The 54618-nt window shown below is 59.2% G+C and carries 36 protein-coding genes; 25 read left to right on the forward strand and 11 right to left on the reverse strand.

The window, feature by feature from the left end:
- Positions 1–131 precede the first annotated feature (131 nt).
- Positions 132–4085 carry a trifunctional transcriptional regulator/proline dehydrogenase/L-glutamate gamma-semialdehyde dehydrogenase gene (gene putA / locus KGB23_RS23585; protein ID WP_223432803.1) on the reverse strand — a complete coding sequence of 1318 codons (3954 nt, stop codon included), beginning with the start codon at positions 4083–4085 and terminating at the stop codon, positions 132–134.
- A 464-nt stretch (positions 4086–4549) separates the two neighbouring features.
- Here putA and putP point away from each other — a divergent pair, with 464 nt between their 5' ends.
- From putP to KGB23_RS23620, 7 genes are all read left to right on the forward strand, one after another.
- Positions 4550–6034, forward strand: coding sequence for a sodium/proline symporter PutP (gene putP / locus KGB23_RS23590; RefSeq protein ID WP_150656692.1), 1485 nt, complete (start codon positions 4550–4552; stop codon positions 6032–6034).
- A gap of 240 nt (positions 6035–6274) precedes the next feature.
- Positions 6275–8293 carry a type VI secretion system tip protein VgrG gene (locus tag KGB23_RS23595; RefSeq protein ID WP_223432804.1) on the forward strand — a complete coding sequence of 673 codons (2019 nt, stop codon included), beginning with the start codon at positions 6275–6277 and terminating at the stop codon, positions 8291–8293.
- The gene (locus tag KGB23_RS23600) at positions 8283–9020 is read left to right on the forward strand and encodes a DUF4123 domain-containing protein (protein WP_223432805.1); all 738 of its coding nucleotides are present in this window, start codon (positions 8283–8285) and stop codon (positions 9018–9020) included. Before KGB23_RS23595 ends, KGB23_RS23600 begins: the two co-directional genes overlap by 11 nt.
- Positions 9020–13681 carry an RHS repeat-associated core domain-containing protein gene (locus tag KGB23_RS23605; RefSeq protein WP_223432806.1) on the forward strand — a complete coding sequence of 1554 codons (4662 nt, stop codon included), beginning with the start codon at positions 9020–9022 and terminating at the stop codon, positions 13679–13681. Before KGB23_RS23600 ends, KGB23_RS23605 begins: the two co-directional genes overlap by 1 nt.
- Positions 13681–13968 (forward strand): contact-dependent growth inhibition system immunity protein, encoded by a 288-nt coding sequence (locus KGB23_RS23610; RefSeq protein ID WP_223432807.1) that lies wholly within the window; start codon positions 13681–13683, stop codon positions 13966–13968. Before KGB23_RS23605 ends, KGB23_RS23610 begins: the two co-directional genes overlap by 1 nt.
- Before the next feature lie 384 nt (positions 13969–14352).
- Positions 14353–14676, forward strand: coding sequence for a hypothetical protein (locus tag KGB23_RS23615; RefSeq protein WP_223432808.1), 324 nt, complete (start codon positions 14353–14355; stop codon positions 14674–14676).
- A 353-nt stretch (positions 14677–15029) separates the two neighbouring features.
- Positions 15030–15866, forward strand: coding sequence for a 23S rRNA (adenine(2030)-N(6))-methyltransferase RlmJ (locus tag KGB23_RS23620; protein WP_008149676.1), 837 nt, complete (start codon positions 15030–15032; stop codon positions 15864–15866).
- 148 nt (positions 15867–16014) lie between these two features.
- Here KGB23_RS23620 and msrA read toward each other — a convergent pair whose 3' ends face one another.
- From msrA to aceE, 6 genes are all read right to left on the reverse strand, one after another.
- Positions 16015–16662: a peptide-methionine (S)-S-oxide reductase MsrA gene (msrA, locus tag KGB23_RS23625; RefSeq protein WP_150656684.1), complete on the reverse strand. Its 648-nt coding sequence runs from the start codon at positions 16660–16662 to the stop codon at positions 16015–16017.
- 69 nt (positions 16663–16731) lie between these two features.
- Positions 16732–19425 carry a putative bifunctional diguanylate cyclase/phosphodiesterase gene (locus KGB23_RS23630; protein WP_223432809.1) on the reverse strand — a complete coding sequence of 898 codons (2694 nt, stop codon included), beginning with the start codon at positions 19423–19425 and terminating at the stop codon, positions 16732–16734.
- A gap of 231 nt (positions 19426–19656) precedes the next feature.
- Positions 19657–21033, reverse strand: a complete 1377-nt coding sequence (locus tag KGB23_RS23635) for an alkaline phosphatase D family protein (RefSeq protein ID WP_223432810.1) — start codon at positions 21031–21033, stop codon at positions 19657–19659.
- 269 nt (positions 21034–21302) lie between these two features.
- Positions 21303–22697 carry an alkaline phosphatase D family protein gene (locus tag KGB23_RS23640; RefSeq protein WP_223432811.1) on the reverse strand — a complete coding sequence of 465 codons (1395 nt, stop codon included), beginning with the start codon at positions 22695–22697 and terminating at the stop codon, positions 21303–21305.
- Positions 22698–23208: 511 nt separating this feature from the next.
- Positions 23209–25170 (reverse strand): dihydrolipoyllysine-residue acetyltransferase, encoded by a 1962-nt coding sequence (gene aceF / locus KGB23_RS23645; RefSeq protein WP_223432812.1) that lies wholly within the window; start codon positions 25168–25170, stop codon positions 23209–23211.
- Positions 25171–25181: 11 nt separating this feature from the next.
- Positions 25182–27827 carry a pyruvate dehydrogenase (acetyl-transferring), homodimeric type gene (aceE, locus tag KGB23_RS23650; RefSeq protein ID WP_223432813.1) on the reverse strand — a complete coding sequence of 882 codons (2646 nt, stop codon included), beginning with the start codon at positions 27825–27827 and terminating at the stop codon, positions 25182–25184.
- A 383-nt stretch (positions 27828–28210) separates the two neighbouring features.
- On the opposite strand from aceE, the gene glnE reads away from it, so the two are divergent.
- From glnE to KGB23_RS23730, 16 genes are all read left to right on the forward strand, one after another.
- Complete coding sequence (gene glnE / locus KGB23_RS23655; RefSeq protein ID WP_223432814.1) at positions 28211–31150, forward strand: bifunctional [glutamate--ammonia ligase]-adenylyl-L-tyrosine phosphorylase/[glutamate--ammonia-ligase] adenylyltransferase; 2940 nt, start codon at positions 28211–28213, stop codon at positions 31148–31150.
- Positions 31151–31410: 260 nt separating this feature from the next.
- Complete coding sequence (gene waaF / locus KGB23_RS23660; RefSeq protein ID WP_129439087.1) at positions 31411–32445, forward strand: lipopolysaccharide heptosyltransferase II; 1035 nt, start codon at positions 31411–31413, stop codon at positions 32443–32445.
- Position 32446: 1 nt separating this feature from the next.
- Positions 32447–33508 carry a lipopolysaccharide heptosyltransferase RfaC gene (gene rfaC, locus KGB23_RS23665; RefSeq protein ID WP_150656678.1) on the forward strand — a complete coding sequence of 354 codons (1062 nt, stop codon included), beginning with the start codon at positions 32447–32449 and terminating at the stop codon, positions 33506–33508.
- Positions 33508–34629, forward strand: coding sequence for a glycosyltransferase family 4 protein (locus KGB23_RS23670; RefSeq protein WP_223432815.1), 1122 nt, complete (start codon positions 33508–33510; stop codon positions 34627–34629). Before rfaC ends, KGB23_RS23670 begins: the two co-directional genes overlap by 1 nt.
- Entirely contained in the window at positions 34629–35435 is an 807-nt protein-coding gene (rfaP, locus tag KGB23_RS23675) for a lipopolysaccharide core heptose(I) kinase RfaP (protein WP_223432816.1), read from the forward strand. The genes KGB23_RS23670 and rfaP overlap by 1 nt, the downstream gene beginning before the upstream one ends.
- A complete protein-coding gene (locus tag KGB23_RS23680) occupies positions 35435–36169 on the forward strand; it encodes a lipopolysaccharide kinase InaA family protein (RefSeq protein WP_223432817.1) in 735 nt (244 codons plus the stop codon). The genes rfaP and KGB23_RS23680 overlap by 1 nt, the downstream gene beginning before the upstream one ends.
- Positions 36166–36918: a lipopolysaccharide kinase InaA family protein gene (locus tag KGB23_RS23685; protein WP_150656674.1), complete on the forward strand. Its 753-nt coding sequence runs from the start codon at positions 36166–36168 to the stop codon at positions 36916–36918. The genes KGB23_RS23680 and KGB23_RS23685 overlap by 4 nt, the downstream gene beginning before the upstream one ends.
- The gene (locus KGB23_RS23690; protein WP_223432818.1) at positions 36918–38369 is read left to right on the forward strand and encodes a lipopolysaccharide kinase InaA family protein; all 1452 of its coding nucleotides are present in this window, start codon (positions 36918–36920) and stop codon (positions 38367–38369) included. Before KGB23_RS23685 ends, KGB23_RS23690 begins: the two co-directional genes overlap by 1 nt.
- A 208-nt stretch (positions 38370–38577) precedes the next feature.
- Positions 38578–38910, forward strand: coding sequence for a YceK/YidQ family lipoprotein (locus KGB23_RS23695; RefSeq protein ID WP_223432828.1), 333 nt, complete (start codon positions 38578–38580; stop codon positions 38908–38910).
- 176 nt (positions 38911–39086) lie between these two features.
- Complete coding sequence (locus KGB23_RS23700; protein WP_223432819.1) at positions 39087–40844, forward strand: carbamoyltransferase; 1758 nt, start codon at positions 39087–39089, stop codon at positions 40842–40844.
- Positions 40828–41958 (forward strand): glycosyltransferase, encoded by a 1131-nt coding sequence (locus KGB23_RS23705; protein WP_223432820.1) that lies wholly within the window; start codon positions 40828–40830, stop codon positions 41956–41958. The genes KGB23_RS23700 and KGB23_RS23705 overlap by 17 nt, the downstream gene beginning before the upstream one ends.
- Positions 41958–42854 (forward strand): antimicrobial resistance protein Mig-14, encoded by an 897-nt coding sequence (locus KGB23_RS23710; RefSeq protein WP_008146244.1) that lies wholly within the window; start codon positions 41958–41960, stop codon positions 42852–42854. Before KGB23_RS23705 ends, KGB23_RS23710 begins: the two co-directional genes overlap by 1 nt.
- 8 nt (positions 42855–42862) lie before the next feature.
- Positions 42863–44293, forward strand: a complete 1431-nt coding sequence (locus KGB23_RS23715; protein ID WP_223432821.1) for a PIG-L deacetylase family protein — start codon at positions 42863–42865, stop codon at positions 44291–44293.
- A complete protein-coding gene (locus tag KGB23_RS23720; RefSeq protein WP_150656668.1) occupies positions 44290–45246 on the forward strand; it encodes a glycosyltransferase in 957 nt (318 codons plus the stop codon). Before KGB23_RS23715 ends, KGB23_RS23720 begins: the two co-directional genes overlap by 4 nt.
- A gap of 39 nt (positions 45247–45285) precedes the next feature.
- A complete protein-coding gene (locus KGB23_RS23725; RefSeq protein WP_223432822.1) occupies positions 45286–46053 on the forward strand; it encodes a glycosyltransferase family A protein in 768 nt (255 codons plus the stop codon).
- A gap of 4 nt (positions 46054–46057) precedes the next feature.
- Complete coding sequence (locus KGB23_RS23730) at positions 46058–47206, forward strand: O-antigen ligase family protein (protein ID WP_223432823.1); 1149 nt, start codon at positions 46058–46060, stop codon at positions 47204–47206.
- 42 nt (positions 47207–47248) lie between these two features.
- Here the strand turns inward: KGB23_RS23730 and KGB23_RS23735 are convergent, their stop codons facing one another.
- Complete coding sequence (locus KGB23_RS23735) at positions 47249–47890, reverse strand: toluene tolerance protein (protein ID WP_223432824.1); 642 nt, start codon at positions 47888–47890, stop codon at positions 47249–47251.
- Between the two features lie 115 nt (positions 47891–48005).
- On the opposite strand from KGB23_RS23735, the gene msbA reads away from it, so the two are divergent.
- Together msbA and hldE are read left to right on the forward strand one after the other, a co-directional pair.
- Positions 48006–49805: a lipid A export permease/ATP-binding protein MsbA gene (gene msbA, locus KGB23_RS23740; RefSeq protein WP_223432825.1), complete on the forward strand. Its 1800-nt coding sequence runs from the start codon at positions 48006–48008 to the stop codon at positions 49803–49805.
- Positions 49806–49928: 123 nt separating this feature from the next.
- Positions 49929–51353, forward strand: coding sequence for a bifunctional D-glycero-beta-D-manno-heptose-7-phosphate kinase/D-glycero-beta-D-manno-heptose 1-phosphate adenylyltransferase HldE (gene hldE / locus KGB23_RS23745; protein ID WP_046045688.1), 1425 nt, complete (start codon positions 49929–49931; stop codon positions 51351–51353).
- A gap of 108 nt (positions 51354–51461) precedes the next feature.
- Here the strand turns inward: hldE and KGB23_RS23750 are convergent, their stop codons facing one another.
- The 3 genes from KGB23_RS23750 to KGB23_RS23760 are packed head-to-tail and all read right to left on the reverse strand — an operon-like array spanning position 51462 to position 54447.
- Positions 51462–52430 carry a hypothetical protein gene (locus KGB23_RS23750; RefSeq protein ID WP_008146227.1) on the reverse strand — a complete coding sequence of 323 codons (969 nt, stop codon included), beginning with the start codon at positions 52428–52430 and terminating at the stop codon, positions 51462–51464.
- 32 nt (positions 52431–52462) lie between these two features.
- A complete protein-coding gene (locus KGB23_RS23755; RefSeq protein WP_223432826.1) occupies positions 52463–53275 on the reverse strand; it encodes an aldo/keto reductase in 813 nt (270 codons plus the stop codon).
- Positions 53272–54447, reverse strand: a complete 1176-nt coding sequence (locus KGB23_RS23760) for an NAD(P)/FAD-dependent oxidoreductase (RefSeq protein ID WP_223432827.1) — start codon at positions 54445–54447, stop codon at positions 53272–53274. The genes KGB23_RS23755 and KGB23_RS23760 overlap by 4 nt, the downstream gene beginning before the upstream one ends.
- Between the last annotated feature and the right edge of the window lie 171 nt (positions 54448–54618).

Here is a 54618-nt window from a genome sequence, read left to right on the forward strand (position 1 = left end):
GGCTTGCTCGCGAAGGCGGAGTGTCAGTCGACATCAACATTGACTGTTACACCGCCTTCGCGAGCAAGCCCGCTCCCACAGGGGATATTGCATACCGGGCGTCCATTGCGGGCGCCCGGTCTTGTGCCGGTTTAGCCGATAGTCATCAGGCTGGCATTACCACCCGCCGCCGCAGTGTTAACGCTCAACGCACGCTCAATCACCAGGCGTTCCAGCGCAATGTTGGTTTCGCCTTGCGACAAACCATGAACCCCAACGATCGCACCGGCACGCTTGGCCACTTGCTGGCAGACCGCACGCAGCTGATCGGAATGTCCGTGATGCAGAACCGCATCAAACAGCACTTCGTCCTTGCTCCAGTCGGAAACCAGCTTGATCTTCGCCTGAATTTCCTTCGGCAGACGTGCGAACAACGCCTTGGTCAATTCAGCTTCCGGCCATACCGCCGAACCGCCGATGGCCAATACCGCCGCCAGTTGCGTCAGCAGATCACCTTCGACTTCTGCCAGGCACAGCACATGTTCGCGCGGCAGGATGGCGTAGCTGTTGCGCTCGCCGGTCGGGCCCGCCAGAACACGGGTGATCCCGCTTTGCGATTGCGCCGCGAACAGCACGCACAGGGTGTTCAAGTCGGCAAACTTGTTGCTGTCAGCCCAGGCTTGCAGGGCCTTCAGCGGTTTGCTCATGGCATCACGCAGACGAACGTCCGGTGCAGCGATGGCGTCGCCGCGAGCGAAGGATTGTTCGATCGCATCGGTAGGACGCGTCGACAACAGACGGTACAGGTACAACGGACCACCGGCTTTCGGACCAGTACCCGACAGGCCTTCGCCACCAAACGGCTGCACGCCGACCACTGCGCCCACGATGTTGCGGTTCACGTAGACGTTACCGGCGTTGACGTTGTCGATCACCTTGGCGATGGTCTCGTCGATGCGGGTGTGCACGCCCAACGTCAGGCCGTAGCCGGAAGCGTTGATCTGACCAATCAGTTGATCGATGTCTTTGCGCTTGTAGCGAACCACGTGCAGCACCGGGCCGAAGATCTCCCGTTGCAGCTCGTCGAAGCTTTCCAGCTCGATCAACGTCGGCATCACGAAGGTGCCGCGTTTGACTTCTTCGGTGTTGGCGATGGCCACCTGGTACACGCTGCGACCTTTGTCACGCATGGCCTGGATGTGCTTCTCGATACCGGCCTTGGCTTCGGCGTCGATCACCGGGCCGATGTCCACGGACAGGCGCTCTGGATTGCCGAGACGGCATTCCGCCATGGCACCTTTAAGCATTTCGATGACACGGTCAGCGGAATCTTCCTGCAGGCACAGCACTCGCAGTGCCGAGCAACGTTGACCGGCGCTGTCGAAGGCCGACGACACCACGTCGATCACAACCTGTTCGGTCAGTGCCGAAGAGTCGACGATCATCGCGTTCTGGCCACCAGTTTCAGCGATCAGTGGAATCGGACGACCTTGAGCATCCAGACGACCCGCGACGTTGCGTTGCAGCAAACGAGCGACTTCGGTGGAACCGGTGAACATCACGCCTTTGACCCGATCGTCACCGACCAGACGAGCGCCAACGGTTTCGCCACGGCCCGGCAGCAATTGCAGCACGCCTTCCGGAATCCCGGCTTCGAGCAGCAAGCGCACGGCTTGAGCCGCCACCAGCGGGGTTTGTTCCGCAGGCTTGGCCAGTACCGGGTTACCGGCGGCCAGTGCCGCAGCGACTTGGCCGCTGAAGATTGCCAGCGGGAAGTTCCACGGGCTGATGCAGACCACCGGACCCAATGGGCGGTGGGCGTCGTTGGTGAAATCGTTGCGCGCCTGCACTGCGTAATAACGCAGGAAATCCACGGCTTCACGCACTTCGGCGATGGCGTTGGCGAAGGTCTTGCCGGCTTCGCGAGCCAGCAGGCCCATCAGCGGCTGGATTTCGCCTTCCATCAAATCAGCGGCACGTTCCAGAATCGCGGCACGTTCGGCGGGCGGAGTGGCCTGCCAGATTGGTGCGGCGTTCAGGGCGCACTGGATCGCGTTGTCGACGTCTTCGACGGTCGCTTCCTGTACGTGGCCAACCACGTCACGCAGATCGGACGGGTTCAGGACCGGCGCAGGGGTTTCAGTGCTGGAGGCGCAACCGAGCATTGGCGCGGCTTTCCAGTTGTTATGAGCGGTTGCCAGCAAAGCACAGGACAGCGAAGCCAAACGATGTTCGTTGGCCATGTCGATGCCGCTGGAGTTGGCGCGCTCGGCACCATAAAGATCACGCGGCAGCGGAATACGCGGGTGCGGCAGGCCGAAGCCGCCTTCCAGCGTCGCCATCTGCTCGATGCTGGCCACTGGATCGGCCACCAGTTCCTGAATCGAAATAGATTGGTCGGCGATGCGATTGACGAACGAGGTGTTCGCACCGTTTTCCAGCAGACGACGTACCAGGTACGCCAACAGTGTTTCGTGAGTGCCGACCGGAGCGTACACGCGGCACGGACGGTTCAGCTTGCCTTCGGAAACTTTACCTACGACCTGTTCGTACAGCGGTTCGCCCATGCCGTGCAGGCACTGGAACTCGTACTGGCCGGGGTAATAGTTCTGACCGGCGATGTGGTAAATCGCCGACAGGGTGTGGGCGTTGTGCGTGGCGAACTGCGGGTAGATGACTTCCGGCACCGACAGCAGTTTGCGGGCGCAGGCGATGTAGGAAACGTCGGTGTACACCTTGCGGGTGTAGACCGGATAGCCTTCCAGGCCTTCGACCTGGGCGCGCTTGATTTCGCTGTCCCAGTACGCGCCTTTCACCAGACGGATCATCAGGCGATGACGGCTGCGGCGAGCCAGGTCAATCACGTAGTCGATCACATACGGGCAACGCTTTTGATAAGCCTGGATCACGAAACCGATGCCGTTCCAGCCGGTCAGTTGCGGCTCGAAGCACAGGCGCTCCAGCAGATCCAGCGACAGCTCGAGGCGGTCAGCTTCTTCGGCGTCGATGTTCAGGCCGATGTCGTATTGCTTGGCCAGCAGGGTCAGTGACAGCAGGCGCGGGTACAACTCGTCCATCACGCGCTCGTACTGCGCACGGCTATAACGCGGGTGCAGTGCCGAGAGCTTGATCGAAATGCCCGGGCCTTCATAAATCCCACGACCGTGGGACGCTTTGCCGATCGAGTGGATGGCTTGTTCGTACGAGGCCAGGTACTTCTGGGCGTCGTGCTCGGTAAGTGCGGCTTCACCCAGCATGTCGTAGGAATAGCGGAAGCCTTTGGCTTCGAACTTGCTGGCGTTGGCCAGGGCTTCGGCGATGGTTTCGCCGGTCACGAACTGCTCGCCCATCAGGCGCATGGCCATGTCGACGCCCTTGCGGATCATCGGCTCGCCGCTCTTGCCGATGATGCGGCTCAAGGACGACGTCAGGCCGGCTTCATTGTGGGTGGCGACCAGTTTGCCGGTCAGCAGCAAGCCCCACGTGGCAGCGTTGACGAACAGCGACGGGCTGTTGCCCAAGTGCGGGTGCCAGTTGCCGGTGCTGATTTTGTCGCGAATCAGCGCGTCACGCGTGCCTTTGTCCGGGATGCGCAGCAGCGCTTCGGCCAGGCACATCAGCGCCACGCCTTCCTGGGACGACAGGGAAAATTCCTGCAACAGGCCCTGAACAATCCCGGCACGGCCGCCGGCGCTCTTCTGATTGCGCAGTTTTTCGGCAATCGAGGCGGCAAGCTTGTTGGTGGCTTCGGCCATGGCGACCGGCAGGCGAGCCTGCTCGATCAGCATCGGTACCACTTCCGGCTCAGGGCGACGGTAAGCGGCGGTGATCGAAGCGCGCAGCACCGATTGCGGCAGGATGCTTTCGGCGAATTCCAGGAAGCACTGGTGCGCGTGGTCGGCGTGGACTTCGCCGGCGTCGTCAGCGTCTTTGCTGATCAGGCCGCTCAGCTCGGTCAGGGTTGCACCACCCTCGAGTTTTTCCAGGTAATTGAAAATTGCCTGCTTGATCAGCCAGTGCGGCGTGCGATCAATCGAGGTCGCGGCGGCCTTGAGGCGCTCGCGGGTCGGGTCGTCAAGTTTGACCCCAAGGGTGGTGGTAGCCATATTTTTATCCTCATGTTTGCCACGACCGCGTGGCATCAGCTGGCGGCAAGATTAGCCGTGCAACCGTCGAGGTGCAACCGGGTGCAACCCTTTTTTTGTCGGAATAATACGCAGCTCGTCAGGAAATAAATTCCGGTACGAACGTACCGCTCCTGCTTGGTGCTTTTGCTTCTAGTAAACCGACAGGACTGCGCTAAAAGGGAGCAAAAACAGGGCTTTTTCAAGTAAATCCGACTAGGTGCAACTTATTCTCGCGAAACTGGTTGCACCTTATTTGCTTTGTTGAATAGCATTCGCGCCCAAGGTGCAACCGGTCAAAAAAGACAGGTGCACCGGCTGATGGCTTTCCTGGGGAAACATCAGTCATAAATGCGCGGGCCCCGAAATCGTCTGAACAAACGTTGTCGTTTGTCGGCGGTTTCACACTCTGCCGCTACATAAAAACAAAGCCAGGGCATCACTTAATGAGCGTAAGCAATCCAACACTGATCACGTTCGTGATCTACATCGCAGCAATGGTGCTGATCGGCTTCATGGCCTATCGCTCCACCAACAACCTTTCTGACTACATTCTGGGCGGTCGCAGCCTGGGCAGCGTCGTGACTGCATTGTCCGCCGGCGCCTCCGACATGAGCGGCTGGTTGTTGATGGGCCTGCCGGGCGCTATCTACATGTCCGGTCTTTCCGAAAGCTGGATCGCCATCGGTCTGATCATCGGTGCTTACCTGAACTGGCTGTTCGTCGCCGGCCGTCTGCGCGTGCAAACCGAGCACAACGGTGATGCGCTGACCCTGCCGGATTACTTCTCCAGCCGTTTTGAAGACAAAAGCGGCCTGCTGCGGATCATCTCCGCAGTCGTGATCCTGGTGTTCTTCACCATCTACTGCGCATCCGGCATCGTGGCCGGCGCTCGTCTGTTTGAAAGCACCTTCGGCATGTCCTACGAGACGGCACTTTGGGCTGGCGCTGCGGCGACGATAGCCTACACCTTTGTCGGCGGTTTCCTGGCAGTGAGCTGGACTGACACCGTACAAGCCACCCTGATGATCTTCGCCCTGTTGCTGACGCCTATCATCGTGCTGCTGGCCACCGGTGGCATCGACACCACGTTCCTGGCCATCGAAGCGCAAGACCCAAGCAACTTCGACATGCTGAAAAACACCACCTTCATCGGCATCATCTCGTTGATGGGCTGGGGCCTGGGCTACTTCGGCCAGCCGCACATCCTGGCGCGCTTCATGGCAGCGGATTCGGTCAAGTCGATCGCTAACGCTCGCCGCATCTCCATGACCTGGATGATCCTGTGCCTGGGCGGCACCGTGGCTGTAGGCTTCTTCGGTATTGCCTACTTCTCGGCAAACCCTGCCGTGGCCATGCCGGTTTCTGAAAACCACGAACGTGTGTTCATCGAACTGGCCAAGATCCTGTTCAACCCATGGGTTGCTGGCGTACTGCTGTCGGCCATTCTGGCTGCTGTCATGAGCACCCTGAGCTGCCAATTGCTGGTGTGCTCGAGCGCCCTGACCGAAGACTTCTACAAAACCTTCCTGCGTAAAACCGCTTCCCAGGTTGAATTGGTCTGGGTTGGCCGTGCCATGGTGCTGCTGGTTGCCTTGATCGCTATCGGTCTGGCCGCTAACCCGGAAAACCGCGTTTTGGGTCTGGTCAGCTACGCTTGGGCCGGTTTCGGCGCTGCGTTCGGTCCGGTTGTCCTGATCTCCGTGATCTGGAAAGACATGACCCGCAACGGCGCACTGGCCGGCATCCTGGTCGGCGCGATCACCGTGATCGTCTGGAAACACTTCGAACTGCTGGGCCTGTACGAAATCATCCCTGGCTTCATCTTCGCCAGCCTGGCGATCTACATCGTCAGCAAACTGGGCGAGCCTACTAAAGGCATGCTTCAGCGCTTCGCCGCTGCCGAGGCAGATTTCCGTCTGAACAAGTGATGGGAATGAGCTGATGCTCTGACCTTTCGGTTACAACAAAACGGCCCGCCTCCTTTTGGATGCGGGCCGTTTTTTTCGTCTGTACGACCAATCTGACGGGTGTGTCTGTAGTTCTCTTTCCCAATTTTTGAAGGATAAATCTCTAAAAAAGCAGGGCGAATCTGATTTTCCTGTCCCTCCCTCAACACCCCATATCGCTCATGCAGAATCGCCCGCCTTCATTCTGCAGAGACACATCGGATGTTCGCTCCTGCCAATCAACCGCGTTTCACGTTGACGATCGACGGCGTCCAGAATGAACTCAAGGTACTTGAGTTCACGGGCACGGAAGCCATCAGCCAGCCCTACCGTTTTGACCTGGAACTGGTCAGCGAACGGCCCGACATAGAGCTTGAAAGCCTGCTGCATCGTCAGGCGTTTCTGAGTTTTGATGCGCAGGGTTCCGGCATTCATGGTCAGATATTACGCGTCGGCCAAAGCGATTCCGGACAACGCCTGACGGGCTACCAAATCAGTCTCGTGCCGCGTCTGTCCTACCTCGGTCAGCGCATCAATCAGCGGATCTTCCAGCACAAAAACGTGCCGGCGATCATCACGCAGGTCCTTAAGGATCACGGCATCCAGCGCGATGCCTTCGAGTTCCGGCTAGGCAGTGACTACCCAGAGCGCGAGTACTGCGTGCAATACGCTGAAAGCGATCTGGCGTTCATCCAGAGGCTGTGTGCCGAGATCGGCATTCACTACCACTTTCAGCACAGCATCGACGGGCACCTGTTGGTGTTTGGTGATGACCAGACGGTGTTCCCTCGTCTGCCCGAGCCGACGCTATACCTTCCGGGCAGCGGAATGGCGGCGGATGCGCCGGCGATCAAACGTTTCAACGTGCGACTGGAAACCCGGACGACAGCGGTAACCCGTTGCGACTACGACTTCAAAAAACCTCGCCTGCAACTTGAAAGCCGCCTCGACAGTGAGCTGCGACCGGTGCTCGAGGATTACCACTTTCCTGGCCAATTCACCGACCGCGAACACGGCAAGCATCTGGCCCAACGAGCACTCGAACGCCACAACGCCGACTTCCGTCAGGCCGAAGGTCGTGGCGACGAATCGGCGTTGGTCAGCGGGCATTTCCTGCACTTGGCCGAGCATCCGCGTCAGGCATGGAATGACCTGTGGTTGATCACCGGAATCGAACACCGTGGCCGCCAGCCGCAAGTGCTGGAAGAGTCAGTCACCAGCGACGGCCCGGATGATTTCCAGGGCTATCGCAATACCTTTCTGGCGACACCGTGGGACGTTTCGTTTCGCCCTCCACTCGGGCCGGAAAAACCACGCATGCTCGGCTATCAACCCGCCGTGGTCACCGGCCCGACCGGCAGCGAAATCCATTGCGACGAGTTCGGTCGGGTCAAGGTTCAGCTGGCTTGGGACCGCGACGGTCAGCTCGATGAACACTCCAGTTGCTGGCTGCGCGTCGCCACAGGCTGGGCGCACGACCGTTATGGCAGCGTGATGATCCCGCGAGTCGGCATGGAAGTGCTGGTGGGATTCGTCGACGCCGATGCCGATAAACCGCTGGTGATGGGTTGCCTGCCAAACGCCGCAACCCCGGTGCCGCTCGATCTGCCTGCCGACAAAACCCGCAGCATTTTCCGCAGCCAGAGCAGTCCCGGTGGCGGCGGTTACAACGAATTGCGCATCGAGGATCGCAAAGGTGCCGAGGAAATCTACCTGCGCGCCCAGCGAAATTGGACCCAGCACGTACTGAATGATCAACAGGTGCAGGTCGATAACGCCCGCAGCATTGTCGTCACCGGCACTGCTCGCCATGAGCTGAAGGCTGACGAGCAACGCATCACTCATGGCCAGCGCCAGACCGAGGTGAAGCTGGATGATCACCTGGTGGTCGTGGGTGACCGACACATTCGGGTGACCAGTCAGGCGCTGAATGCCAGTCAGCAATTCCATGTCAGCGCTGGTCAGCAAGTGGTGATTGACGGCGGGGCCAGCGCGACGATTCAGGGGGGCGGGCAGTGGATCAATATTGGTCCCGGCGGGATCTTCAGCAGCGTGCCGATTCAGGTCGGTGGTGCGTTGATGCCGGCCATGGCGGCCGCACCGTCCTTGCCGGATACGCCGTTGCAACTCGTCGCCGCCCCGGCAGCACTGCTAAGTGCCGCACAGATTCTGAGCCTGAAAAGCGACGCGCCGTTCTGTGAGGAATGTGAGCGCTGCAAGGAGGGTGTCTGTGCAGCCTGATCGCATGTCACCTCATGACTGGCTGGAGCACCAGCCACTTAAACCGTCGGAACAGTTGTTCGCCATTTTTAGCAATGCGAGTGCCGCTGAACCGTTCAAAGCCTGGCAGCAGTCGGTCACTGCTCAAGCACCCAGTCCGATCTGGGCCGACACCGCGTACGCCGAGTGGGATCCGGTGATGCCTTATGTGGGAATCATCGCTGCTGGCAGTGAGTTTCTGGACTGGGTCGCCACCACCGAGTCTCGCGACTGGGGGTGGTTGGCGGTTTCTTCTGCCCCTCAAGAGGTGTTGGTCGAGCATCTTCGCAGCCTCACTCAAGTCCTTTTGCCTAACGGCAACGCAGTGTTTTTTCGCTTTTGGGATGGGCGCTATTTGCTGTCGATCCTTCAGTCTGCCGAGGTTAACGCTACGCAGTTAATGCCTGTGATCGGGCGCTGTTTGATCAATGGTCAATCGCTCGACATCGGTGGCCAAGCACTGAATAGCTCCCGGGTTTTTCCGTGGTGGGAAGTTTCCGAATCGCTGCTCAAACACCTCGGTACCCAGTTCGCAACAACTCGAATAAGCAACTTGCTGAAGTGGTTGAGCGAGGAACGCCCTGACCTTTACGAGGCGTTTTCCGAAAGCGTTTTGCGCCACAAGGTCGCGATCTTTCTTGAGATGCCGGACCTGCCTCAAGCACCCAAAACAGCCTTGGTGGACTACCTGATGGCGGAGCTGAACTGATGGATCAGATTGTACGAATCGAGCAGGAGCTCGACGGTTTCCCAAACACCCTTTCCCTCTACCGTGAACAGCTTAAGCACTGGTTGAGCCGGGCGGCAGACAAGGCCAGTCACGCGACTGATTTGCCTTCGCTAATGGGGATGGAGCGGATCATTCGGTTCGGCAATACCAGCACCACTGTGAGCAGTGGCGATGACGATTTTCTCTCTACCGTCGTGCAGTGCCCGAAGGGTGGGATGCTGGAAATCGAGAGCAAGTTCGAATCGGTTTATGACGTTCCCGTTGGGAATATCCAGGTTGATGTGATTGCCATCGACGGCGGTAAAACAACGTCTGTCACGCTTGATGAAAATGGCAAAGGGACGTTCAAGGGAGACGAGGGCAAGTTCTACCGCATTCACGTCCAAAGCGAAGTCACACCGCAGCAAGTTGATGATCTTTTCTCTTCCTACGATGGCCTGACCCAAGAGTTGGAAGGGTGGCTGCGCAAAGAATGGGAAGGCTTTAAACCGCAATGGTCACAGTCGACTTTTGCGGCCGCTGGCAACGGAATGCTGACGGGAAGTTGGGCCGCAGTCATGGGTGTTTGGGATGGCCTGAACCTAGTCTTTGAAATCCTTAAAAATCCTGGTGCCCACCTTGAGCGGCTCGGCAGCAGTGCGCAGCAACTTATCGATCTGGCGGAGCAATCACCCGCCGCGATGGAAAAAGCCATGTTGCTGGCCAGCGATGAAGCGGCGCTTTGCCTGCTGTTTCGTGCCGCGACTCTTTGGTTTTCGGCGTTACCGTCTAGCGAAATTGCGGGTACCACAGCAGAGGCGGCCAGCCATGCCATTGTCGCGGTACTGATCGATATTCTGATTGCTTCGGCGCTGGCTCTCACGGGTGTCGGCATGCCCGCCGCCGTAGCCTATTTGAAGCTTCGTGGAATCAAGTACGGAAAGGTGCTCGCCGGTCTGGCTACGCGCTTCGTCGAGGCTGTTTTCAATATCCTCAACACCTTCATGAAGTACGTCGACCAATACAAATCGGTCGCCGCGCGCGGTGTGGCTGCGGGTCTGAAAAAAGGTCGGATGCAACTACGTTGGGACGCCAAGCGCAATACCACGCTCAAGCAAAACGAACACCACGACAACGTCCCGGATCAGGCGAAAAACCCCAACGGCGATAGCGCCGATTCCGTTGATAAAACCGCCACCAACAAATGCCCGGTATCGATGGTCACTGGCGAAGAACTGCTGACCCTCACCGACGGTTCGCTGGATGGCATCCTGCCGTTCGACTTCACCCGGCTCTATCGCACCAGCGCCGCCGAGATCGATATCGGCCTCGGTTTCGGCTGGAGTCACAGTCTCGCCCATCGACTGGAAATCGATGGCGACTCCGTCATCTGGATCGACCACGAAAACCGTCGTACGACTTTTCCGCTGCCAAACAGTGAACGCCCGGCGATCCACAACAGCCTCTCGCGGGCGGCGATTTATCTGGGCGATGAACCCGAAGAATTGATCCTCGCCCAGGCTGGCGAGGACGCACGGTTCTATCACTTTCATAACGGTCGGTTGGCAACCATCAGCGACGCTTACAACAACCGCCTGCGCATCACCCGCGACCGACAAAACCGCATCAAACGCCTCGACAATGGCGCCGGCCGTGCCTTGCGATTGCGCTATGACCGCATCCATTTGGTCGCCGTCGACTATCAGGTTTTTGTCCCGGCCCAGACCCTCGACGAGGCTTGGCACACCGAGCAGACACTGGTCAGTTACAGCTACGACGAACGCGATCAACTGATCGAAGCCACCAACGCTGCCGGCGAAAGCGAGCGTTACGACTACGACGATCAGCACGTCATCCTGCAGCGGCAATTGACCGGTGGGGCGAGTTTCTTCTGGGAGTGGGAAAGGTCCGGCAAGGCGGCCCGATGTGTCCGCCACTGGGCGTCGTTTTCGCAGATGGACGCGCGTTATGTCTGGGATGACGAGGGCAGTGTCACCGTCCAGAACATCGATAGCAGTGAAGAGGTTTATGTCCACGACGACCGGGCGCGGCTGGTGCGCAAGGTCGAACTGGACGGCGGCGAACACCTCAAGGCCTACGACGATCAAGGCCGACTGATTGCCGAGCAGGATCCGCTCGGCGCCGTCACCGAATACCGTTACGACGAGGTCGGACGGCTTATCGCGCTGATTCCGCCGGAAGACGAGCCGACGGCCTACGAGTATCGCAACGGTTTCCTTCACGCGCGGTACCGCGGTAAAGCGGTGTGGAAATATCAGCGCAATGCGCAAGGCGACGTCACCGAGGCGACCGATCCCGACGACCATGTCAGCCACTTTCACTACGATGAAAAAGGTCAGCTGCTGTCGATCCGCTACGCGGACACCAGTCGGCATGTGTTTGTCTGGAGCGCCTTGGGGCAGCTGCTTGAAGAGACCTTGCCGGACGGTGGTGTGCGGCGGTTTTCCTACGACGCACTGGGGCGGCAGATTACCCGTCAGGACGAACACGGTGCCGTTACCCAGTACCAATGGGATGCCGTTGGCCGACTGATCCAGACGACGCTTCCCACAGGCGCCAGCCGCGCCTTCAGCTACAACGCCTACGGCAAGATCACCGCCGAACGCGATGAACTGGGCCGCGTCACACGCTACGAATACATCGACGACCTGCACCTGGTCAGCCGCCGCATCAATGCCGACGGCACCCAGCTGAAGTACCGCTACGACAACGCCCAGCTGTTGCTCACGGAAATCGAAAACGAATCCGGTGAAAAATATCAGCTGGACTACACGCCGAACGGCTTGATCCGACAGGAAACCGGATTCGACGGCCAGCGCACAGCATACGCCTACGACCTCAACGGCCAACTGCTGGAGAAAACCGAGTTCGGCGAGGACGGCTCGCGGTTGGTAACGTCGTATGAGCGGGACTCTACGGGAAGGTTGCTGGTCAAAACCCTGCCCGACGGCATCAAGGTTGAATACCGCTACGACAGCCTCGGCCGACTGGTCAGCGTCGACGACGGTCACGACCACCCGCTGGAATTTGAGTACGACCAGCAGGACCGGCTGATCACCGAACACCAAGGCTGGGGCACCTTGCGCTATGGCTACGACACCTGCGGTCAGCTCAATCGCCTGCGCCTGCCGGACGGCAGCAAACTCGATTACCACCACGCCAAGGGCGGCGCGCTGACGGCCATCGACCTCAACGGCGCGCGACTCACCACTCACCAATTCGCCTTCGGCCGCGAACAGCAACGCCAGCAGGGGCAGTTGCTCAGCGAATATGCCTACGACGATCAGGGCCGATTGAAGGCCCACGCTGTCAGTCAACAGCACCAAACGCTGTATCGCCGCGACTATGCCTACAGCGGCAACGGCAATCTCGACAGCATCGCCGACACCCGCCACGGCCAACGCAATTACCAATACGACCCGCTCGACCGCCTGACCCGCGTCCGCCACACCCGCGACGACCCACCGGAAAGCTTCGCCCACGACCCCGCCGGCAACCTGCTGATGCAGGACCGCCCCGGCGCCGCGACCGTCAAAGGCAACCGCCTGCTCCTGCAAGGCGACCGCCACTACGATTACGACGCCTTCGGCAACCTCATCCGCGAACGCCGCGGCACAGCGCAAAAACTCGTCACCGAATACCGCTACGACTGCCAGCACCGCTTGGTCGGCGTCACAACCCCGGACGGCCGCAGCGCCAGCTACCGCTACGACGCCTTCGGCCGCCGCATCAGCAAAACCGTCGACGGCAACACCACCGAGTTCTTCTGGCAAGGCGACCACCTCATCGCCGAAAGCAGCCGCGAGCATTACCGCAGCTACCTCTACGAACCGGGCAGCTTCCGCCCACTGGCCATGCTCGACGGCAAAGGCCCGCGCAAGGCTTGCCCGTTTTACTACCAACTCGATCACCTGGGTACGCCGCAGGAACTAACCGATTTTGGTGGCGAGATTGTTTGGTCGGCGAAGTACAACGCCTACGGCAAGGTCACTCGCCTTGCATTCGGTGGGGGAGAGCAGCTCGAGCAACCGTTGCGGTTTCAGGGGCAGTACTTCGATGCCGAGAGCGGCCTGCATTACAACCGCCATCGGTACTATGATCCGGAGGTTGGCCGGTACCTGACGCCGGATCCGATCAAGTTGGCGGGCGGGCTGAACCAGTACCAGTACACGCCGAACCCGACGGGGTGGGTTGATCCGTTGGGGTTGGCATGCAACCCGTGTCCTGGCGATAGAGATGTCGCTGGGCCGTATAGTGAAATTGTTCCGGGAGGTGGCTTACGTGCACACGAGGCTCGGGGAGGTCACCTAATTGAAAAACACATTGGCCGATCTGATGCTCAGTTAGCTCAACGGCTTGAAGATGAGCCATGGCTTGGCAGGGCTTCTACTTTTTATGATCGGGCAACGGCGGAAAAAGCCATGTCTAGCGTCATAACTACCAATAAGGCAGTGATAGCAAGATTCTTACGGAGCCGAGACACTCAGATCATTATTAGTGACTCTGTCCCTTATCCAGTTGGAGTTGTTTTAAGACGTAGAGCTTCCACCTTTATGCCTGTATCCGGGGTTTATCTACTTTTACGCAAGGACCAGCGAATGCCAGATGGTTATCGAATACATACAGGATATGCAGAGTAATGAGCACAAGATTTCCGGCACTATTTCAGTTCTTGGCTGGCTACTTTCATGAGGATTGGAGCTGTGATCACGAGTCAGAAGATGATGTCGTTCGATCGTTTGTTGCTGAATCTTCTCCAGAAAGGATTTCTCAAGTGAAGGATGAGTTGCAGGTCGTTTTACGTTCTATCCAAAGTGAAGAGGAATTGCAGGTTTTTTTGTTTGAGGAAATTGGATGTTCTTACTATTACCCCTATGCGTGGCCCTCAGGTAAAGCTTGGTTGGAACATATTTTGAGCATGCTTTAGCAGTGAATCCTGTTGGCTTTTCTGCACTCATAGGGTGAGGGATGAAGCGAAATTTCTGGGCAAGATCGTCGGAAGTTTCCTTCAAACCATATCGGTTTCCATGAACTGGTGCGAAGTGAGATCCATGGATAGTCTTTGGCTGTCGCTGCAAATGCAGTGGCAGGGTGTAGGAACCCTTGGAAATTCACCGCGCGTCAGCGCTGTCGTTTGATTGCGGCACTTTATTCGTGTCCGTAAGATCGTTCGCGGCGGCTGTGCGTGGGACACGCTTCGGCGTGGCTGAGTTTGGTGGATCCTCAGTTTCCTACTCCCGCGCACGGCTGCCACCCAAGCCCGTAGGAAAGGCCGTTGGTAGCTTGAATTTATCCACCAAGGTCTCAAAAAATGAAAACACTTCATCCCGATCCTCCCTATGAAAAACCAACCCCCCATCCCCAAAGCCGCTTCATGGCGCTCACCAGCAATTGCGATGACATGCCAACCCTGTTCGTCGACACCCAAGCGCCGCTGGATGTTTTGTATGACGCTGCCAACTACCGAATTCGCGCCGTCACCCAAGTGATGGAGAACTTGTCCATGCGCGGTTCGATCGAGTGTCAGTCCTTCATTCTTAGTGATTTTGCTTTGCTCTGTGCCATTCCGTTGCGGGATGGGTGTGATGTGCTGGATGTGTTAGGGCGACGATTGAAGGCTCGGTCTTCGGAGTAGCGCCGGGCGGCTTTTGTGGCGAGGGAGCTTGCTCCCGTTCGGCTGCGCAGCAGTCGTAAACCGGGCAGTGCGGTGTGTCAGGCATAACCGGATCGCAGGTTTTGGGGCTGCTTCGCAGCCCAGCGGGAGCAAGCTCCCTCGCCACGGGGTTTTTGTAAGCTGGGTCGTTGTGGAGTGTCAGGTGTAACCGGATTGTAGGTTTTGGGGCTGCTTCGCAGCCCAACGGGGGCAAGCCCCCTCGCCACAGGGTTTGTGTTATGCCCGAAATAGGGGCTGGGATAGCCCGCTCGGCTGTGAGGTCCTGACGTTCGCCGCCGTACAAGGTAAACTTCCCGCCCTTCGCAGGAGCAGCCATGAATTATCGTCACGCCTTCCATGCCGGCAATCACGCCGATGTGTTCAAACACCTGACTTTGACCCGCATCATCGCTTTGATGTCGCGCAAGGAGCAGCCGTTTGCCTATCTCGACACTCACGCCGGCATTGGTCTGTATGACCTGCAGGGTGATCAGGCGAGCCGTACCGGTGAGTACCTGGAAGGTATTGCGCGTTTGTGGGATCAGCCGGATCTGCCGGCGTTGACCGCTGATTACATGAAGGTGCTGCACGACATGAACCCGGATGGCCAGTTGCGCTATTACCCGGGTTCGCCGGAGTTGGCGCGGCGTCTGACGCGGCCGCAGGATCGGGTGATGCTCAACGAGAAGCACCCCGAAGACGGCTTGCTGCTCAAGGACAACATGGCCGGTGATCGTCGGGTGAAGGTTCACTTGGGCGAAGGCTGGCATGTGCCGCGTGCGATGTTGCCGGTGCAGGAGAAGCGGGCGGTGATGTTGATTGATCCGCCGTTCGAGCAACTGGATGAGATGCAGCGCTGTGCGGCGTCGCTGAAAGAGGCGATTGGCCGGATGCGTCAGACGGTGGCGGCGATTTGGTACCCGGTGAAGGATCAGCGCATGTTGCGTCGTTTTTATCAGGACTTGGCGGGTACGGGCGCGCCGAAGTTGTTGCGGGTCGAGTTGCTGGTGCATCCGCTGGATACGCCGAACAGTCTGAATGGCTCGGGGTTGGCGATTGCGAATCCGCCGTGGGGGCTGGAAGAGGAATTGCGTGAGCTGCTGCCGTGGTTGTCCAAGAAGTTGGGGCAGACCCAAGGTGGGTGGCAGATGGATTGGTTGATCGCTGAGTAATTTGTGGCGAGGGAGCTTGCTCCCGCTGGGGTGCGAAGCGGCCCTAAAATCGGTTTCGGTGTTCTTTCAGTAAGAACCTGCCTGCCGAATTACGACTGCTTTGCAGCCGAGCGGGAGCAAGCTCCCTCGCCACAGGTGTTGCGCTAAATCAGATCGGGCAAGTCACGCCTGTGCCGCCAATCCCGCAATACCCTTCAGGGTTTTTGGCCAGGTACTGCTGGTGATAAGCCTCGGCAAAGTAGACCGTCGGGGCTTCGTCGATTTCAGTGGTGATCGTGCCTTTCCCAGCCTTCGTCAACTCAGCCTGGAACACTTGCTCGCTGTGCTTGGCGGCTGCCAACTGAGTTGGATTGGTGGCGTAGATCACCGAGCGGTACTGCGTGCCGATGTCATTGCCCTGGCGCATGCCCTGGGTCGGGTTGTGCAATTCCCAGAACATCTTCAGCAGCGCTTCGTAGCTGACTTTTGCCGGCTCGTAGACCACCAGTACCACTTCGCTGTGGCCGGTCAGGCCCGAGCAGACTTCTTCATACGTCGGGTTCGGCGTAAAGCCGCCGGCGTAACCCACCGCCGTACTGACCACGCCTTCGCGCTGCCAGAACTTGCGTTCCGCGCCCCAGAAGCAACCGAGGCCGAAGATCGCGAAATCCACGTCCATCGCGAACGGGCCCAGCAACGGGGCGTCGTGGACGAAGTGTTTTTCCGGCACGGTCATTGGGGTTTCGCGGCCAGGCAGAGCTTGTTCTTTAGTCGGGAGCACGTTTTTGTTCACCAGAATTTCCGAGCGCAAGACCATGATCAGTCCCCTCAGTCAGGTTGAATGTAAATTGTCAGACACGCAGTTTGCCCGAGTGTTACGCCGCTGTCAGGCGATCGGGCCACGCGGATAGCGCTTGAGCTTTTCGATCAGCTCGGTGCCCGGAATCGGACGGTCGAACAGGTAACCCTGGCCGACGTCGCAGCGGTGACGGCGCAGGAACGCCAACTGCTCGGCGGTTTCGATGCCTTCAGCCACGACCTTGAGTTTCAGGTTGTGGGCCATGGCGATCACCGCGGAGGTGATTTCCATGTCGTCCTGGTTGTCCGGGATTTCGTGGATGAAGCTTCGATCAATCTTGATGATGTCGATCGGGAATTTTTTCAAGTAACTGAGCGACGAGTAGCCGGTGCCGAAGTCATCCATGGCCAGGGTCAGGCCCAGACGCTTGAGCTGATCGAGCTGCAAGTGGGTGTCTTCGGTGGCTTCCAGCAGCAGGCCTTCGGTGAGTTCGAGTTCCAGCAGGTTTGCCGGCAGCGCTTCTTCTTTGAGTATGTTGGCGATGGACGACACCAGGTCCGGATCGGAGAACTGCTTGGGCGACAGGTTGATGGCCACCTGAAGATTGCCCAGGCCAGCGGCGGTCAGGTCTTTGCTCATGCGGCAGGCCTGGCGGGCGATCCATTTGCCGATGGGGATGATCAGCCCGGTTTCTTCGGCGACGCTGATGAACTGGTCCGGGCGGATCATGCCTTTTTCCGGATGGTTCCAGCGAAGTAGCGCTTCCATCCCCAACAGGCGACCGCTGCGCAGGCAGAGTTTGGGCTGGTAGAACACGTCCAGCTCGTTCTGGGTCAGGGCGCGGCGCAGGTTGTTTTCGACGAACAGTTTGTAGCTGGCTTCGGCGTTCAGCGCTTCGGTGAACACCTGAACCTGGTGTTTGCCGTTGGCCTTGGCCTTGTGCAGCGCGAGGCCGGCGTTGCGCATCAGGGTTTGCGGGTCACGGCCATGCAACGGCGCGCAGGCCAGGCCCACAGAGCCGGTGACGCTGATCAGCTGGTTGTCGACGAACATCGGCTTGTCGAGGGTCGCCAGCAATTGATTGGCAATTTGTTGGCCCGCACGCAGGTCGGTGTCGTCCAGCAGCACGGCGAATTCGTTACTGGCGAACCGCGCCAGGCTGCCGCTCGGGCTCAGGCTGTTGCGCAGGCGTCGGGCGAGGCTGATCAACAGTTTGTCGCCGGTCTGGTGGCCGAGGCTGTCGTTGATCCGCTTGAAGTTGTCGATGTCCACCAGCAGCAGGCTGATCGGGGTATCGCTGTCTCGGGCGAAACGTTCATCGAGGTTGCGGATGAAGGCCGGGCGGTTGCCGAGGTTGGTCAGGTTATCGGTATACGCCAGACGCTCGATGCGCTGCTGGGCGAGCTTGGTCTGGGTAATGTCTTCGTAAATGCCGATGTAATGCGTCAGCTCGCGGTTGTCGCCGTAAACCTTGGAAATCGACAACTGGCCCCAGTAGGGTTCGAGGTTTTTTCGGCGGCTTTTGAACTCACCCTGCCAACTGTTGCTCTTGGCCAGCGCCGAGGGCGCGTCGAACAGCAGTTCGCTGAGGTTTTCCAGTGCCGGCAGTTCCGACAGCCGCTGACCATGGACTTCTTCGGTGGTGTACTGGGTGATCGCCGTGAAGCTCGGGTTGACGTATTCCACCACGCCATCGCAATTGACCAGCAAAAAGGCGTTGGCGCTTTGCTCTACCGCACGCTGGAACAGGTGCAGGGCGCTGGTGGCGGTGCGGCGGTTGTGGTTGTTGATGACTTGGGCAAACTGATCCGCCAACTCACCGGCGAAAGCAATTTCGTCCGATTGCCAGGCGCGGGTCGTACCGGTCTGCTCCAGGCAGAGTACGCCGACCACTTGGCCATCGATGCGGATGCTGGCGTCGAGCATCGCATTCACATCGCGTGGGCGCAGGTGTTCGGCCATTTCCCGGGTGCGCGGGTCGCGTATGGCGTTGTGGGCGTCGATGGCGCGGCCAGTGTGTAACGCATCCAGATAATCAGGGAAGAGACTGACGTCGATCGACTTAGGCAGCAGGTATTCCTGGCTGGCGCGGTGATAGGCCGAAATCGGCACGAGCAGTGAACCTTCGAGGTTCCACAGGCTGGCGCAGTCGATTTCGTAAATGTCACAGGCACTGCGAGTGATCAGTTCGGCGGCTTCTTTCAGGGAGTTGTTGCTGCTGTAGCGCTGGCGGGTCAGCAGCAGGATCAAGTCTTGCTGGGCGCGCACCCGGTCCAGGTGCAGGAGCTGTTCCTGCTGGGCGCGCTGATTGAGTTCCAGGGCGATTTGCAGGCGAGAGTTCTGGGTTTCGAGGTCCAGGGCCGGCAGCAGTTGCTCGCCCTCGAACAGGCCGTCGACCACCATCAGGTAGCCGCGCAGCAGGTGTCGATTGTGTTGTTTGTAGGCTTCGCCCAGTTCCAGCAGGTTCAAGGAACCGGCGGCGGTGTGCAGGGTGTAGCGGATCAGGTAGTGCGGGCTTTCGGTGAGTTGTTGCTGAACCGCGTCATGCAGCTGATAACGCGCTTCGGGCTCCATCAGGCTGGCGTAGGGCGAGCCGACCAGAGCACAGAGTTCCACCGCCGGCAGGCCGAACTGTCGTTCGCAATTGGGATCGAGAAACAGCAGCGCCCAACTCGCTTCATTCAGCCGTTCGAAACGAAGCATGCCGAGCCGCGAGGGCACAGGCAACTGCGTCACTACCTCGGCCACCATACGGCTGGCGGCATCGGGTTGGCTCTTCATATGGAAGGAAACTCACTTCGAATAGGCTGATCGCGCCGGGCTCTCGCCCTCTTTACTGTTACCTGCGGCAAGGTTGCATCATTGCGACACTGACTGACAAGAGACATGAAGGCCAAGTGCTATAAGAATATGTCGGCAGCCCAGTGAAATTCTGAAATATCGAAGTGAAACCAGCTGTCATGAGGGACGTGAAAGCGTTGGATTCGTCCCGCATGACGAGCTGTGCCGCCATCAGACCAGTGAAATGGTGACCGGCTGAAGATTTTTTCCGGTGTTGTCGAAGAAACCTACGGCGATCTGCTTGCCTTCAATGGTGATGCGCGCGAAGTTGTCCGTACCGATGACGTTGTTACTGGTCAGCGTGAGGTTGTAGCTGCCGGTGCCGACAGTGGTCAGCGGTTTGTCCAGAATGAAGTCAGCCTTTTTGGCGTAAGGCAGCAGCGTGGTATTGCACAGCGGTGAAGACACGATCGTATGGACAACAAAGTCTTTGTCCTCGGAGTGGGTCAGTCGACTGGTCATCGAGCCGTGCACGTCACCGGAAACGAAAACAACGTTTTTGATCTTGTTCAGGCGAATGAACTCTAGAAGCCTGTTGCGCTGCTCGGGGAAGGACTTCCAGGCATCGCCACCGTCGTTTTTCAGGTCGGGGTAAAACATAACCGACGTAACAATGAATTTGACTTTAGCACTGCTGGTCTTCAACCAATCAGTCAGGGCTTTCTCTTGGGTGTGATCCATCAGTCGTCGATCATTAGGCGACAGATTGCGTTGGGTGCGTGTGTCAGTCACAAACCATTCAAGGTTGCCATTAGTGAACTGATACCAATAATGCTCAAGTTTGCGATTGATGGTGTTATCAGGTGTCAGTGTATGAGCGGGGCTATGGCTGCACTGATAAAGTTGATAAGCCTTCATTGCGTTGTTGAACAGTTCATCATCGTTCGGAGCGCGCTTGGCGGGCCAGTTATCTTCGATTTCATGGTCATCAAGAATCATGTAAGTGGAAGTATTGCTCATCATGTTCTTGATATGGGGTTGTGAAAACGCCGCCCGGTACTTTCGCAGGAAGTCTTCAAGTTTTCGGTCCGGAAAGGCGAAGTTAAGATCGTCGGCATAAATTTGATCGCCGACCATGATCAGGCCATCGGTACGAAGGTTGGGCTCAGCCATTATCCTGAACATCCAATCTCCTCGTTGTGGGTCCACCGGATTTTGTGCGGCCAGGTTGAGGTAGCGGCAGGAGCCAATAATGTAGCTGCGCTTGATATCGGGTTGCGTCGAGACGGTCCAGAAGGTGTGCTCTTGTGCAGGCCATTCAAAGACAATGTCTTGCGGTTTGGTTGAGCTGGCCGGGATGCACCAGCCGGCTTGGTAAGTGTATTTCATATTGGATTGCAAATGAGGTAATACAACAACGCCGGTCGTGTCGTCGTTTGCCGGAAGTTCGGCGAAGTGTGGGGTGGACCATTTAAGTTCCCCTGTCCGCCGATAACGAACAACCGCCAGTGCTGTGATTTTACTGGATGCGCCCGCGAGCATAATACGAGCTTCATTATGTGTGGTATAGCCAAGAATAGGGCCGACAGTTGGGGTGTTAAGTTTCATGTTTGATTCCATTCAATAAGTTAATAGTTGCCTTGCGCAACTAAGTTAACTTTAAGGAGGTGCGTAGCGAATTGCCTGTCAGTCGGTGATGCTTTCTTATGTAGTCTTTGTGGGCGCTGGTTGTAGTACTTGTGCACTGTCGAAGTTTGGATGTGCTTTTATTTGCTGTAAGAAGTTATTGCGTTATGAGAGCGCGGGTAAAAAAACCCCGCCATAGGGGCGGGGTGGAAGTGTCTGCGTGGCGTTTGGGCAACGCAGAACGCGACAGGTCAGCGAAGGGCGATGGTGGCCGACTGCAACGGTTTGCCATTGCGGTCGCGATAGGTGACATGAATCTCCCCCTCTGTCACAACGATGTGCGCAAAATTGTCCTCGCTGACCACTTTGCTGGTCAGCTCATGGTTGTAGTCACCGGTAGTGGTGCGGGCCAGTGCTTTGTCCAGGATGAAAGTGGAGGCCTTGGCGTACGGCAACAGCTTGCTGTTGCACAGCGGTGAAGAAACGATGGTGTGAACCTCGAAGTGTGGGTCCTCGCTATGGCTCAGGCGGCTGGTCAAGGAGCCGTGGACGTCGCCGGAGACGAAAATAACGTTCTTGATCCCGTGGGTCCGGATGATTTCCAACAGCCGCAGACGTTGTTCGGGAAAGGCCCTCCATGCGTCGTCGCCATGGGCTTTGCGGTCGGGGTAGAACATAACGCTGGTGACCACGAATTTGACCCTGGCCGGGCTGTGAATCAGCCATTTGCACAAGGCCTGTTCCTGCTCTTTGTCGAGGATGCGACGATCATTGGCCGACAGGTTGCGTCGGGTTCGGCTGTCGGTGATAAACCATTCGATATCGCCTTCGGTGAATTGATACCAATAGTGTTCCAGTTTTCTATTTATTTGCCCGCTGGAAAGAAGTTCATGCGCTGGACTGTGGCTGGCTTGATATAACTCATACGCTGCAATGGCGTTTTTGTATAAATAGGCATCGGACTTACTTTCGTTGACGGGCCAGTTGTCTTCAATTTCATGGTCATCGAGGATCATGTAAGTCGGCACACTGGACATTAACTTGGCGATATTGGGTTGGGAAAAAGCCGTGCGGTACTTACTGAGTATTTCCTTGTATTCCCGGTCGGGAGCGAAGAGGTTCAGGTCATCGACATAGATTTGATCGCCGGTCATCAACATGGCGCTGATGGGTGGTTCGGCCTGCTGCGCCAGATTGGTGATCGAGGCGAAAATCCTGTCCCCCAGATGCGGTGCAGACGGGATGCCAGCGGTCATGCGCAGGTAACGGCATGAGCCGACGATATAGGCTCGTGGAATCGTGGCTTTGCTGGACTGCGTGCGAAACCGGTAGATATCCCGCGGCCATTGCAGCGGCAGTTCCTGAATCGTTTCCACGGTGTGCACCGGGCTCATGGGGCTGAACCAGCCTGCCTGGTACTCGTACTCGGTATCAGTGGCAAGGTCGTTGAGCGCAATGACATCGGACATATCACGCACTATCGTCAACTTTGCAAATACACCGTGGGACCAGCGCTCTTCACCGGGCCGGCGATAACGAATGCCTGCAAATACGGGTGCATTGTTTTGAAGTTCGCCACGCAAGAAGATGCGTGCGTGGTTAGTTGTTGTGTGGCCAATAATAGGGCCGACAGTCGGTTTGAACATGTTCGAATCCATTCGAAGTAATGCTAACTAATCAAAATAAGTTGATAAGGGTTTAGTGGTGATTTATTGAACTTAGCTTAGTTATTGGCTCGCAAAAAATATCGAGCAGAAGTGGACTCGGGTTGTAGGCGGCGTAAGCCATGAATGTAGGAATAAAACTCGGAAGAGGGCCCAATGCCAGTCAGTTCAGCCCTAATGCGATCTGTAGCAGCTGTCGAGCTTGCGAGGCTGCGTTCGGCTGCGTAGCAGTCGTCAAACCAGAACTTGCGGTGCATCAGGCAAACCGCGTCAGCCGGACTCACGACTGCTACGCAGCCGAACGCAGCCTCGCAAGCTCGACAGCTGCTACAGCGAGCGCGGCCTTTGGCAGTTGGTACTTGGAGTGCTGAACGGAGATGGCTTTCTTTCAGGCAAAAAAAGCCCCGCCAAACTGGCGGGGTTGAGGTACGAGCGTGGCGCTCGGAAAACGTGGAACGCGATAGGCCCTCCGGTGAAGGAGGGCCCGTCGGTGTTACAGCAGGATGGTGCGGATGTCCGCCAGCAGGTCGCTCAGACGCTTGGTGAAGCGTGCAGCAGCGGCGCCGTTGATCACACGGTGATCGTAGGACAGCGACAGCGGCAGCATCAGTTTCGGCTGGAAGGCTTTGCCGTCCCAGACTGGCTGAATGGTTGCCTTGGAAACACCGAGGATCGCCACTTCCGGCGCGTTGACGATCGGCGTGAAGCCGGTGCCGCCAATGTGGCCGAGGCTGGAAATGGTGAAGCAGGCGCCTTGCATGTCGTCAGCGGTGAGCTTTTTGTCGCGGGCTTTGGCGGCCAGCACAGCGGCCTCGGCTGCCAGTTGCAACAGGCTCTTCTGGTCGACGTTCTTGATGACCGGTACCAGCAGGCCTTCAGGGGTGTCGACGGCGAAGCCGATGTTCACGTACTTCTTGCGGATGATCGCTTTGCCGCTTGGTGCCAGCGAACTGTTGAAGTCCGGCAGTTCCTTGAGCAGGTGCGCGCAGGACTTGAGCAGCAGCGGCAGGATGGTCAGCTTGACGCCAGCCTTCTCTGCAACGGCTTTCTGAGCGATACGGAACGCTTCCAGGTCGGTGATATCAGCCGAATCGAACTGAGTCACGTGTGGAATGTTCAGCCAGCTGCGGTGCAGGCTCGACGCGCCGATTTGCATCAGGCGAGTCATCGGCACTTCTTCGGTTTCACCGAAGCGGCTGAAGTCCACGACCGGAATCGGCGGGATGCCCGCGCCACCGGTTGCGCCTGCAGCAGCGGCCGGTGCTTCCTTGGCCTTCTGCATCATGGCTTTGACGTAAACCTGCACGTCTTCTTTCAGGATGCGACCGTGTGGACCGCTGGCGCCGACGGCGTTCAGCTCGACGCCGAACTCGCGAGCCAGTTGGCGTACAGCCGGGCCGGCGTGAACCTTGGCGCCAGGCTTGGCTGGAGCTGCAACCGGGGCAGCAGCAGGTGCGGCTGCGGCAGGTGCAGCAGCGGCTGGCGCTGGAGCACTCGGTGCAGCAGCGGCCGGAGCCGGGGCAGCAGCAGGCGCAGCGCCTTTGACTTTCAGCTTCAGGATCAGGTCGCCGGTACCGACTTCGTCATCCAGCTTGATGGAAACGCTTTCCACCACGCCAGCGGCAGGCGATGGAATTTCCATGCTCGCCTTGTCGGATTCCAGAGTGATCAGCGACTGATCGGCTTCAACGGTATCGCCGGCCTTGACCAGGACTTCGATGATCTTGGCCTTGCCCGAAGAGCCGATGTCCGGGACGTGAATGTCCTGAACGCTGTCGGCAACCGGTGCCGCCGGGGCCGCAGCGGCTGGCGCTGGAGCAGCGGCAGCAGGTGCAGCTGCCTGAGCTGGCGCGGCCGCAGCCGGTGCCGCAGCACCTGCCACTTTCAGGGCCAGAATCAGGTCGCCAGTGCCGACTTCGTCGTTGAGCTTGACGCTGATGCTTTCGACCACGCCAGCGGCGGGCGAAGGGATTTCCATGCTGGCCTTGTCGGACTCCAGGGTGATCAGCGACTGATCAGCCGCGACGGTGTCGCCGACCTTGACCTGGATCTCGATGATCTGGGCCTTGCCCGACGAGCCGATGTCCGGCACGTGCACTTGCAGGGTGGTTGCAGCAGCAGGCGCGGCAGCTGGCGCTGGAGCCGCTGCAGGAGCAGCAGCCGGTTTCGCTTCAGCTTTGGCAGCCGGCGCAGCGGCAGCCGCAGGGGCCGGCGCAGCGGCACCTTCGACTTCCAGCTCCAGCAGTTCGTCGCCTTCTTTCAGGCGATCGCCCAGCTTCACTTTCAGGCTTTTGACGATGCCGGCCTTGGGCGCAGGGATTTCCATGCTCGCCTTGTCCGACTCAAGCGTCAGGATGCTCTGGTCGGCTTCCACGCGGTCGCCGACTTTCACAAATAGTTCGATTACTTCACCTTCACCGCTGCCGATGTCAGGTACGCGAATGAGTTCGCTCACAGAGTGTCTCCTCAGCAGTCCAGTGGGTTGCGTTTTTCCGGGTTGATCCCGAACTTGGCGATGGCTTCAGCCACCACTTTAGGTTCGATATCACCACGGTCAGCCAAGGCTTCCAGGGCTGCCAACACCACGAAATGACGGTCGACTTCGAAGAAGTGACGCAGCTTCTTGCGGCTGTCACTGCGGCCGAAACCGTCGGTGCCCAGGACTTTGAATTCCTTGGACGGGACCCACTGACGAATTTGCTCAGCGAACAGCTTCATGTAGTCGGTAGACGCGATGACCGGACCTTGACGGCCGTTCAGGCACTCTTCGACATAGCTCAGTTTAGGCTTCTGACCCGGGTGCAGACGGTTGCTGCGCTCTACGGCCAGGCCGTCGCGACGCAGTTCGTTGAAGCTGGTAACGCTCCACACGTCAGCGCCGACGTTGAACTGTTCACGCAGGATTTTCGCCGCTTCACGGACTTCACGCAGGATGGTGCCGGAGCCCATCAGCTGAACGTGGTGCGCCGCTTCGCGGGTGTCTTCCTCGAGCAGGTACATGCCCTTGATGATGCCTTCCTCGACACCAGCCGGCATGGCTGGCTGCTGGTAGGACTCGTTCATCACGGTGATGTAGTAGAAAACGTCCTGCTGCTCTTCGGTCATCTTCTTCATGCCGTCCTGGATGATCACCGCCAGCTCGTAGCCGTAGGTTGGATCAAAGGTGCGGCAGTTCGGGATGGTGGCAGCCAGGATGTGGCTGTGACCGTCTTCGTGTTGCAGGCCTTCGCCGTTCAGTGTGGTCCGGCCGGCGGTGCCGCCGATCAGGAAGCCACGGGTGCGGCTGTCGCCAGCGGCCCAGGCGAGGTCGCCGATACGCTGGAAGCCGAACATCGAGTAGAAGATGTAGAACGGCAGCATTGGCTGGTTGTGGCTGGAGTACGAAGTACCGGCAGCGATGAAGGAGCTCATGGCGCCCGCTTCGTTGATACCTTCTTCGAGGATCTGGCCCTTCTTGTCTTCTTTGTAGAACATCACCTGGTCTTTATCGACTGGCTCGTAGAGCTGGCCGACGGACGAGTAGATGCCCAACTGACGGAACATGCCTTCCATACCGAAGGTACGGGCTTCGTCCGGGATGATCGGAACGATGCGCGAACCGATTTCCTTGTCCTTGACCAGCTGCGCGAGGATCCGCACGAAGGCCATGGTGGTGGAAATCTCACGGTCGCCCGAGCCGTCCAGGATTGCCTTGAGGGTATCCAGCGACGGCGTCGGGATGTCGAAGCTTTTGGCGCGGCGCTGTGGCACGAAACCGCCCAGTGCAGTGCGGCGCTCGCTCAGGTAACGGGCTTCGGCGCTGTTTGGTTCCGGTTTGAAGAACGGCAGGTTTTCCAGTTCTTCGTCTTTGACCGGAATGTCGAAGCGATCACGGAACAACTTCAGGCTGTCGACATCGACTTTCTTGGTGTTGTGCGCAGTGTTTTTCGCTTCGCCGGCACCGGTGCCATAACCTTTGATGGTTTTGGCCAGGATGACGGTTGGTTGTTCTTTGTGGTTGACCGCTTCGTGGTACGCCGCGTAGACCTTGTACGGGTCGTGACCGCCACGGTTGAGTTTCCAGATCTCGTCGTCGGACAAGTCTTCAACCATCGCCTTGAGTTCTGGCGTGTTGAAGAAGTGTTCACGCACGAATGCGCCGTCTTTGGCTTTGTAGTTCTGGTACTCGCCGTCGATGACTTCGTCCATGCGACGTTGCAGGATACCGTCGACGTCTTTGGCCAGCAGTGGGTCCCAGAAACGGCCCCAGATGACTTTGGTCACGTTCCACTGAGCACCGCGGAACACGCCTTCAAGTTCCTGGATGATCTTGCCGTTGCCGCGAACCGGGCCATCAAGGCGCTGCAGGTTGCAGTTGATAACGAAGATCAGGTTGTCGAGCTTCTCGCGGCCAGCCAGCGAGATCGCGCCCAGGGATTCTGGTTCGTCACACTCGCCATCACCCAGGAAGCACCAGACTTTTTGCTTGCCTTCAGGGATGAAACCACGGGCTTCCAGGTACTTCATGAAGCGTGCCTGGTAGATCGCCTGGATCGGGCCCAGACCCATGGATACGGTCGGGAACTGCCAGAAATCAGGCATCAGCCATGGGTGCGGGTAGGACGACAGGCCCTGACCGTCCACTTCCTGGCGGAAGTTGTTCATCTGGTCTTCGGTGATGCGGCCTTCCATGAACGCACGGGCGTAAACGCCTGGCGAGGTGTGACCCTGGAAGTAGATCAGGTCGCCGCCGTGTTCGTCGGTCGGGGCCTGGAAGAAATAGTTGAAGCCGATGTCGTACAGGGTTGCGCTGGAGGCGAAGCTGGAGATGTGACCGCCCAGGTCAGAATCTTTCAGGTTCGTACGCATCACCATGGCCATCGCGTTCCAGCGTACCAACGAGCGAATGCGGCGTTCCATGAACAGGTCGCCAGGCATGCGTGCTTCGTGGGTAACGGGGATCGTGTTGCGGTATGGCGTGGTGATGGCGTAAGGCAATTGCGAACCGCTACGGGTTGCGAGTTCGCCCATACGGGTCATCAGATAGTGAGCGCGGTCTTCGCCTTCTTTGTCGAGAACCGATTCCAGGGCGTCCAACCATTCCTGGGTTTCGACGGGATCGAGGTCTTGCATGGCTTGCTCCAGGGCGGAAAGGCTTCCAGAATCGGTTGCCTGAGTTTGCGACTGGCCTTGTGGGCAGACGATATAAATTCTTGGATTGCCGAGAGGTTGTTCCGGCGGCGTGTAGTTTTACTACAAATCATCGGGCATTTCAGCCTTTCGAATGTATATACGAGTAGTAAAACTACAGATGAGCGGCTTGTGGCCTCCAGCTGCGTTGTGAGAATAATCGTTAAGGTTGGTCTTTTGCCAACCAGAAAAGGTGAAAGCTTGATGCTGTCTGCCAAAAATAAAGAAATTTCAGCTATTTCTAACCTTTGTTCGACAGTGGATCAGGTAGTGCATTCTCGCGAATCACTACATGCAGCCCTCTACACGCCGATCAAGGATAGACCATGAGCCTCCCTTCGCTTGCCGAACTGCCTGGCATCCTCCTGCCGTTTGTCACCCGCGCCGAGCAGTCGTTCCGTGCGGCCGTCGCGGGGCTTCCCGACGATCATGGTCTGGCCGGCTGGACGCCTGAACGCTGGGCGCAATTCGCCCGCGTCACCGCTGCCAGCGACTTCGTGATTGAACAAAGTGTCCGTGATCCACTGATGTTGCTGGAACTGGTGCAGTCCGGTGAGCTGGACCGAAGTTTTGCGCCCGGCGAGCTGTGTGCACAGATTGCGGCAGCGGTGAATGCAGCGGAAACCGACGATGGACTCGGTCGCGCCCTGCGTCGTCAGCGTACCCGTCATCAAGTGCGGATCATCTGGCGCGACCTGACGCGTCAGTGCGATCTGATCCAGACCTGCCGCGACCTCTCGGACATGGCCGATGCGAGCATCGATCAGGCCTATCAGTGGTTGTACTCGCGGCATTGTCAGCAGTTCGGCGTGCCGACTGGCCGGCGCAGTGGCGAGCCGCAGCAGATGGTCATTCTCGGCATGGGCAAGCTCGGCGCGGTGGAACTCAATCTGTCGTCGGACATCGACCTGATCTTCGCCTATCCCGAGGGCGGCGAAACCGTCGGGGTCAAACGCTCGCTGGATAACCAGGAATTTTTCATTCGTCTCGGCCAGCGCCTGATCAAGGCGTTGGACCCGATGACCGTCGATGGTTTCGTGTTCCGCGTCGACATGCGTTTGCGGCCTTACGGTTCGGCCGGCGCACTGGTGCTGAGCTTCAACGCGCTGGAGCAGTATTACCAGGACCAGGGCCGTGACTGGGAGCGCTACGCGATGATCAAGTCGCGGGTGGTGGCCGGCGATCAGGTGGCCGGTGCGCAATTGCAAGACATGCTGCGGCCGTTCGTTTACCGGCGTTACCTCGACTTCTCGGCGATCGAAGCGCTGCGCACCATGAAGCAGCTGATTCAGCAGGAAGTCCGGCGCAAGGGCATGGCCGACAACATCAAACTCGGCTCCGGTGGCATTCGTGAAGTCGAATTTATCGCCCAGGCGTTCCAACTGATCCACGGCGGCCGCGACCTCAGCTTGCAGCAACGTCCTCTATTAAAAGTACTGAGCACGCTGGAAGGTCAGGGTTACCTGCCGCCGGCGGTGATCAGCGAACTGCGCGAAGGCTACGAATTCCTGCGTTACACCGAGCACGCGATCCAGGCGATCGCCGACCGCCAGACTCAGATGCTGCCGGACGGCGCTCAGGATCAGGCGCGCATTGCCTTTATGTTGGGCTTCGACGATTGGACCGCTTTCCACGAACAGCTTATGTATTGGCGCGGTCGCGTGGCGTGGCACTTCGGTCAGGTGATTGCCGACCCCGACGAAGAGGAAGGTACCGAAAGCGAAGTGGTGGTCGGCGGTGAATGGCTGCCGTTGTGGGAAGAGGCTCAGGATGAAGAGGCCGCTTGCCGTCAGTTGGAAGAGGGCGGCTTCGTCGATGCCACCAAGGCTTTGAAAGCCTTGGCTGGCTTGCGCAGCAGTCCGCAATTACGCGCGATGCAGCGCTTGGGTCGTGAGCGCCTCGATGCCTTTATTCCGCGATTGCTGGCTCAGGCCGTGGAGCACGCCAATCCGGATCTGGTGCTGGAAAGGGTTTTGCCGCTGGTGGAAGCCGTGGCTCGACGTTCCGCGTATCTGGTGTTGCTGACCGAGAATCCCGGCGCGCTGCGACGTTTGTTGACCTTGTGCGCCGCGAGTCCGTGGATCGCCGAACAGATCACCCGCTTCCCGCTGCTGCTCGACGAGTTGCTCAACGAAGGTCGGCTGTTCAAACCGCCGCTGGCGCCGGAACTGGCCGCCGAGTTGCGCGAGCGTTTGACGCGGATTCCCGAGGACGACCTCGAACAGCAAATGGAAGCCCTGCGACATTTCAAACTGGCGCACCGCTTACGGGTCGCCGCTTCGGAAATCGCTGGCAGCCTGCCGTTGATGAAGGTCAGTGATTACCTGACCTGGCTCGCCGAAGCGATCCTCGAACAAGTGCTGGCCCTGGCCTGGCGCCAGACCGTGACCAAATACGGCACGCCGCAGCGCACCGACGGCACCTTGTGCGATCCCGGCTTCATCATTGTCGGTTACGGGAAAGTCGGCGGTCTGGAACTGGGGCATGGTTCGGACCTGGACCTGGTGTTTATCCACGACGGCGACCCGCAGGCAGAAACCGACGGGCCGAAGCCTATCGACGGCGCGCAATTTTTCACCCGGCTGGGGCAGCGAATCATTCACTTGCTCACAGCCCAGACCAACTCCGGTCAACTGTATGAAGTGGACATGCGTCTGCGGCCGTCCGGTGCGTCGGGGTTGTTGGTGAGTTCGCTCGGAGCGTTTGCCCGGTACCAGGAAAATGAAGCCTGGACCTGGGAACATCAGGCGCTGGTGCGGGCGCGGGTGCTGGTGGGCAGTCCGGATGTAGGCCAGGCGTTCGAGAAAGTGCGCGCGGCGGTATTGGGCAAGCCACGGGACCTTGCAACCTTGCGCCAGGAGGTCAGCGAGATGCGCGCCAAAATGCGTGACAACCTTGGCAGCAAGAGTACGGCGGCGGGCACCGGGGCAAATGCCTTCGAGGCCACGGCGCCATTCGATCTCAAGCAGGACGCCGGAGGTATCGTCGATATTGAATTTATGGTGCAATACGCGGCCCTGGCATGGTCCGAATCGCACCCGCCATTGCTGCGCTGGACTGACAATATCCGCATTCTGGAAGGGTTGGAGGAGGAAGGGCTGATGCCCGCCGAAGACGCCAGCCTGTTGCGCGAGGCCTATAAAGCCTACCGTTCAGCCGCTCACCGGCAGGCCTTGCAGAAGGACGCCGGGGTGATACCAGGCGACCAGTTCGTGGACGAACGGCGGCAGGTAGTGCGGATCTGGCGCGAGCTGGGGCTAAGCTGAAACGTGCCAGTTGGAACGACAAGATTCAAATGTGGGAGCGGGCTTGCTCGCGAAAGCGGAGTGTCAGTCGACATCTTTATCGGATGTGATGACCCCTTCGCGAGCAAGCCCGCTCCCACAGTTGATCTGCGGTGTTTTATAGAAAATTGATCCGGCGGGCCTGTGCAGGCTCGTCCAAATGACCTGACAGCCAAGGCTGCAGGTGCTGGATTCTCGAGGCGGGGAGGCGTATGCCTCCCCGGCTCGTTTATGGAAACCACATGAAAATTCTGATCGTTGGGCCCAGTTGGGTCGGTGACATGGTGATGGCGCAGACACTGTTTCAGTGTCTCAAGCAGCGCCACCCGCAATGCGAAATCGACGTGCTGGCCCCCGAGTGGAGCCGGCCGATTCTTGAGCGCATGCCCGAAGTACGCCAGGCCTTGAGCTTTCCGCTCGGTCACGGTGCCTTGGAGCTGGCGACGCGTCGGCGCATCGGCAAATCCCTGGCCGGCCAGTACGACCAGGCGATCCTGCTGCCCAATTCCCTGAAGTCGGCATTGGTGCCGTTCTTCGCCGGCATCCCGAAGCGCACCGGCTGGCGTGGCGAGTTCCGCTACGGCCTGCTCAATGACGTGCGCACGCTGGATAAAGAACGTTACCCGTTGATGATCGAGCGCTTCATGGCCCTGGCTTACGAGCCGGGTGCCGAACTGCCGACACCTTATCCACGGCCGAGCCTGCAGATTGACCCGGTCACTCGCGAAGCGGCAATGGCCAAGTTCGGCCTGGCCCTCGACCGCCCGGTATTGGCGCTGTGCCCCGGTGCCGAGTTCGGCGAGTCCAAGCGCTGGCCGTCCGAGCACTATGCCAAGGTTGCCGAAGCGAAGATCCGCGAAGGCTGGCAAGTCTGGCTGTTCGGTTCGAAAAACGATCACGCCGTCGGCGAAGACATCCGCTCGCGGCTGATTCCCGGTCTGCGTGAAGAGTCGGTGAACCTCAGCGGCGGCACCTCCCTGGCCGAAGCCATCGACCTGATGTCCTGCGCCGACGCGGTGGTGTCCAACGACTCCGGCCTGATGCATGTCGCCGCTGCGCTGAATCGCCCCTTGGTGGCGGTCTACGGCTCGACATCGCCGGGTTTCACGCCGCCACTGGCCGAGCACGTCGAGATCGTGCGCCTGGGCATCGAATGCAGCCCCTGCTTCGATCGCACGTGCCGTTTCGGTCATTACAACTGCCTGCGCCAGCTAATGCCGCAAGCGGTGAACGAAGCCTTGCAGCGTTTGCAGGGCACTGTGGTCGAGGTCAAATAGTTTGCGGGTACTGCTGATCAAGACTTCTTCGCTGGGCGACGTGATTCATGCGTTGCCGGCGTTGACCGACGCGGCACGGGCGATCCCCGGCATCCAGTTCGATTGGGTGGTGGAAGAAGGCTTCGCCGAAATCCCGACCTGGCACCCGGCCGTGGGCAAGGTGATTCCGGTAGCGATCCGTCGCTGGCGCAAAAACATCTGGCAGACCATCAAGAGTGGCGAGTGGAAGCGCTTCAAGCAAAGCGTTCGCGCCAACAAATATGATTTGGTGATCGATGCCCAGGGCCTGCTGAAAAGTGCCTTGCTGACCCGATACGCCAAAGCCCCGGTGGCCGGGCTGGATAAAAACTCGGCCCGTGAGCCGATTGCCGCACGGTTCTACTCCCGGCGTCTGGCCGTGGCCCGTGGTCAACATGCGGTGGAGCGAGTGCGTCAGCTGTTCGCCGTGGCCCTGGGTTACGACCTGCCCAAAGGCTTGGGCGATTACGGCCTGAACGTCGAGCGACTGGTGGAATTGCCGCGCAAGAATCCTTACGTGGTGTTCCTGCACGGCACCACGTGGGACACCAAGCACTGGCCTGAAGCCTACTGGCGCGAGTTGGCCGAGCGCGTCGGCTATCTCGGTGTCGCGGTAAAGCTGCCGTGGGGTAATCCGATCGAGAAAGCCCGGGCCGAGCGCATCGCCAAAGACATGAGGCACGTCGAAGTGCTGCCCAAGCTGAATCTGGCGGGTGTCGGCAAAGTGCTGGCCGGCGCGCAAGCCTGCGTGGCGGTGGACACCGGTCTCGGTCACCTCGCCGCTGCGCTGGACGTGCCGACGCTGTCGCTGTTCGGCCCGACCAACCCGGGCCTGACCGGTGCCTACGGTAAATCGCAGATTCACATCGCCAGCGATTTCCCCTGTGCGCCGTGCATGCAAAAGAAATGTACGTATCAACCGACGGCCGAAGATGCCCGTCAGTTTGACCTTAAACGCGAGTGGCCCCTGTGCTTCACGCGTCTGAATCCCGAGCGTGTCGCGACCCGACTGAGCACGTTGTTACTGGCTGAGGAGCTGCGCTGATGCAATTGGCATTCGTCTTGTACAAGTACTTTCCATTTGGGGGCTTGCAGCGCGATTTCATGCGCATCGCCCTGGAATGTCAGCAGCGCGGCCATCAGATTCGGGTCTACACGCTGATCTGGGAGGGCGACATTCCGCCGGGCTTCGAAGTATTGGTGGCACCGGTCAAAGCGTTCTTCAACCATCGACGCAACGAGAAACTCAGCGAATGGATGGAGGCGGATCTGGCCAAGCGTCCGGTGGACCGTTTGATCGGCTTCAACAAAATGCCGGGTCTGGACGTCTACTACGCCGCCGACGGCTGCTTCGAAGACAAGGCGCAGAACCTGCGTAACTCGCTGTACCGTCGTTGGGGCCGCTACCGGCACTTCGCCGAGTACGAGCGCGCCGTGTTCGCCAAGGATGCCAAGACCGAAGTGCTGATGATTTCCGAAGTCCAGCAGCCGCTATTCATCAAGCATTACGACACGCCGCTTGAGCGCTTCCATTTGCTGCCGCCGGGTATCTCTCAGGACCGTCGCGCGCCGGCCAATGCCGCCGAGATCCGTGCCGAGTTTCGTCGCGAATTCAACCTGAAAGACGATGATCTGCTGCTGGTGCAAATCGGCTCCGGGTTCAAGACCAAGGGCGTGGATCGCAGCCTCAAGGCGCTGGCCGCATTGCCCGCCGATCTGAAGAAACGCACCCGGCTGTTTGTAATTGGCCAGGATGACCCCAAATTATTCCAGATGCAGAGCGCCACACTGGGGCTCGGCGATAACGTGACGTTCCTCAAGGGCCGCAGCGACATCCCGCGTTTTCTGCTTGGCGCCGACCTGTTGATTCACCCGGCGTATAACGAAAACACCGGGACCGTGTTGCTCGAAGCCCTGGTGGCCGGGTTGCCGGTGCTGGTGAGTGCGGTGTGTGGTTACGCCCATTACATCGCCGAGGCCGACGCCGGTCTGGTGCTGGACGAGCCTTTCGATCAGGCGCAACTGACCCAGTACTTGACCGGAATGTTGAACGACGCTCAAGCACGGGCGGCCTGGAGCCGCAACGGTCTGGCCTTCGCCGAGACGGCCGACCTCTACAGCATGCCGCAGCACGCGGCCGATGTGATTCTGGCGGAGCACGCTTAATGAAGTTGATGCTGGCTGAACCGTTCAAGAGCCTCTGGGCCGGACGCGACCCGTTCGCCGAAGTCGAGGGCCTCCAGGGCGAGGTATACCGCGAACTTGAAGCGCGCCGGACCCTGCGTACCGAAGTCAATGGCAATGGCTTTTTCGTGAAAATCCACCGTGGCATTGGCTGGGGCGAGATCTTCAAGAACCTGCTCACCGCCAAGCTGCCGGTGCTCGGTGCGGGCCAGGAGTGGAAGGCCATCCAGCGCCTGCAAGCAGTCGGCGTGCCGACCATGACCGCCGTGGCTTATGGCGAGAAGGGCAGCAACCCGGCGGACCAGCATTCGTTCATCGTCACCGAAGAGCTGGCGCCCACTGTCAGCCTCGAAGACTTCAGCATTGACTGGGTCAAGCACCCGCCCGAGCCAAAGCTCAAGCGCGCGCTGATCGCCGAAGTCGCGCGCATGACCGGCATGATGCACCGCGCCGGGGTCAACCATCGCGACTGCTACATCTGCCACTTTCTGCTGCACACCGACAAGCCGGTGACGGCCGACGATTTCAGGCTGTCGGTGATCGACCTGCACCGCGCCCAGACCCGTCCGACGATTACCCAACGCTGGCGCAACAAGGATCTGGCGGCGCTGTACTTTTCGGCCCTGGACATTGGCTTGACCCGTCGCGACAAATTGCGCTTCCTCAAGGGTTATTTTCAGCAGCCCCTGCGCCAGATTCTGGGTGATGAAGCCGGGTTGCTCGCCTGGCTCGAAGGCAAGGCCAACAAACTTTACGACCGTAAACAGCGATACGGGGATGCGCTCTGATGGCGGGTTGGAAACTGGAATCTGCGTACAGCGATCTGGCAGAAGATTTCGGCAGTCTTGAAGCTGTGTTTGCGCTTCAGGGCGAACGCTTGACGCGCGACCTGTTGTCCGAGGTCATTCGCGTCCAGCGCAATGGCGTCAACTATTACGTCAAACGCTACGTGGGTGCCGGCAAAGGTCTGCGCCGTTACCTGGGTAAACCCCGGGTGAAGGCCGAGTGGCAGAACCTCAAGCGCTTCGCCAAGTGGGGCATTCCTACCGCCGAAGTGGTGGCCTGGGGTCTGGAACGGCGCGGTGCGGCGTACGATCGCGGGGCAATGATCACCCGTGAGCTGCCGCATACCGAAGACTTGTCGGCCCTGGCCGAACGGCATGATCCGAAACTGGCGGACCGCGCCTGGGTCGACAACGTCAGCCGGCAGCTGGCGGGTTATACCCGGACCATGCACGAACACCGCTTCACCCATAACGATTTGAAGTGGCGCAACCTGCTGATCGACGATGAGCCCCGGCTTTTTTTGATCGACTGCCCCAATGGCGATTTCTGGCGCGGCTTTTGGCTCAAGTACCGGATCACCAAGGATCTGGCGTGCCTGGACAAAGTCGCCAAGTATCACTTGTCGGCTACCCAGCGCCTGCGCTTTTACCTGCAATACCGCCAGTGTGATCGGCTGAATGCCGCCGACAAAAAGCGGATCCGGCACGTGGTGAGATTTTTCGAGGGACGCGAATGACTGATTTCCTGGCGGCTGAAGACCGTGCGCTGCTTGAGCGTCACGGCCTCGGTACCTTTGACGCACTCTGGGCCAAGCAGCTCGAGGCTGTGGACGAGCCCAACACCGCTCGCGGTGGCTGGAGCAGCGTGTTTCGGCTGGATCTGGAAGGTCATGGCTACTACCTCAAGCGCCAGAGCAACTACCAGATGCGCACCTTGCATGCGCCCTTTGGCGAGCCGAGCTTTGCCCGTGAATTTCGCAATATCAGTCGCTATGAAAAGTTCGGTATTCCGGCGTTGAAAGCGGCTTTTTTCGGTGAGCGCAAGGTCGACGGCGAAGTCCGGGCGATTCTGCTGACCCGTGCCCTGGACGGTTGGGATGACCTGGATTCGCTGTTGCAGCGCTGGTCGGACCTGAGTTCGGCGCAGCATTCGGCGATTCTGCAGGCCTGTGGGCAACTGGCTCGGCGCCTGCACGGCGCGCGTCAGGTTCACGGTTGCTTCTACCCCAAGCACATTTTTCTCCAAGCCACCGGCGACGGTTACCTGGCCCAACTGATCGACCTGGAAAAGACCCGGCCGTTGCTGTTTGGTTTGCGTGATCGGGCCAAAGACCTGGAGCCGTTGCTGCGTCGGGCGCCTGAGTGGAGCGAAGCGCAGTTGCGCGAGCTGTTGGCCGCCTATCTGGATCAATCGCAAGACAGTTCGCTGATCGACAGCTGGCTTGCGCGACTCTCCGCGCGGCGCAGTCATAAGGAGACGCGCTGATGCGTTTGTCCGAGCTGAAAAACGCTGGCCGCAGCCCGCGCCTGCCGCTGAACATTCCACTGGCCGATGCCGCCGGCCCTGCCGAGCTGCAGTTGCTGAGTCTGTTGCGGGTGTTGCCGGGGCAGCGTTATGTCGGTGCCGGCGTCTGGCGTGGGCGGCCGGTGCTGGCCAAGTTGTTGGTCGGCAGCAAAGCGGCGCGGCATTTCCAGCGTGAGCTGGACGGCGTGCGATTGCTGGCGGCTCAAGGGTTGACCACGCCGTTGCTGCTGGCTGATGGCTTGAAGGACGGCGAGGGTGGTTGGCTGCTGTTTGATTTCCTTGAAGGCGCTGAAAGCCTTGGGGATGCCTGGAAACAGGTCGAACACCTGCCGATGCTGGCGGATGAGCAATCGGCGGTATTGGCCGATGCGCTGGGTGCAATTGGTCAATTACACCGCAAGGGCCTGTGGCAGGAAGACCTGCACCTGGACAACCTGCTGCGCCAGGGCGGTCGGCTGTATTTGATCGACGGTGCCGGAATCCGCACGGAGACACCGGGCCAACCGCTCTCGCGGCAGAAAGTCCTGGAAAACCTCGGCGTGTTTTTTGCCCAGTTGCCCAAGACGCTGGAGCCCTACGCCGAAGAATTACTGGTGTATTACCTGCTGAGCAACGGCGAGCATGCCTTGCCGATGGAAGCGTTGCAGAAGCAGATCAGCAAGGTGCGCAGCTGGCGACTGAAGGACTTCCTGATCAAGGTCGGCCGCGAATGCACGCTGTTCAGTGTCCAGCGCGGAGCGTTCGGCTTGCGGGCGATTCGCCGCGAGGAAGAGGCGGCGATGCTGCCGGTGCTGGCGCAGGCCGATGCGCTGCTCGATCAGGGGCATCTGTACAAGACCGGCGGTGCTGCGAGCGTCGGCAAGGTCGAGGTGGCTGGTCGTACGCTGGTGATCAAGCGCTACAACATCAAGGGTTTTGCCCACTGGCTCAAACGCTTCTGGCGCCCGAGCCGTGCCTGGCACTCCTGGCGTGAAGGCAATCGCCTGGCGTTTCTCGGCATCGCCACGCCCAAACCGTTGGCGTTACTGGAGAAGCGTTTTCTCGGGTTGCGCAGTCGGGCTTATCTGGTGACCGAGTATTTGCCGGGGCCTGACATCATCGAGCGGTTTGCGCCTTACGTTGAAAATGGTGAGGCACCGGAAGCCGAGTTGCTGGCGCTGGATCATTTGTTTGCCGAGCTGATTGGCGAGCGCATCAGTCACGGGGATTTCAAGGGGCATAACCTGTTCTGGCAGCACGATCGCTGGGCGCTGATTGATCTGGATTCGATGTGTCAGCACGCCTCGCTCAGCAGCTTCGCCCCAGCCTATGCGCGGGATCGGGCGCGGTTCATGCGTAACTGGCCTGAGAGCAGTGCGCTTTATCAGGTCATTGATCAGCGTCTTCCCAAAGATATCTCCAGCGCTGCCTGAATCGCTTTCGCGAGCAAGCCCGCTCCCACATTGGATCGGCGTACACCAGACCACTGTGGGAGCGGGCTTGCTCGCGAAAGGGCCAGAACAGCCACCCGAGATTAAGGGACAGGTTTTTATGAATCGTCCTACATGATCTACAGAGCCCATGAACTGTGCCCTGAATAGCCGCGATGCTAGTTTGCCTGACGTTCACGGAGGGCAGATTTTGACGATAAAAATGACGGTATTACTGAGCACTCTTGCACTGGTTTTATCAGGCTGCGGGACAGCTGTTACGGTGCTGCAGGATGACGAAGACGCGGCTCGTAGCCTTAGACAGCAAAAGACCTACTGTCAGTCCATCCCACGTATCTACAGTGGTCTGGCGTTCGACTTTTGCGTATTAAATGCAGCGCCTGATCCCACGGGTGTTCTTTTGCCGTTCGTATTGGTGGATTTCACCCTGTCGGGTGTTTTCGATACCGTCCTCCTGCCCTATACGGTTTACCGACAAGCTACCGACGGCAATCTCAGTATTTACTGGAGGTCAGGCCGCTGATGAGCAATGCCGCCTGCTTTCGCCCGGGTCATATTTGCGGGGGTAATAAGCGCTGGGTCATTCCCGCCATGTTTACGCTATAATCCCGCCCTTTAGCTGCCTCTCGCCCTTTGCGAGGGCACATTAATCTTTGAGGCGCCTTGCGCCTGCATGCAGACTAAAGAGGCTAGACCCCTGTGGCATTGACGATTCTTGGCCTGTCCGGCGCCCTTAGCCATGATCCTTCCGCAGCGTTGTACATCGACGGCAAGCTGGTCGCGGCGGCTGAGGAAGAGCGCTTTGTGCGCGATAAACATGCAAAGAACCGCATGCCTTACGAGTCGGCGAAGTTCTGCCTCGAGCAGGCCGGCATCAAGCCATCCGACGTTGATGTGGTAGCAATTCCGTTCGCGCCGATCAGCCTGTTCGGCAAGGCTCGCTGGCAGTACGCCAAGCGTTACTGGTATGCCCCGGACCGCGCGCTCGACGCGATCCTGATGGGTAATCGTCGCTACAAGCGCTATCGCAACAAGATTGTCTGGTGCCTCGAGCAATTGGGTTTCGATCCGAAGAAAATCAAGATCGAGCCGGTCGAGCATCACCTGGCCCACGCCTCCAGCGCTTATCACTGCTCCGGTTTCAAAGAGAAAACCGCGATCCTCGGGATCGACGGCAAGGGTGAGTACGCCACGACCTTTTTCGGTTACGGCGAAAACGGCAAGATCCACAAGATCAAGGAATTCTTCGATCCTGACTCCCTCGGCGGCCTGTATGGCGCGATCACCGAGTTTCTCGGTTTCGATATGCTCGACGGTGAGTTCAAGGTCATGGGCATGGCGCCGTACGGCGACGCCAGCAAATACGATTTCTCGCGCCTGGCTTCGTTCGAAAACGGCGAGTTGGTGATCAACACCGACTACGCCAACGTCATCGGCCTGCGTCGTTATAAAGAGAAGGGCAAAGGCTACTACTTCTCGCCGAAGCTGATCGAGTGGCTGGGTCCCAAGCGCGAAGGCGACATCGCCGACGAGCCGTACATCCACTACGCGGCGAGCATTCAAGCGCTGTTCGAAAAGATCTCGCTGCAGATGATCGACTACTACCTGGGCGACGTGCTCAAGGAAACCGGCAAACTGGCCTACGCCGGTGGCTGTGCGTTGAACGTCAAGCTCAACCAGAAAATCATCGCCCGCGATGACGTCAAAGAACTGTTCGTGCAGCCTGCATCCGGCGATGCCGGCACCGCGGTCGGCGCGGCGGCTTATGTGTCCCACGCCCGTGGTGTGCCGGTCGAGAAGATGGAACACGTCTACCTCGGCCCGTCGTACACCAACGAAGACGTCCTCGCTGCATGCGCCCGTCACCCGAGCAAGCCGGTATGGCGCAAGCTTGAGAACATGCCGGAAAACATCGCCAAAATCATGGTCGATGGCAACCCGGTAGCCTGGTTCCAGGGCCGCATGGAGTTCGGTCCGCGCGCCTTGGGCGGTCGTTCGATCATTGGTTGCCCGAGTGCGACTGGCGTGGCTGACCGTATCAACCACCAGATCAAGTTCCGCGAGCGCTGGAGGCCTTTCTGCCCGTCGATGCTCGACACCGTTGCACCGCAGATGATCAAGATCGATCACCCGGCGCCGTTCATGACCTTCACCTTTGAAGTGGCGGAAGAGTGGAAGACCCGCGTGCCGGAAGTCGTCCATGAAGACGGTACGTCCCGGGCCCAGGTACTCAAGCGCGAATACAACCCGCGCTACTACGACATGATGAAGGCGCTGGAGGTGCTGACCGGTAACGGTGTGTCGCTGAACACCTCGCTCAACCGTCGTGGCGAACCGATGATCTGCTCGCCGACGGATGCCTTGAACATGTTCTTCGGTTCCGATCTACAGTATCTGATCATGGAAGACATCCTGGTGGTCAAAGAGGGCGCGGACGCATATGACACGCTCGGCTGAACGCCATGTGCTGCAGTTCTGTCACGGCTATGACGGGCCGTTTCTGGACTGCGCCCGGCAGTACGCCAGCCTGTTCGCGGGGACCGGTTATCGAGTGACCACGGTCTTTCTGACCGGGGCTGCCGATACCGAAGTCGCCGCGGGCTGTGCTTCCGATGAAGTGCTGTTCATGGAATACAGCTCCAAGGCCATTCGTGGCCTGAAGCTGGGCGCCATCAGCGATCTGCGCAAGATCGCCGCCTCGCGCAATTTCAGTTTTTGCATCGCTCACCGTTTCAAACCTATTTATATCGCCTTGCTCGGCACGTCGTTGCCGGTGATTGGCGTGCATCACGCGTTTGACGATTACAAGCGCGGCACACGCAAACTCTTCGCGAATATTTTCCGCAAGCGCCTGAGCCTGCTCGGGGTTTCCGATGCTGTGCGCGACGACATGCGTCATTGCCTGCCGAAGTGGCCGGCGGCGCGGATTCAGACGCTCTATAACCGTATCGATGTGCAGACCTTGCAGGACAGCCAGGTGTCGGTTCGCGAGGCCCGGGAAACCCTCGGCCTGGCGCCGGATGCCTGGGTTGTCGGCAATGTCGGACGGCTGCATCCGGACAAGGATCAGACCACGCTGCTGCACGGTTTTGCTGCGGCGTTGCCGGGTTTGCCGACCAGCAGCCAGTTGGTGATTCTCGGTGCCGGTCGACTGGAACAGGACCTCAAGGCCCTGGCCCGTGAGTTGGGTATCGGCGACCGCGTGCTGTTCCTCGGTCAGGTGCCTGAAGCCCGACGTTATTTCCGTGCCTTCGACGTGTTTGCCCTGAGTTCCGATCACGAACCGTTCGGCATGGTGCTGCTGGAGGCCATGGCTGCCGGTGTGCCGTTGCTTGCCACGGCGTGTGGCGGTGCGAAGGAAGTGGTCGAGGGCGTCGGTATTCTGTTTCCGCTGGGCGATGCCGAACACTTGGCTCAAGGGCTGCAACATCTGGCCGCGATGGACGAGCAGCAACGTCACCAGTGCGCCGAGCTGATGCTCGATCGCTTGCGTGAGCGCTTCTCCGACCGCGCGGTGCGCGATGCTTTCTGGCGTTTGCCGCACGTTACCGAACTGGCGCCGAGGGGCTGATGCTCAACCGATTTCAAGGCTGGCGCGAACGTGGCTGGGCGGTAGTCGACGCCTCGACATATGCTGAGGCCTGGCAACGTTATGGTGGCAGCGTTGCCACTCATCCCATGGTGGTCGAGCGACTGGCGCAGTTGGCCGACATTCCTGTGCGCTACCTGGCCTGGGAGCAAAACGGTGAAGTCAAAGCGGCGATCCCGACCTGGGGGCGCGACCTCGCCTTGTCCAAGGATGTGCTCAAGCGCTGCGGTAAAAAAGGTCTGTTCGATCTCGGTAATGCCGAGTTCATCCTGCCGGCCGCTGCCGATGCGCAAGCGCCGCTGCGTCATCGTGGACGCTACCTGTCGGCACTGAATGAAGGCCGCTTTACCGGCATCAAGTTGCAGGCTGAACAGCTGGCGATGGCCCGCACTCCCGAAGAGCTGTCGAAGAAGTTTCGCTACAACCAGCGCCGTGAATTGCGATTGCTGGAGGAGGCGGGCGGAGTGATCCGGCCGGTCGCGGAGTTTTCCAGCAGTGAACTGGCGGCGATCTATTGCGACCTGTTCCAGCGTCGCTGGGGCTTCCCCGCGACGGGGGCCGAGCGCATGGCTGAGGTCATCGAGTTGCTGCGTGATTTGCTGATCGGCTCGGTGATTTTCCTCAACGATGCGCCAATAGCGATTCAACTGGTCTACCGTGTCGAGACACCGCAGTGGATCAGCGTCGAGTACATCAATGGCGGCGTCGATCCCGAAACCCGCGAATTCAGTCCGGGCAGCGTGCTGAGCTTTCTCAATACGCAAAGCGCCTGGGAGCATGCCCGGGCGTTGGACAAACCGTTGCGCTTTTCTTTCGGTCGCGCCGACCGTGAATACAAGGATCGCTGGTGCAATCCTGTGCCGGTGTTCACCGTATGAGTCAGCCCATGAACCGCAAACAGCAATTGCTCAAGCGCCATCGGCGCAACAAACGCATTGGTCTGCTTATCGCGCTGGTGCTATTGGTTGCCGTGGGTGTGTTGGTGACCTGGTGGCTGCCGTTGGTACTCGCGGTTCTGGGCTGGATTGCCCACGAGGCATGGTTCGCCGATCATTTGTTTTATTCGCCCAAAGACGATTATCAGTACAGCTTTCCACCGTACACCCAGCAGCCCAAGGTTCACCTTGACGGTGAGCGTTTGCGCCTGGACGACGGCGTCATGCTGGTCGACGATGCCACCCTGGTGTTGGCGCTGCGGATAAAAAGCACCTGGCTGGGACGCTTTTTCGATCCCGTGGTCGAGTTGTCGGGGGGCGATAACCCGGACCGACAAACCTTCGAGCGTGGTGTGAACGGCCTGCGTTACCTCAACCTCAGTGGTCAGGCGCAGGTTCTGTCGCAAGGTGAGTTACGCCTGCGCGGGCGTTTCTGCCGACTGCTGGGTGAGCCGGTGCTCAGGGCGTTCGAGCATCCGGATTACAGCCGTCAACGGGTGATGGTGATCGCGCCCCACGCCGACGATGCCGAGTTGGCCGCCTTCGGGTTGTACAGCAGCGCCAGTCAAAGCTGGATCGTGACCTTGACCGCCGGTGAAATCGAGGCCGGGCACTATCAGCAGATGGGGCTCAATGGCGTTGAAGCGTCCCGGTTGAAAGGCTCGCTTCGCGCCTGGGACAGTCTCAGCGTTCCGTTGTGGGGCGGCGTACCTCAGGAGCGCTGTGTTCAGTTGGGGTATTTCTGCCTGCAATTGCCCGCCATGCAAAGCGCGCCGGCCGAGGCCGTGGTGTCCCGTGAGGCGCAGCTTGGCGATACCCGATATTTTCGACGGTTCAATCCGTTTGCCCTGGGCAGTGATGTCGATGGCATACCGTCCTGGAACAATCTGCTGGCCGACCTGAGTGAGTTGATCGAGCGCATCCAGCCTCAGGTCATCGTTTTGCCACATCCGCGTTTCGACCCGCACCCAGACCATCTATGCTCACAGCAAGCGGTGATGCAGGCGCTGAACGGTACAGCCTGGCAGCCCGAAACCTTGTTGCATTACGCCAATCATCTACACGACAACGATCGCTGGCCAATGGGTGATGCCGGGACCGGTGTGACACTGCCGCCACAGATCAATAATCACGAACCGTTGCGGCCCTGGGCGCTTTGTCTGTCGGCCGAAAAACAGTGGCACAAGGCTATGTCGTTGGGCATGATGCACGACCTTCAGCCCCGACTTCCCCTCAAGCGTCTACTTCGCCGGGCGATCCAACGTTGTCTGGCGGCCCGACACTGGCCGGCTTTCGGCGAAAACGAGTTCTTCCGTAAAGCGGTGCGACGCCACGAATTATTCTGGGTCCAAGAGCTGTCTGGAAAGAGAGAGACCAATTGAAAGTTCTGTTTCTGGTGCAGAAAGAGCAGCGAGCGATCCTCGATCGACTGTATGACGGTATCGCCGAGCACTGCGACTGCGACAAGCGCGAGCTGACCAGCGCGGAGCAGGACGACTTGCGTGGATACTTTCGCAAGCATGTCGATGTGACCCGCTACGACCGGATTGTATTTTTCCTGCGCTTCAAAAAAGAAATCAGACAGGTGAGGTTCATCCAAACCCTGCCCAATCTGGTTATTCTGGAACACGATGCGTACCAGAATTACATCCCGTGCAAGTACACCGGCAAGTTCAGTGAGCATTACCGCAAGCTGCCTTGGGCACGGGTGATCAGCTCGGGTTTCATGGTCAGCCAGCGCTTGCGTGAGGAAGGGTTTGACGCGCATTTCGTGCCCAAGGGCTATGATCAGGCACTGTTGCAAAACTGCCAGCGTGAACGGGATATCGAGTTGGGTTTTGTCGGCAGTCTCAACAGCGTGGCGTATGCCGGGCGCAAGGCCATGCTCGAGTCCGTGGCCGAAGTGGAGAACCTGCTGATCACCCGCACCAAGTCGGGTGAGGAATACTGCGAGACGTTGAGCCGGATCCGTTACTTCGTGAGTGCCGACGTCGGCATGGGCGAATACATGATCAAGAATTTCGAGGCCATGGCCTGTGGTTGTGTGCTGTTTGCTTACGATCAAGGGGAAGCAGAGAATCGCGCGCTGGGGTTTGTCGATATGCACAACATCGTGCTCTATCGAACCCGCGACGAACTCAGGGAAAAACTGGCGGTGTTGCGCGAGTCCCCACAGCTGACCGAGACCATTTCATTGGCCGGACAGGCTTTGGTAGAGCAGCGTTACACGTTCCGGGCTGTAGGACATGCGATTGTCGAGGCCCTGCGTGCGCCGCTGCGCGAGCATGTCCCGCTGGGCTGGAAAGAAAAATTACGCTTGTCGCTGGGGCTGTGAAGCCGGGCGATTAAACAACCAATGGAGCGGTGCAAATAAATGCTGTTCAGCGAGACTAGCGACATTTCGGTAGTAATCACTAGTTGCGGTCGCTTCGATCTGTTGAAGCGTACCCTCGAGACATTTGACCGGTACAACACGGCTCCCGTCCGTAAAGTGTTCATTACAGAGGACTCCGGCGACAGCGCCGTAGAGGCCTGTATTCCGGAGCACTGGAGGGCGCATACCCAGTTCTTCATCAACAAGCCACGCCTGGGTCAGTTGCGATCTATCGATGCCGCTTACGCTCAGGTGCAGACATCGTGGATTTTCCACTGTGAAGACGACTGGGACTTCTACCGCGAAGGGTTCATCGAAGAGTCCCAATGCCTGCTGGAGGAAGATCCGCAGGCACTGCAGGTGTGGCTGCGCAGCTTCAATCATGACCTGATGGTTCACAGTCCTTACGTGTTCCTGAGCGAGCGCAAAGTCAGCCATGGCATTCCTTTCTACGTACTGGGCTCGCAAAAAGCCGAGTGGCAAGGTTTTTCCTTTAATCCAGGGTTGCGCCGTCGTGCGGATTACTTGATGCATGCACCGTATTCCGGATTCTCCGGGGAGAAAGAGCTGTCGCGTCTGTATGCTGGCGAAAACCGCTATGCGTTGATTCTGGAAAACGACGCGGTATTGCACACCGGTTTTGGTGAACATGTGGTGGTCCCGAAGGAGCGGGAGAACAAATTACGGCGTAAACGTCTCGATCGGCTGAAGCTGGTCGCAGCTCTTATCTTGGGTCTGGCAATAGGTTGGGTACTCCATGGAATTTAGCGGCATGAAGCAAGGAAAGAACACCATGGCGTATTTCGGAACGGTGCTCTGTCTGTTTCTTTTGAGCTTTGTGGTGGGCTGGTCGTCGAAGTGGACCAATAACCTGTTCTACGTCCTGATGGCATTGCCGGGCCTGGTCTTCCTGATCAAGGAGCGCGGTGCGGGCTTGCTCAAGGAGCCGCTGGCGTGGGGTTGGCTGGCGTTCATTCTGTGGTTTCTGGTGCCTGCGACGATTGCAGGGCAGATGCAGTTCTACAAACACGTCTTCTATGTACTGATGTTCGTCATGGTGGTCGGCGCCCTCACCGATCCGCAGTTCTTCCGCAGCGCGGCGTTTATTCGCGCTCAGTTCTGGATCTTGACGTTGTACATTTTCAGCAGCGCGCTCTACGGCTGGGCAACCGGTGAATACGCCGTCGGCGGCCGGGTGGCGCTGCTTCCTGCGCGTTTGGATAACGTCATCTACGCCAGCATTTGGCTGTTCTGTGCGTTGTCGCTGGCGCTGCCAATCTGGCTGAGAGAGCGAAAGTATATCGAGGGTGGCCTGGCCATCGTTTTGTCGGTGTTCGCGGTAGCCTTCGTCCTGCAGACGCGTACTGCGTTTGTGGGGGCTGCGTTCCTGTTTGGTATCTGGGTGCTTTACGGCATTTACCACAAGCCGCGGCTGGTAGGCGGTGCGGTGGCAATTTGCGCAATTGTTTTAGGCCTGCTGTTCCTGGTGGTGCACAACGAAGCCTGGTACCAGTCCCTCTGGCACCGAGGTGATTCGTACCGCCTCGAGATTTTCCATATCATGGTCGGCGAGTGGCGCAACTGCGGCTGGGCACTGGGCTGCGGTATCGGCTTCCACACCGCTCAGGTACTCGATGGCTGGATGCCGATTCAGCATCCGCACAACATTTTCGTAGCGCTGGGGCTGTACAGCGGCGGAGTCGCGCTGGCGTTGTTCGTAGCGCTGATGGTCGCAAGCCTTTGGCAGGCCTGGCGCCTGCGCGACGCGTGGGGTATGTACCTGGCGTGTGCGCTGGTGATGCTGAATTTCGATGGCAGTTTGCTGATTGGTAACCCTGACGAGTTGTGGCCGCTGGTGCTGCTGCCTGCCGCGATGATCCTGTCTCGTGCGCTGAAGACGCGACAACCCGCGCTGGCGTAATGCCTGGCCTTCGCCTCCTCCCCGGAGGCGAAGGCAGTCAGATCATTTTTGCAGGGCGACGCTCAGCTCCTCCGGGGAGCAGATGCTCTGAGTCTGGCCATAATGGTGCATGAAGACTTCGCCGTGACCGTCGAGCAGCCATTGCCGATCTTGCGGGTAACGCACCATATGCTTGAAGTTGCGCAGCCGCAGAGTCTTGCGCAACGGACGGCGATACACCCGCATGTCGGCGATGTCGATCAGGCCCAGCTGATGCTCGGGTGTGAGCACGATGTTGCCCAGGTGCGCCGAGCGAAAATAAATCCCCCGCTCATGCAAAGTGGCCATGAAGACCCCCAATTGACCGCGCAACGGATCGGCATCGCCCTGGATGTCCAGCAGCTGACGCAGGGTCTGGCCCGGCAGTGGATCGTAGTGCACGGCATCGCGCTCGATACTCGCAATACGGTAAACCTGACGAATCGACGGGCAGGGGATGTGCCGTTCACGCAACGCATCGCAGTTGTCGGCAAAGCGTTTGGCGTACGGGTACCACGCGGCCGACGTCAGCAGGCGTTTGCGGCGAAACAGTTTGAGTATTGAACCGTCCGTCAACCGCAGAACCTTGTCCCCCGAACCATCCGCTTCAAGGACTTGTGCTCCCTCGCGCAGGGCGAGATATCGGGTGTGATCAAGCGCTTGCATCAATACTCCGGGTTGGGCGCCGTGAGGCATGGATAGCCGGCCATGTTACCGCAGCTCAGCGACTAAAATGGCCTGTGTTACACTCGCGGGCTCTTTTCTCATACAACGGGTTCTCATGACCAGCCCTGATTCGCCTGCGCCGTCGAGCTTGAAGATTTACCTGCGCCTGCTGTCGTATGTGCGCCCGTACTGGGGCATGTTTGCCATCAGTATCGTCGGCTTCGTGATTTTTGCCTCGACGCAGCCCATGCTCGCAGGGATTCTCAAATATTTCGTCGATGGCCTGAGCAACCCCGAAGCGGTACTCTTCCCGACTGTTCCCTATCTGCAAGACTTGCAGTTGCTGATGGCCGTGCCGCTGCTGATCATCCTGATCGCCGCCTGGCAAGGTCTGGGGTCTTTCCTGGGTAACTACTACCTGGCCAAAGTCTCCCTTGGGCTGGTCCACGACTTGCGTGTCGAGCTGTTCAACAAGTTGCTGGTATTGCCCAACCGTTATTTCGACACCCATAACTCCGGGCACCTGATTTCGCGCATCACCTTCAACGTGACCATGGTCACCGGTGCGGCCACGGACGCCATCAAAGTGGTCATTCGTGAAGGCCTGACCGTGGTGTTCCTGTTTGCTTACCTGTTGTGGATGAACTGGAAACTGACCCTGGTGATGCTGGCGATCCTGCCCATCATCGCGATCATGGTGAGCAGCACCAGCAAAAAATTCCGCAAGCAGAGCAAGAAGATCCAGGTGGCGATGGGCGACGTGACTCACGTGGCCTCCGAAACCATCCAGGGCTATCGCGTGGTGCGCAGCTTCGGCGGCGAGAGCTATGAAGAGCGTCGTTTCGCCGAAGCCAGCCAAGGCAATACCGACAAGCAACTGCGCATGACCAAGACCGGTGCGGTCTACACGCCCATGCTGCAATTGGTGATCTACACCGCCATGGCCGTGCTGATGTTTTTGGTGCTGTTCCTGCGCGGCGATGCCACCGCCGGTGACCTGGTGGCCTACATCACCGCGGCAGGCCTGTTGCCCAAACCGATTCGTCAACTGTCGGAAGTCAGCTCGACAATCCAGAAAGGCGTTGCCGGTGCCGAGAGCATTTTCGAGCAACTGGATGTCGAGCCAGAGGTTGACCAGGGTACCGTCGAGCGCGATCGCGTCAGCGGCCACCTGGAAGTGCGCAACCTGAGCTTCACCTATCCAGGGACCGAGCGTGAAGTGCTGAAGAACATCAGCTTCACGGCGGCACCGGGGCAAATGATTGCCCTGGTCGGTCGCTCGGGTAGCGGCAAGTCGACCCTGGCCAGCCTGATTCCGCGCTTCTATCACCACGAAACCGGCGAAATCATGCTCGATGACGTGGAAATCGAAGACTATCGTCTGCGCAATCTGCGTCGCCACGTGGCGCAGGTGACGCAGCATGTGACCCTGTTCAACGACACCATCGCCAACAACATTGCCTATGGTGACCTGGCCGGCGCACCGCGTGCCGACATCGAAAAGGCCGCCACGGATGCTTACGCGATGGACTTCATCTCGGAGATGCCGCAGGGCCTGGACACCCAGGTCGGGGAAAACGGCGTGTTGCTGTCCGGTGGCCAGCGCCAGCGCCTGGCGATTGCCCGGGCCTTGTTGAAGAATGCTCCGTTGCTGATTCTCGACGAGGCAACGTCGGCGCTCGATACCGAGTCCGAGCGGCACATTCAGGCGGCACTGGATCAGGTCATGAAAGGCCGCACCACGCTGGTGATTGCTCACCGGTTATCGACCATTGAGAAAGCCGACCTGATCCTGGTCATGGACCATGGTGAAATCGTCGAACGCGGCACCCACGCTCAACTGTTGGCGCAAAACGGCTACTACTCGCGCCTGCATGCGATGGGCCTCGACGCCCCGGTTGGCGACATCGCCTGACCCCCGCTGGCCGCCACCGAGGGGTGGCGGCCGCAAAAAATCCTCTCATTAATGCCATGCGCAAGCCCACGCCAACCCTGTGTTAATATCGCGCCCCTGTTCATTTTGTATGTGGGTTGCTCCATGAAGTTGTCCATGCCGCGATTCGATCAAGCCCCTGTCTTGGTGGTCGGCGATGTCATGCTCGACCGTTACTGGCATGGTGGTACCTCACGGATTTCCCCTGAGGCGCCGGTACCGGTAGTCAAGGTCGAGCAAATCGAGGACCGCCCGGGCGGTGCCGCCAACGTTGCGTTGAACATTGCCGCCCTCGGCGCCCCAGCCTCGCTGGTCGGCGTGACCGGCGACGATGAAGCCGCCGACAGCCTGGCCAATAGCCTCAAGGGCGCTGGCGTACGGGCGTTGTTCCAGCGCATTGCGCACCAGCCGACCATCGTCAAGCTGCGGGTCATGAGCCGTCACCAGCAACTGCTGCGTATCGACTTTGAAGAGCCCTTCGCCACCGACGCGTTGGCGTTGGGCGAGCAAGTCGACGAGTTGCTCGAAGGCATCAAAGTGCTGGTGCTGTCCGACTACGGTAAAGGCGCGCTGAAAAACCATCAGGTGCTGATCCAGGCGGCACGTGCCCGTGGCATTCCGGTGCTGGCCGATCCCAAGGGCAAGGATTTCTCGATCTACCGTGGTGCGAGCCTGATCACCCCGAACCTCAGCGAATTCGAAACCATCGTCGGCGGTTGCGCCGATGAGCACGAGCTGGTGAGCAAGGGCGCGCAGCTGATGCACGACCTCGACCTCGGCGCATTGCTGGTGACCCGCGGCGAACACGGCATGACCCTGTTGCGTCCGGATCATCCGGCGCTGCACCTGCCGGCCCGTGCCCGTGAAGTGTTCGATGTGACCGGTGCCGGCGACACGGTCATCTCCACCCTGGCGGCCGCCATTGCCGCGGGCGAAGAACTGCCCCACGCGGTGGCCCTGGCCAACCTGGCGGCGGGCATCGTGGTCGGCAAACTCGGTACGGCAGCCATCAGCGCACCGGAACTGCGTCGCGCGATCCAGCGTGAAGAAGGTTCGGAGCGCGGTGTGCTGGGCATCGAGCAGCTGTTGCTGGCGGTCGATGATGCGCGTGCGCATAAAGAGAAGATCGTCTTCACCAACGGCTGCTTCGACATTCTGCACGCCGGCCACGTGACCTACCTCGAGCAGGCGCGAGCTCAGGGCGATCGCTTGATCGTCGCGGTCAACGACGATGCGTCGGTCAGCCGCCTGAAAGGCCCAGGTCGTCCGATCAACAGCGTCGACCGTCGCATGGCCGTACTGGCAGGTCTGGGCGCCGTGGATTGGGTGATCAGCTTCGCTGAAGGCACCCCGGAAAACCTGCTGCGCGAGGTCAAGCCGGATGTGCTGGTCAAGGGCGGGGACTACGGAATCGAGCAGGTCGTGGGCGCTGACATCGTGACTGCTTACGGCGGAACGGTGAAAGTACTGGGGCTGGTGGAAAACAGCTCGACTACCGCGATTGTCGAGAAGATCCGCAAGTCCGAGTGAAGCCTAAAAGATCGCAGCCTCGTTTCACTCGACAGCTCCTACAGGGAATCGCATTTCAATGTAGGAGCTGTCGAGTGAAACGAGGCTGCGATCTTTTGACCTTTTGCTTTAAGAGCTGACTTTTTTCCGCGGTACGATTCTCTTCAGCAATTGCTTCGCCTTCCCACGCAACCGCGCCAAACCCGAATCTTTCCCCGGCGGGCTCAAGCCCTGTTGCCGCACCCAATCCTTCCAGCGAATCCGCTCATCCCTCACCAGCCAGCCTTCCTGCTGGGCAAAACTCTCTGCCAGGTACAACCCGCGAGTACTCGCCGGGTACAGCTGATCCTTTTTCAAGGTGTAGAGCTCGGCCATCGGTTGGCCGTCCTGCAGCGGCATCAAATACAAATCGGGACGTTTTCGATCGAGGCGGGCCACCAGTTGATCGCCTTCCAGTCGTTCGTCGACATGGAACAGGCTCAGGGATTTGGCCTCCTTGGGTACGTCCAGGCGCAAGTCATAGATCAATTGGAGCGAGGCCGTCGGCAAATGCACGTAAGCCCGCGGGCGTTCGATCAACTGCATCTTGGCGCAACGCACCGGCCGCGCCGAACCGGACAGCGGCGTCAGGCGAAACGGCAGGGCTTCACGGTAATGCAGCGCGGACGAGTAGGGCGCCGGCAGCCAGGTGTCGTTGAAACGTCCGCCGAGCCAGCCTTCCGGAGTTTCCAGCAGACACTCTTCGGCAATTTCCTGAATCGCGGTGTGCAGCGGCAGGTTCAGCTCATGGGCGGGCACGTAACCGGAGATCAGCTTGAGCACCACGTCGCCGCGGTCTTGCCGACGCTGACGCACCAACACCCAGTAATCGCGATTCTGCCAATGCAGGGTCAGGCGCACCGAGACCCCGAGGTTGGCCAGTTCAAGCGAAAACCGCTGAGTGTCGGCGACCGTCACCGGGCGGCGACGTTGCAGCGTCTGGGAGAAATTGAGCGGCATCCCGACGCTTTGATAACTCAGGCCTTCGGGAGTCGCTTCGACGAATAACGGCAGGGTCTTGAAGTTGCTCGGGTTCTTTCTTATGAGCGTACGCGGCATGTCGGCTCCTGCTTAAGGCCGCGTGGGCGGCATCAGTTTCTACGTAGGACCTGGGCAACGGTCGCGACGTTATGGGCGAGGTGCAGCGGATTAATGGTCCCGACAATAGCACTGGCAACACCCGGATGTTCAAACAACAACTCGAAGCTGGCGCGAACAGGGTCCACGCCCGGGCTCAGGCAAACATGACCGCTGGCGAGGGCTTTTTTGACCAGAATGGCTTTGCCGTGAGCAGCAGCATAGTCAATGACCGGCTTCTCGTTCTGCTCGTTCAGATTGTAGGTGACCATCGCGCAATCACCTTGTTCCAGAGCCTTCAAACCACCTTCGACGGTTTTGCCGGAAAAACCGAAGCCGCGAATCTTGCCTTCGCTCTTCAGCTCGGCGAGGGTCGCATAGACCTCGCTGTCATTGAGGATCGCCAGGTCATTGCCATCGGAGTGCACCAGCACCAGGTCAATAAAATCCGTTTTCAGACGTTGGAGGCTGCGCTCGACCGAGAGCCGGGTATGAGCGGCGCTGAAGTCGTGATGGGACTGACCGTCGGCAAACTCTTCGCCGACCTTGCTGACGATCACCCAGTCCTGACGCTGACCCCGCAGCAACGGACCGAGGCGTTCTTCGCTGCGGCCATAGGCCGGGGCGGTGTCGATCAGGTTGATGCCCAGGTCGCGCGCGAGTTTCAGCAGCATGCGCGCTTCGTCGTCATCGGGAATCTGGAAACCATTGGGATATTTCACGCCTTGGTCGCGGCCGAGTTTGACGGTGCCCAGGCCCAGTGGCGAAACCAGCTGGCCGGTGCTGCCCAACGGGCGGTGCAGATCGTGCAAGGTCGGTTGGCTCATGGCAGCAGTTGCTCCCAGGCAGGGACGCCCATCGGCGGTTTTGGCAGCTCGGGCAGCGGCGCCGGATGGCTTGGCTGGATGCCGTCGCGCTGCAAGGACGCGATGACGCGATCAGCAAAGTCCGGAGCCAGCGCCAGTTTGGTTGGCCAGCCGACCAGCAGCCGGCCTTCTTCGGCAAGGAATGCATTGTCAGGACGGGTCAGTCCCGATTGCAGTGGCTCGGCGCGATCCACTCGAAGGGTGGCCCATTGCGCGGTGCTCAGGTCGATCCATGGCAGCAACTGGCCGAGTTCTTTCTGCGCCGTGGCAATTTGCTCGGCAGGTTCGCGGGCGACACCTTCGGCTTCAGCGATATCACCGCCCAGATACCAGACCCACTGACCATCGGCGGCCGGATGGGTAGTCACGGTAATGCGCGGCTTGGTGCCGCCGCCCAGGCAGTGGGCATACAGCGGTTTGAGACCCGGACCTTTGGCGATGATCATGTGCAACGGCCGGCGTTGCATGGCGGGTTGGCTCAGTCCCAGCGCTTCGAGCAGCGCTGCCATACCGGCACCGGCGCTCAAGACGATGCGCTGGGCGCGAATCTCGCGCTCGTCAACCTTCAGGCCGACCAGTATTCCACCCTCCAGCAACGGTTCGATGGTCTGACCGGCGAGCAGGCCATCACCCGCCAGATCGGCCAGGCGCTGGATCAGGCTCGGCACGTCGATCACCAGTTCCGCCAGACGATAGACCTTGCCCTTGAAGCGCTTGTCTTGCAGGGCGGGCGGCAGTTGCTCGCCCTTGACCTGATCGACACGGCCGCGCACCGCTTTGCTGGCGAAGAAACTGGTGAGATTGCCGGCGATTGTGCCGGGGGACCAGAGGTAATGGGCTTCGGACAGCAGGCGCACGCCGGTCAGGTCCAGTTCTCCGTCACCGGCCAGGGCTTCGCGCCAGCGCCGAGGCATGTCGGCGATGGCTTCCGAGGCACCGGTCAGGGCGCCATGCAATGCGTACTTGGCGCCGCCATGGATGATGCCTTGGGACTTCACGCTTTGCCCGCCACCGAGGCTGGCGCTTTCCACCAGCACGGTCGAAAAACCCTGGCGGCGCAGGCGCGCATTCAGCCAGAGGCCGGCGACACCGGCGCCGACAATCAGAACGTCGGTGGAAATAACGGATGGCATGCAGCGACCTCAGTGTTCAAGACGAGGGCGCAGTATACAGACTCGAAGATTGGAGGTTTTGCTGGCGATCAACACGGCGAATGCAAAATCCTGTGGGAGCGGGCTTGCTCGCGAAAGCGGTGTGCCAGTCGACACAAATGTTGACTGACACACCGCTTTCGCGAGCAAGCC

The sequence above is a fragment of the Pseudomonas sp. GL-B-26 genome (assembly GCF_019947405.1).
Classification (GTDB): domain Bacteria; phylum Pseudomonadota; class Gammaproteobacteria; order Pseudomonadales; family Pseudomonadaceae; genus Aquipseudomonas.

Coding starts and splice junctions, on each gene's coding strand:
- putA (WP_223432803.1), bottom strand. CDS start 4,085: ATGGCTACCACCACCCTTGGGGTCAAACTTGACGACCCGACCCGCGAG.
- putP (WP_150656692.1), top strand. CDS start 4,550: ATGAGCGTAAGCAATCCAACACTGATCACGTTCGTGATCTACATCGCA.
- KGB23_RS23595 (WP_223432804.1), top strand. CDS start 6,275: ATGTTCGCTCCTGCCAATCAACCGCGTTTCACGTTGACGATCGACGGC.
- KGB23_RS23605 (WP_223432806.1), top strand. CDS start 9,020: ATGGATCAGATTGTACGAATCGAGCAGGAGCTCGACGGTTTCCCAAAC.
- KGB23_RS23610 (WP_223432807.1), top strand. CDS start 13,681: ATGAGCACAAGATTTCCGGCACTATTTCAGTTCTTGGCTGGCTACTTT.
- KGB23_RS23615 (WP_223432808.1), top strand. CDS start 14,353: ATGAAAACACTTCATCCCGATCCTCCCTATGAAAAACCAACCCCCCAT.
- KGB23_RS23620 (WP_008149676.1), top strand. CDS start 15,030: ATGAATTATCGTCACGCCTTCCATGCCGGCAATCACGCCGATGTGTTC.
- msrA (WP_150656684.1), bottom strand. CDS start 16,662: ATGGTCTTGCGCTCGGAAATTCTGGTGAACAAAAACGTGCTCCCGACT.
- KGB23_RS23630 (WP_223432809.1), bottom strand. CDS start 19,425: ATGAAGAGCCAACCCGATGCCGCCAGCCGTATGGTGGCCGAGGTAGTG.
- KGB23_RS23635 (WP_223432810.1), bottom strand. CDS start 21,033: ATGAAACTTAACACCCCAACTGTCGGCCCTATTCTTGGCTATACCACA.
- KGB23_RS23640 (WP_223432811.1), bottom strand. CDS start 22,697: ATGTTCAAACCGACTGTCGGCCCTATTATTGGCCACACAACAACTAAC.
- aceE (WP_223432813.1), bottom strand. CDS start 27,827: ATGCAAGACCTCGATCCCGTCGAAACCCAGGAATGGTTGGACGCCCTG.
- glnE (WP_223432814.1), top strand. CDS start 28,211: ATGAGCCTCCCTTCGCTTGCCGAACTGCCTGGCATCCTCCTGCCGTTT.
- waaF (WP_129439087.1), top strand. CDS start 31,411: ATGAAAATTCTGATCGTTGGGCCCAGTTGGGTCGGTGACATGGTGATG.
- KGB23_RS23670 (WP_223432815.1), top strand. CDS start 33,508: ATGCAATTGGCATTCGTCTTGTACAAGTACTTTCCATTTGGGGGCTTG.
- rfaP (WP_223432816.1), top strand. CDS start 34,629: ATGAAGTTGATGCTGGCTGAACCGTTCAAGAGCCTCTGGGCCGGACGC.
- KGB23_RS23680 (WP_223432817.1), top strand. CDS start 35,435: ATGGCGGGTTGGAAACTGGAATCTGCGTACAGCGATCTGGCAGAAGAT.
- KGB23_RS23685 (WP_150656674.1), top strand. CDS start 36,166: ATGACTGATTTCCTGGCGGCTGAAGACCGTGCGCTGCTTGAGCGTCAC.
- KGB23_RS23690 (WP_223432818.1), top strand. CDS start 36,918: ATGCGTTTGTCCGAGCTGAAAAACGCTGGCCGCAGCCCGCGCCTGCCG.
- KGB23_RS23705 (WP_223432820.1), top strand. CDS start 40,828: ATGACACGCTCGGCTGAACGCCATGTGCTGCAGTTCTGTCACGGCTAT.
- KGB23_RS23710 (WP_008146244.1), top strand. CDS start 41,958: ATGCTCAACCGATTTCAAGGCTGGCGCGAACGTGGCTGGGCGGTAGTC.
- KGB23_RS23715 (WP_223432821.1), top strand. CDS start 42,863: ATGAACCGCAAACAGCAATTGCTCAAGCGCCATCGGCGCAACAAACGC.
- KGB23_RS23725 (WP_223432822.1), top strand. CDS start 45,286: ATGCTGTTCAGCGAGACTAGCGACATTTCGGTAGTAATCACTAGTTGC.
- KGB23_RS23730 (WP_223432823.1), top strand. CDS start 46,058: ATGAAGCAAGGAAAGAACACCATGGCGTATTTCGGAACGGTGCTCTGT.
- KGB23_RS23735 (WP_223432824.1), bottom strand. CDS start 47,890: ATGCAAGCGCTTGATCACACCCGATATCTCGCCCTGCGCGAGGGAGCA.
- msbA (WP_223432825.1), top strand. CDS start 48,006: ATGACCAGCCCTGATTCGCCTGCGCCGTCGAGCTTGAAGATTTACCTG.
- hldE (WP_046045688.1), top strand. CDS start 49,929: ATGAAGTTGTCCATGCCGCGATTCGATCAAGCCCCTGTCTTGGTGGTC.
- KGB23_RS23750 (WP_008146227.1), bottom strand. CDS start 52,430: ATGCCGCGTACGCTCATAAGAAAGAACCCGAGCAACTTCAAGACCCTG.
- KGB23_RS23755 (WP_223432826.1), bottom strand. CDS start 53,275: ATGAGCCAACCGACCTTGCACGATCTGCACCGCCCGTTGGGCAGCACC.
- KGB23_RS23760 (WP_223432827.1), bottom strand. CDS start 54,447: ATGCCATCCGTTATTTCCACCGACGTTCTGATTGTCGGCGCCGGTGTC.